At 68.2% G+C, this 53539-nt stretch carries 61 protein-coding genes and 1 pseudogene (1 of these 62 only partly in view); 38 read left to right on the top strand and 24 right to left on the bottom strand.

The features are described 5' to 3' along the window. The 10 genes from KF889_19640 to KF889_19595 form a co-directional block, all read left to right on the top strand. A protein-coding gene (locus tag KF889_19640) for an ABC transporter ATP-binding protein (protein MBX3501660.1) crosses the window boundary here: on the top strand, positions 1–89 show its final stretch. Its footprint begins 625 nt before the window's first position; only the last 89 of its 714 coding nucleotides appear in the window; its start codon lies beyond the left edge, outside the window; the stop codon is at positions 87–89. Further along, on the top strand, positions 89–853 hold the full coding sequence (locus tag KF889_19635; protein MBX3501659.1) for an SDR family oxidoreductase: 765 nt from the start codon (positions 89–91) through the stop codon (positions 851–853). The genes KF889_19640 and KF889_19635 overlap by 1 nt, the downstream gene beginning before the upstream one ends. A 179-nt stretch (positions 854–1032) precedes the next feature. Continuing rightward, positions 1033–1566, top strand: coding sequence for a 2,4'-dihydroxyacetophenone dioxygenase family protein (locus tag KF889_19630; GenBank protein ID MBX3501658.1), 534 nt, complete (start codon positions 1033–1035; stop codon positions 1564–1566). Positions 1567–1611: 45 nt separating this feature from the next. Then, a complete protein-coding gene (locus KF889_19625) occupies positions 1612–2718 on the top strand; it encodes a Ppx/GppA family phosphatase (GenBank protein MBX3501657.1) in 1107 nt (368 codons plus the stop codon). A gap of 2 nt (positions 2719–2720) precedes the next feature. Next, the gene (locus tag KF889_19620) at positions 2721–3434 is read left to right on the top strand and encodes an RlmE family RNA methyltransferase (GenBank protein MBX3501656.1); all 714 of its coding nucleotides are present in this window, start codon (positions 2721–2723) and stop codon (positions 3432–3434) included. 183 nt (positions 3435–3617) lie between these two features. Continuing rightward, a complete protein-coding gene (locus KF889_19615) occupies positions 3618–4127 on the top strand; it encodes a DUF1993 domain-containing protein (protein MBX3501655.1) in 510 nt (169 codons plus the stop codon). Between the two features lie 101 nt (positions 4128–4228). Next, positions 4229–4507: a DUF4242 domain-containing protein gene (locus KF889_19610; protein MBX3501654.1), complete on the top strand. Its 279-nt coding sequence runs from the start codon at positions 4229–4231 to the stop codon at positions 4505–4507. Positions 4508–4748: 241 nt separating this feature from the next. Then, positions 4749–6209 carry an IMP dehydrogenase gene (guaB, locus tag KF889_19605; GenBank protein ID MBX3501653.1) on the top strand — a complete coding sequence of 487 codons (1461 nt, stop codon included), beginning with the start codon at positions 4749–4751 and terminating at the stop codon, positions 6207–6209. Between the two features lie 28 nt (positions 6210–6237). Beyond that, entirely contained in the window at positions 6238–6771 is a 534-nt protein-coding gene (locus KF889_19600) for a hypothetical protein (GenBank protein MBX3501652.1), read from the top strand. A gap of 13 nt (positions 6772–6784) precedes the next feature. Beyond that, on the top strand, positions 6785–7393 hold the full coding sequence (locus KF889_19595) for a hypothetical protein (GenBank protein ID MBX3501651.1): 609 nt from the start codon (positions 6785–6787) through the stop codon (positions 7391–7393). Here the strand turns inward: KF889_19595 and KF889_19590 are convergent. The 4 genes from KF889_19590 to KF889_19575 all read right to left on the bottom strand — a co-directional run bounded on the left by KF889_19590 (position 7383) and on the right by KF889_19575 (position 11100). Further along, positions 7383–8081: a hypothetical protein gene (locus KF889_19590; protein MBX3501650.1), complete on the bottom strand. Its 699-nt coding sequence runs from the start codon at positions 8079–8081 to the stop codon at positions 7383–7385. The genes KF889_19595 and KF889_19590 overlap by 11 nt on opposite strands. 2 nt (positions 8082–8083) lie before the next feature. Continuing rightward, positions 8084–8845 carry a hypothetical protein gene (locus KF889_19585; GenBank protein MBX3501649.1) on the bottom strand — a complete coding sequence of 254 codons (762 nt, stop codon included), beginning with the start codon at positions 8843–8845 and terminating at the stop codon, positions 8084–8086. Between the two features lie 105 nt (positions 8846–8950). Beyond that, positions 8951–10024: a hypothetical protein gene (locus KF889_19580; GenBank protein MBX3501648.1), complete on the bottom strand. Its 1074-nt coding sequence runs from the start codon at positions 10022–10024 to the stop codon at positions 8951–8953. After that, positions 10024–11100: an SGNH/GDSL hydrolase family protein gene (locus KF889_19575; protein MBX3501647.1), complete on the bottom strand. Its 1077-nt coding sequence runs from the start codon at positions 11098–11100 to the stop codon at positions 10024–10026. Before KF889_19575 ends, KF889_19580 begins: the two co-directional genes overlap by 1 nt. 196 nt (positions 11101–11296) lie before the next feature. Here KF889_19575 and KF889_19570 point away from each other — a divergent pair, with 196 nt between their 5' ends. The 10 genes and pseudogenes from KF889_19570 (at position 11297) to KF889_19525 (ending at position 21937) form a co-directional block, all read left to right on the top strand. Continuing rightward, positions 11297–12622: an RsmB/NOP family class I SAM-dependent RNA methyltransferase gene (locus KF889_19570; GenBank protein MBX3501646.1), complete on the top strand. Its 1326-nt coding sequence runs from the start codon at positions 11297–11299 to the stop codon at positions 12620–12622. Beyond that, on the top strand, positions 12619–13179 hold the full coding sequence (locus KF889_19565) for a GNAT family N-acetyltransferase (GenBank protein ID MBX3501645.1): 561 nt from the start codon (positions 12619–12621) through the stop codon (positions 13177–13179). The genes KF889_19570 and KF889_19565 overlap by 4 nt, the downstream gene beginning before the upstream one ends. A 317-nt stretch (positions 13180–13496) precedes the next feature. Further along, positions 13497–15047, top strand: a complete 1551-nt coding sequence (guaA, locus tag KF889_19560; protein MBX3501644.1) for a glutamine-hydrolyzing GMP synthase — start codon at positions 13497–13499, stop codon at positions 15045–15047. 36 nt (positions 15048–15083) lie between these two features. Beyond that, positions 15084–15713 carry a hypothetical protein gene (locus tag KF889_19555; protein ID MBX3501643.1) on the top strand — a complete coding sequence of 210 codons (630 nt, stop codon included), beginning with the start codon at positions 15084–15086 and terminating at the stop codon, positions 15711–15713. Continuing rightward, complete coding sequence (locus KF889_19550) at positions 15713–16579, top strand: hypothetical protein (protein ID MBX3501642.1); 867 nt, start codon at positions 15713–15715, stop codon at positions 16577–16579. The genes KF889_19555 and KF889_19550 overlap by 1 nt, the downstream gene beginning before the upstream one ends. 310 nt (positions 16580–16889) lie before the next feature. Next, positions 16890–18278 carry a toll/interleukin-1 receptor domain-containing protein gene (locus KF889_19545; protein MBX3501641.1) on the top strand — a complete coding sequence of 463 codons (1389 nt, stop codon included), beginning with the start codon at positions 16890–16892 and terminating at the stop codon, positions 18276–18278. Beyond that, the gene (locus KF889_19540) at positions 18278–19828 is read left to right on the top strand and encodes a hypothetical protein (GenBank protein MBX3501640.1); all 1551 of its coding nucleotides are present in this window, start codon (positions 18278–18280) and stop codon (positions 19826–19828) included. Before KF889_19545 ends, KF889_19540 begins: the two co-directional genes overlap by 1 nt. A gap of 444 nt (positions 19829–20272) precedes the next feature. Then, positions 20273–20428 carry a hypothetical protein gene (locus tag KF889_19535; GenBank protein MBX3501639.1) on the top strand — a complete coding sequence of 52 codons (156 nt, stop codon included), beginning with the start codon at positions 20273–20275 and terminating at the stop codon, positions 20426–20428. Next, positions 20388–21134, top strand: a complete 747-nt coding sequence (locus tag KF889_19530) for a hypothetical protein (GenBank protein MBX3501638.1) — start codon at positions 20388–20390, stop codon at positions 21132–21134. Before KF889_19535 ends, KF889_19530 begins: the two co-directional genes overlap by 41 nt. A gap of 188 nt (positions 21135–21322) precedes the next feature. Then, positions 21323–21937: pseudogene (locus KF889_19525) on the top strand (ABC-F family ATP-binding cassette domain-containing protein). Positions 21938–22018: 81 nt separating this feature from the next. Here the strand turns inward: KF889_19525 and KF889_19520 are convergent. Together KF889_19520 and KF889_19515 are read right to left on the bottom strand one after the other, a co-directional pair. Further along, the gene (locus KF889_19520; protein MBX3501637.1) at positions 22019–22444 is read right to left on the bottom strand and encodes a type II toxin-antitoxin system VapC family toxin; all 426 of its coding nucleotides are present in this window, start codon (positions 22442–22444) and stop codon (positions 22019–22021) included. Beyond that, on the bottom strand, positions 22444–22686 hold the full coding sequence (locus KF889_19515; GenBank protein ID MBX3501636.1) for a type II toxin-antitoxin system prevent-host-death family antitoxin: 243 nt from the start codon (positions 22684–22686) through the stop codon (positions 22444–22446). Before KF889_19515 ends, KF889_19520 begins: the two co-directional genes overlap by 1 nt. Before the next feature lie 458 nt (positions 22687–23144). Here KF889_19515 and KF889_19510 point away from each other — a divergent pair, with 458 nt between their 5' ends. The 4 genes from KF889_19510 (at position 23145) to KF889_19495 (ending at position 26043) form a co-directional block, all read left to right on the top strand. Then, positions 23145–23525 carry a hypothetical protein gene (locus KF889_19510; protein MBX3501635.1) on the top strand — a complete coding sequence of 127 codons (381 nt, stop codon included), beginning with the start codon at positions 23145–23147 and terminating at the stop codon, positions 23523–23525. Then, on the top strand, positions 23515–24132 hold the full coding sequence (locus KF889_19505) for a Fic family protein (protein MBX3501634.1): 618 nt from the start codon (positions 23515–23517) through the stop codon (positions 24130–24132). The genes KF889_19510 and KF889_19505 overlap by 11 nt, the downstream gene beginning before the upstream one ends. 190 nt (positions 24133–24322) lie before the next feature. Then, positions 24323–24643 carry a hypothetical protein gene (locus KF889_19500; protein MBX3501633.1) on the top strand — a complete coding sequence of 107 codons (321 nt, stop codon included), beginning with the start codon at positions 24323–24325 and terminating at the stop codon, positions 24641–24643. 224 nt (positions 24644–24867) lie between these two features. Continuing rightward, complete coding sequence (locus tag KF889_19495; protein ID MBX3501632.1) at positions 24868–26043, top strand: Fic family protein; 1176 nt, start codon at positions 24868–24870, stop codon at positions 26041–26043. A gap of 35 nt (positions 26044–26078) precedes the next feature. On the opposite strand, the gene KF889_19490 is transcribed toward KF889_19495, so the two are convergent. After that, on the bottom strand, positions 26079–26756 hold the full coding sequence (locus KF889_19490) for a TrkA family potassium uptake protein (protein ID MBX3501631.1): 678 nt from the start codon (positions 26754–26756) through the stop codon (positions 26079–26081). Continuing rightward, positions 26749–28230 carry a TrkH family potassium uptake protein gene (locus KF889_19485; protein MBX3501630.1) on the bottom strand — a complete coding sequence of 494 codons (1482 nt, stop codon included), beginning with the start codon at positions 28228–28230 and terminating at the stop codon, positions 26749–26751. Before KF889_19485 ends, KF889_19490 begins: the two co-directional genes overlap by 8 nt. On the opposite strand from KF889_19485, the gene KF889_19480 reads away from it, so the two are divergent. Continuing rightward, complete coding sequence (locus KF889_19480; protein MBX3501629.1) at positions 28229–28621, top strand: GFA family protein; 393 nt, start codon at positions 28229–28231, stop codon at positions 28619–28621. The genes KF889_19485 and KF889_19480 overlap by 2 nt on opposite strands. A gap of 109 nt (positions 28622–28730) precedes the next feature. Here the strand turns inward: KF889_19480 and KF889_19475 are convergent, their stop codons facing one another. The 3 genes from KF889_19475 to KF889_19465 all read right to left on the bottom strand — a co-directional run bounded on the left by KF889_19475 (position 28731) and on the right by KF889_19465 (position 30029). Further along, entirely contained in the window at positions 28731–29150 is a 420-nt protein-coding gene (locus tag KF889_19475; GenBank protein MBX3501628.1) for a hypothetical protein, read from the bottom strand. 34 nt (positions 29151–29184) lie between these two features. Beyond that, a complete protein-coding gene (locus KF889_19470) occupies positions 29185–29418 on the bottom strand; it encodes a hypothetical protein (protein ID MBX3501627.1) in 234 nt (77 codons plus the stop codon). 164 nt (positions 29419–29582) lie between these two features. Continuing rightward, complete coding sequence (locus tag KF889_19465) at positions 29583–30029, bottom strand: SRPBCC domain-containing protein (protein ID MBX3501626.1); 447 nt, start codon at positions 30027–30029, stop codon at positions 29583–29585. Between the two features lie 77 nt (positions 30030–30106). Between KF889_19465 and KF889_19460 the strand changes: the two genes are divergently transcribed. The 3 genes from KF889_19460 (at position 30107) to KF889_19450 (ending at position 36429) form a co-directional block, all read left to right on the top strand. Beyond that, entirely contained in the window at positions 30107–31204 is a 1098-nt protein-coding gene (locus KF889_19460) for an adenylate/guanylate cyclase domain-containing protein (protein ID MBX3501625.1), read from the top strand. Positions 31205–31312: 108 nt separating this feature from the next. Further along, complete coding sequence (locus KF889_19455; GenBank protein MBX3501624.1) at positions 31313–33775, top strand: DEAD/DEAH box helicase; 2463 nt, start codon at positions 31313–31315, stop codon at positions 33773–33775. A gap of 539 nt (positions 33776–34314) precedes the next feature. Beyond that, a complete protein-coding gene (locus KF889_19450; GenBank protein ID MBX3501623.1) occupies positions 34315–36429 on the top strand; it encodes a DNA/RNA non-specific endonuclease in 2115 nt (704 codons plus the stop codon). Positions 36430–36431: 2 nt separating this feature from the next. On the opposite strand, the gene KF889_19445 is transcribed toward KF889_19450, so the two are convergent. Then, positions 36432–37649, bottom strand: a complete 1218-nt coding sequence (locus tag KF889_19445) for a cytochrome P450 (GenBank protein ID MBX3501622.1) — start codon at positions 37647–37649, stop codon at positions 36432–36434. A 216-nt stretch (positions 37650–37865) separates the two neighbouring features. Further along, positions 37866–38372: an isoprenylcysteine carboxylmethyltransferase family protein gene (locus KF889_19440; protein MBX3501621.1), complete on the bottom strand. Its 507-nt coding sequence runs from the start codon at positions 38370–38372 to the stop codon at positions 37866–37868. Positions 38373–38452: 80 nt separating this feature from the next. Here KF889_19440 and KF889_19435 point away from each other — a divergent pair, with 80 nt between their 5' ends. Further along, on the top strand, positions 38453–38926 hold the full coding sequence (locus tag KF889_19435; GenBank protein ID MBX3501620.1) for a MarR family transcriptional regulator: 474 nt from the start codon (positions 38453–38455) through the stop codon (positions 38924–38926). Between the two features lie 137 nt (positions 38927–39063). On the opposite strand, the gene KF889_19430 is transcribed toward KF889_19435, so the two are convergent. After that, positions 39064–39450, bottom strand: a complete 387-nt coding sequence (locus KF889_19430) for a type II toxin-antitoxin system VapC family toxin (protein ID MBX3501619.1) — start codon at positions 39448–39450, stop codon at positions 39064–39066. Further along, positions 39447–39662, bottom strand: coding sequence for a type II toxin-antitoxin system Phd/YefM family antitoxin (locus KF889_19425; GenBank protein MBX3501618.1), 216 nt, complete (start codon positions 39660–39662; stop codon positions 39447–39449). The genes KF889_19430 and KF889_19425 overlap by 4 nt, the downstream gene beginning before the upstream one ends. A gap of 387 nt (positions 39663–40049) precedes the next feature. Between KF889_19425 and KF889_19420 the strand changes: the two genes are divergently transcribed. After that, positions 40050–40736 carry a hypothetical protein gene (locus KF889_19420; protein MBX3501617.1) on the top strand — a complete coding sequence of 229 codons (687 nt, stop codon included), beginning with the start codon at positions 40050–40052 and terminating at the stop codon, positions 40734–40736. A 7-nt stretch (positions 40737–40743) separates the two neighbouring features. On the opposite strand, the gene KF889_19415 is transcribed toward KF889_19420, so the two are convergent. Together KF889_19415 and KF889_19410 are read right to left on the bottom strand one after the other, a co-directional pair. Continuing rightward, positions 40744–41223 carry an SRPBCC family protein gene (locus KF889_19415; GenBank protein MBX3501616.1) on the bottom strand — a complete coding sequence of 160 codons (480 nt, stop codon included), beginning with the start codon at positions 41221–41223 and terminating at the stop codon, positions 40744–40746. After that, positions 41223–41561, bottom strand: a complete 339-nt coding sequence (locus KF889_19410; protein ID MBX3501615.1) for a winged helix-turn-helix transcriptional regulator — start codon at positions 41559–41561, stop codon at positions 41223–41225. Before KF889_19410 ends, KF889_19415 begins: the two co-directional genes overlap by 1 nt. Positions 41562–41610: 49 nt before the next feature. Here KF889_19410 and KF889_19405 point away from each other — a divergent pair, with 49 nt between their 5' ends. Continuing rightward, on the top strand, positions 41611–42021 hold the full coding sequence (locus tag KF889_19405) for a VOC family protein (protein MBX3501614.1): 411 nt from the start codon (positions 41611–41613) through the stop codon (positions 42019–42021). An 86-nt stretch (positions 42022–42107) separates the two neighbouring features. On the opposite strand, the gene KF889_19400 is transcribed toward KF889_19405, so the two are convergent. After that, positions 42108–44054, bottom strand: coding sequence for a tetratricopeptide repeat protein (locus tag KF889_19400; protein ID MBX3501613.1), 1947 nt, complete (start codon positions 44052–44054; stop codon positions 42108–42110). A 117-nt stretch (positions 44055–44171) separates the two neighbouring features. Between KF889_19400 and KF889_19395 the strand changes: the two genes are divergently transcribed. From KF889_19395 to KF889_19370, 6 genes are all read left to right on the top strand, one after another. Further along, entirely contained in the window at positions 44172–44741 is a 570-nt protein-coding gene (locus tag KF889_19395; GenBank protein ID MBX3501612.1) for a TetR/AcrR family transcriptional regulator, read from the top strand. Positions 44742–44756: 15 nt separating this feature from the next. Beyond that, the gene (locus tag KF889_19390) at positions 44757–45029 is read left to right on the top strand and encodes a hypothetical protein (protein ID MBX3501611.1); all 273 of its coding nucleotides are present in this window, start codon (positions 44757–44759) and stop codon (positions 45027–45029) included. After that, positions 45026–45619 carry a DNA-3-methyladenine glycosylase I gene (locus KF889_19385; GenBank protein MBX3501610.1) on the top strand — a complete coding sequence of 198 codons (594 nt, stop codon included), beginning with the start codon at positions 45026–45028 and terminating at the stop codon, positions 45617–45619. Before KF889_19390 ends, KF889_19385 begins: the two co-directional genes overlap by 4 nt. Before the next feature lie 307 nt (positions 45620–45926). Further along, positions 45927–46319, top strand: coding sequence for a cupin domain-containing protein (locus KF889_19380; protein ID MBX3501609.1), 393 nt, complete (start codon positions 45927–45929; stop codon positions 46317–46319). After that, on the top strand, positions 46319–46627 hold the full coding sequence (locus KF889_19375; GenBank protein MBX3501608.1) for an antibiotic biosynthesis monooxygenase: 309 nt from the start codon (positions 46319–46321) through the stop codon (positions 46625–46627). The genes KF889_19380 and KF889_19375 overlap by 1 nt, the downstream gene beginning before the upstream one ends. Further along, entirely contained in the window at positions 46624–48081 is a 1458-nt protein-coding gene (locus KF889_19370; protein ID MBX3501607.1) for an NAD(P)/FAD-dependent oxidoreductase, read from the top strand. Before KF889_19375 ends, KF889_19370 begins: the two co-directional genes overlap by 4 nt. 125 nt (positions 48082–48206) lie before the next feature. Here KF889_19370 and KF889_19365 read toward each other — a convergent pair whose 3' ends face one another. The 3 genes from KF889_19365 to KF889_19355 all read right to left on the bottom strand — a co-directional run bounded on the left by KF889_19365 (position 48207) and on the right by KF889_19355 (position 51143). Then, complete coding sequence (locus KF889_19365; protein MBX3501606.1) at positions 48207–49808, bottom strand: beta-lactamase family protein; 1602 nt, start codon at positions 49806–49808, stop codon at positions 48207–48209. Between the two features lie 15 nt (positions 49809–49823). Further along, complete coding sequence (gene plsY, locus KF889_19360) at positions 49824–50465, bottom strand: glycerol-3-phosphate 1-O-acyltransferase PlsY (GenBank protein ID MBX3501605.1); 642 nt, start codon at positions 50463–50465, stop codon at positions 49824–49826. 93 nt (positions 50466–50558) lie between these two features. Continuing rightward, on the bottom strand, positions 50559–51143 hold the full coding sequence (locus tag KF889_19355) for a TetR/AcrR family transcriptional regulator (GenBank protein ID MBX3501604.1): 585 nt from the start codon (positions 51141–51143) through the stop codon (positions 50559–50561). 87 nt (positions 51144–51230) lie between these two features. On the opposite strand from KF889_19355, the gene KF889_19350 reads away from it, so the two are divergent. Next, positions 51231–52253, top strand: coding sequence for a saccharopine dehydrogenase NADP-binding domain-containing protein (locus KF889_19350; GenBank protein ID MBX3501603.1), 1023 nt, complete (start codon positions 51231–51233; stop codon positions 52251–52253). A 22-nt stretch (positions 52254–52275) separates the two neighbouring features. Here the strand turns inward: KF889_19350 and KF889_19345 are convergent, their stop codons facing one another. Genes KF889_19345 through KF889_19335 form a run of 3 tightly spaced genes read right to left on the bottom strand, consistent with a single transcriptional unit; the run spans position 52276 to position 53495 of the window. Then, positions 52276–52767, bottom strand: coding sequence for a DUF1003 domain-containing protein (locus tag KF889_19345; GenBank protein MBX3501602.1), 492 nt, complete (start codon positions 52765–52767; stop codon positions 52276–52278). Between the two features lie 34 nt (positions 52768–52801). After that, on the bottom strand, positions 52802–53308 hold the full coding sequence (gene ruvX / locus KF889_19340; GenBank protein ID MBX3501601.1) for a Holliday junction resolvase RuvX: 507 nt from the start codon (positions 53306–53308) through the stop codon (positions 52802–52804). Between the two features lies 1 nt (position 53309). After that, on the bottom strand, positions 53310–53495 hold the full coding sequence (locus tag KF889_19335) for a hypothetical protein (protein ID MBX3501600.1): 186 nt from the start codon (positions 53493–53495) through the stop codon (positions 53310–53312). Positions 53496–53539 lie beyond the last annotated feature (44 nt).

The following is a 53539-nucleotide window of genomic DNA, read 5'->3' as shown; positions in this document are numbered from 1 at the left end:
ATGGCCGCATCGTCGGATCGGGCAGCGCCGCGGCGTTGAGCACCGACCAGGCGGTGCAGCGCGCCTATCTCGGTGTCGGGAGCTTGTGATGGGTCTGCTGGACAACAAGGTCTGCATCGTCACCGGTGCCGCCGGCAGCCTGGGACTGGCCGGCGCCGAGGCGTTCCTGGCCGAGGGCGCGCGCGTGCTGCTGGTCGATCGCGACGAAGCGGCGCTGAGCGACGCGATGTGCCGGCTCGACGCGCATCGCGGCCGCGTTGCCTCGGCCGTCGCCGACGTTGCGGACTCCGCCGCGACCCGCGGCTACGTCGAGGATGCCGTGTCGCGCTGGGGTGGCATCGATGTGCTGTTCAGCAATGCCGGCATCAGTGGCGTGATCCGGCCGGTGACCGAGTATCCCGAGGACGTCTTCGACACGGTGCTGGCGGTCAACCTGCGCGCCTCGTTCCTCGCCTGCAAATACGCCCTGCCGCGCATGAACGACGGCGGCAGCATCGTCATGACCTCGAGCGTCGTGGGCGTCACCAGCGATCCCGGCATCAGCGCCTATGCCGCGTCCAAGCACGGCCTGATCGGCCTGATGCGCACCGTGGCCAAGGAGACCGCACCGCGCCGCATCCGCGTCAACGTCGTGGCGCCGGGGCCGATCGACAACGAGTTTCAGCGCAATGTCGAGCAGGGGCTGAGCGTGGCGCTGGGCCGGGACGCGACGCAGTTCCTCGATTCCCATATCCCGCTGGGCCGCCACGGCCGGGCCGAGGAGGTCGCGCGCCTGGTGCTGTTCCTCGCCTCCGACCTCGGCAGTTTCTCGACCGGCGGCGTCTTCATGGCCGACGGCGGCATGCACGTTTGATGGCTTCCACCTACCTTCCCCCGCTCTGCGGGGGAAGGTGCCCGAAGGGCGGATGGGGTGCGCGGTATCGCGGTCAGTCACGATGGATGGAGGTGTTGCACCAACCACCCCCATCCGGCGCTTCGCGCCACCTTCCCCCGCCAGCGGGGGAAGGTATGAACTTGGAGGAGGAAACCACCATGCCCGAAGCCGCGACGTCAGAGTTCTGGAAGGACATCAAGCCAATCGCCAGGGTCTTCCAGCCCGACGCGCTCAAGGAGGTCTACCTCCAGGGCGCGCCGACCGACGACGAGCGCTACTACGTGCCGTTCACCGACACAGTCTCGTCGCGGCCGCTGTGGATCTCGCCGTCGCAGAACAAATGGTGCGACATCCTGATGGCCAAGAGCGCCGGGCTGGTGAACCGGCACTACCACCCGCACGAGGTCTTCGCCTACACGATCTCCGGCAAATGGGGCTATCTCGAGCACGACTGGACGGCCACGGCCGGCGACTTCGTCTACGAGACGCCGGGCGAGAGCCACACCCTGGTGGCCTACGACAGCGAGCAGCCGATGAAGGTATTCTTCATCGTCACCGGCCCGCTGATCTGGCTCGACGAGCAGGGCGAGCCGGCCGGCCATTTCGACGTCCACCAGTACATCGCGCTCTGCCGGGCGCACTACGACAAGGTCGGCCTCGGCGCGGCCTGTGTCGACCGCCTGTTCCGTTGACGCAGGGCAGGATTTTCCTCGCCGCCTGAACGCCTTGGCGGTACCATGATCGACTGGCATGGGGCGCCGAGGGACAAGGTGGCGGTGACGGCAGTCGAGCACATAGGCGGGTGGCGGCGGGGCCGCTTCGCCCATACCTATGCGGCCATCGATCTGGGCACGAACAATTGCCGCCTGCTGGTCGCCCGCGCGTCGGCCACCGGTTTCGACGTCATCGACGCCTTTTCGCGCCCGGTGCGGCTGGGCGAAGGCATCGGCGATTGCGAGCGTCTGTGCGAGCAGGCGATCGACCGGACGCTGGATGCCCTGGAGGTCTGCGCCGCGAAAATCCGGCGCGCCGGCGTCACGCGTTCGCGCCACATCGCCACCGAAGCCTGTCGCCGCGCCGCCAATGGCGCGGATTTTCTGTCGGCGGTGCGCCAGCGGGTCGGGCTGGACCTGGAGATCATCAGCCCGGCCGAGGAGGCGCGGCTGGCGCTGGCCAGCTGCCAGTCGTTGATCGATCCGGCCCGCCCCTATGCCCTGCTGGTCGATATCGGCGGCGGTTCCACCGAAGTTGTCTGGGTAATGGTTCGGGCGCGGCCCGACCTGCCCTGCGGCCTGGAGCTCGGCATCGTCGACATGATCTCGATCCCCTGGGGCGTGGTGACACTGACCGAGGGCGTGCTCTGCGGCCAGCCCAGGGAACGGCCGCTGGACAACGGCGTCTATGACGGCATGGTCGAGCTGATCCAGAACGCGCTGAAGCCGTTCTGCGCCGCCAACGGCGTGCACAAGCGCGCGCATTCGGGCGAGGTACAGATGATCGGCGCCTCCGGCACGGTCACCACCATGGCCGCCCACCATCTCGGCCTGCGCCGCTACAGCCGCGCGGCGGTCGACGGCTCCTCGCTGGCGCGCGACACGGTGCTGCGCATCGGCGCGGAGCTGTCGCGCATGTCGGTGCGCGAGCTGACCCAGGTGCCGTGCATCGGCAGCGATCGCGCCGATCTGGCGCTGGCCGGCGGCGCGATCTTCGAGGCGGTGTGCCGGATGTGGCCGGTGAGCAGCATCCGTGTCGCCGATCGCGGCCTGCGCGAGGGCGTGCTGGTCGACCTGATGCGCGAGGCCGACCGCGAATCCGATCCGCTCTGCGCACGCGACGACTGCTGAGCATGGCGAGCAGAAAGCAGGGCGGCAAGGGAGGCACCCGCTTCACCGGCCGCGGCCAGACCGTGCGCGTCAAGACGGCGCGCGGCCGCAAGATCGGCTCGACCCTGTGGCTCGAGCGCCAGCTCAACGATCCCTACGTGCAGGAGGCCAAGCGCCAGGGCTATCGCTCGCGCGCTGCCTTCAAGCTGCGCGAGATCGACGACGAGCTGCGCTTCCTCAAGCCCGGCGCGCGCGTCGTCGATCTCGGCTGCGCGCCCGGCGGCTGGACCCAGGTCGCGGTCGAGCGGGTGAAGCCGGAGAAGGGCGGGCAGGTGGTCGGCATCGACATCACCGCCATCGATCCGATTCCCGGCGCCGAGATCCTGCACCACGACTTCATGGCCGACGACGCGCCTGACCTGTTGCGCGCCAGGCTTGGCGGCCCGGCCGACGCGGTGCTGAGCGACATGGCTGCCGCCGCCACCGGCCATCCGCAGACCGACCACGCACGCATCATGGCGCTGGCCGAGGCGGCGCACGAATTCGCGCGCGAGGTGCTGCGTCCGGGCGGCGTCTATGTCGCCAAGGTGCTGCGCGGCGGCACCGAGCGCGCGCTGCTCGAGCAGCTCAAGCGCGACTTCGAGAAGGTCAAGCACATCAAGCCGCCGGCCAGCCGCGCCGATTCGGCCGAGATGTACGTCGTCGCCACCGGCTTTCGCGGTGGCGGGCAGAGATAGGACTTCCTTCTCCCCGCGGAGGCGGGGAGAAGGTGCCGAGCGCCAGCGAGGTGGATGAGGGGTTTCCTCGCGCGACAACAGCGTCTGTTGTCGTCGAGGTACCGTGAAGCCCCTCATCCGCCCTTCGGGCACCTTCTCCCCGCCTTCGCGGGGAGAAGGAATGAGAGGAGGAGAGAGATCGTCATGACCATCGGCATGTATTCGGCCTCGGTGCCGGTCTTCCAGCGCCAGCTGCGCGCGCTGGGCAATGTGCTCGACAAGGGCACGGCCTTCGCCACCTCGAAGAAGATGAAGGACGATGTCGTGCTGCAGCTCAGGCTCTATCCCGACATGCTGCCCTTCGTGAGCCAGATCCGCATCGCTTCCGATTTCGCCAAGAACACGCCGGCGCTGCTCGCCGGCATCGAGCCGCCCAAGTTCGAGGACAACGAGGCGACCCTGGCGGAGTGCAGGGCGCGCATCGACAGGACGCTGGCCTATCTCGGCGATTTCCGGCGCGAGCAGATCGACGGCAGCGACGGCCGCGACATCACGCGGACCATCGCCGGCAACCCGATGACCTTCAAGGGCGAGGTCTATCTGCTGCACTTCGCCCTGCCGAACTTCTATTTCCACGTCACCACGGCCTACGCGATCCTGCGCGGCATCGGCGTCGAGGTCGGCAAGCGCGACTTCATCGGCGGCCTGCAGTAGCGGCGGCGGAGGCGGGGTTGCTGCTGGCGATGAAAAGGCCCAGGGTTCCGGCGCGGCCACGGCGCCGCACCGGAGCCGTTGCGAGGGAGGCGGACATGTCCTTGCGCAAGTTCATCATCGAGCGGGATATACCCAAGGTCGGTACCTTCGAGCGCGAGCAGCTGCGCGGCGCCGCCGCGAAATCCAACGAGGTCCTGCGCGACCTCGGTCCGGACATCCAGTGGCTCGAGAGCTACGTCGCCAACGACAAGACGTTCTGCGTCTATCTTGCCAAGGACGAGGGCATCATCCGCAAGCACGCCGAGATCAGTGGTTTCCCGGCCAGCAAGATCACCGAGGTGCGCAAGATGATCGATCCGACCACCGAGCGCCCCGACTGACTGTAGCTGCCCGTCGCCGCCCGATCTGACCTGGACGCTGATGGCGGCATCGCCAGCATATATGGTTCATTGCGCCGGAACCTGACCGGACGCAACGAATCGCCGACCCCTTGCAAAACAAGCGGGACACAATATCTGGTGAACTCCTTGGCTTCCGGGCCGCGATGTGTATGATGGCGCGCCATCCCAAGGGATACGCGGGTGGCGAGGGCGCCACCCATTGCTGGACGAGGTGGCGGCCATGGACATTCAGGAAGCATTGACGTTCGACGACGTCCTCCTGAAGCCAGCCGCCTCGGCGGTGCTTCCCAATCAGACGCAGACCAGGACACGGCTCACGCGCACGGTCGAACTCGGCATCCCGCTGATCTCGGCGGCGATGGACACGGTCACCGAGGCCGATATGGCGATCGCCATGGCGCAGGTCGGCGGCCTGGGCGTGGTGCACAAGAACCTCGATATCGAGGCGCAGGCCAACCAGGTGCGCAAGGTCAAGAAGTTCGAAAGCGGCATGGTGGTCAACCCGCTCACCATCGAGCCCGACGCCACCTTGGCCGACGCACTGAAGCTGATGTCCTCGCACAACATCTCCGGCGTGCCGGTGGTCGAGAGGGACGGCAAGCTGGTGGGCATCCTCACCAACCGCGACGTGCGCTTCGCCACCGACGAGAGCGCGCGGGTCAGCACGCTGATGACCAGGGACCGCCTGGTCACGGTGCAGGAGGGCGTCAGCCGCGACGAGGCCAAGCGGCTGTTGCACCAGCGGCGCATCGAGAAGCTGCTGGTGGTCGACGGCGACTACCGCTGCGTTGGCCTGATCACGGTCAAGGACATCGAGAAGGCCAACCGCCATCCCCATGCCTGCAAGGACGAGAAGGGCCGACTGCGCGTCGCCGCCGCCACCGGCGTGGGCGACGACGGCTACCGCCGCGCCGAGGCGCTGCTCGACGCCGATGTCGACATCATCGTCGTCGACACAGCGCACGGCCATTCGAAGGGCGTGCTGGAAGCGGTCACGCGCATCAAGAAGCTCAGCAACTACGCCCAGGTGATCGCCGGCAACGTAGCCACCGCTGAAGGCACGCGCGCGCTGATCGACGCCGGCGCCGACGCGGTGAAGATCGGCATCGGCCCGGGCTCGATCTGCACCACCCGCATCGTCGCCGGCGTCGGCGTGCCGCAGCTCACCGCGATCATTGAATCGGCCGAGGTCTGCCACGCCGCGGGCGTGCCGGCGATCGCCGATGGCGGCATCAAGTATTCAGGCGATCTCGCCAAGGCGATCGCCGCCGGTGCCGACGTCGCCATGATCGGCTCGCTGCTCGCCGGCACCGACGAGAGCCCGGGCGAGGTCTTCCTCTATCAGGGCCGCTCGTACAAATCCTATCGCGGCATGGGCTCGCTCGGCGCCATGGCGCGCGGCTCGGCCGACCGCTACTTCCAGCAGGAGGTCGCCGACACGCTGAAGCTGGTGCCCGAGGGCATCGAGGGCCGCGTCGGCTACAAGGGCCCGGTGGGCAACGTGATCCACCAGTTGGTCGGCGGCCTGAAGGCGGCGATGGGCTACACCGGCAACGCCTCGATCGCCGAGATGCAGAGCAACACCCGGTTCCTCAAGATCACCGGCTCGGGCCTGCGCGAGAGCCACGTGCACGACGTCGACATCATGCGCGAGGCGCCGAACTACCGGCAGAACATGTAGCCGACGCCGTCCCGTCGCCGTGCCGAGGATGTTGGTCTGGTTGGGGATCGGCGCGGCCGCGGCCCTGACGATCGCCGGCCTGTGGTGGCTGCTCGGCGGATCCGACGACGTGATGGCGCGGCGCGATCTGCCGGGCTTCGGTCACGTCGACGTGCCCAAGCGCCTCGAAGCGCGCGCGCCCGAAGCTGCGTCGGGCTTCACCGTCTTCCGCTTCGACCGCATCGCCGGCGGGTTTGCGTTCATGGGCAGCATCACGCCCGTGCGCGAGCGCCTCGTGATCGTGGCCTGGGATCGGCACGTCGGTGAGCGGACGGCAGCGATCGCGGCGGCGCGCCGGCTCGTCGCCGAACGCGTCGAGAAGCTGCGCTGGCGCACCGACGGCGACATCGAGCGCGGCGAAGGAACCTATGTCGTCAACACGCGCGAGCGCGACTCGCGGCTGACGGTGCTGGTCGTCGAGGACCGGGCGATCGTCGTGGCCCACCGGGTATGGGTCGAGGATTCCGGGCCGACCGCTTCGATCGATCTCGTGCGCCGGGTGGTCGCGTCGGTCCACCGATGAACCGCCAATAGCGATGGCCATCCAGGTCGATCATCTCGCCGTCGGTCGGTGGATCCGCCTGCTGCGGCCGGTGTCGGATGCCGAGGGTCTCACCTTCGCGGCGGGCGCTACGTGGCGCATCGACGCCATCGCCGCGGACACATCGACGCTGATCGTCACACTGAGACTATACGCCGTCGGAAGCGACGCGACGATGCGCCTGGACCTGCGCGCGCCCGATGGGCCGCGGCTTGGCCGGATGCGCGAGTGGTTCGAGGTCGTCGACCCGCCGTGCGTCGTCCCGTCCGGACCCGAGCCCTCGCGCGAACCCGAAGGCCTGTCGACTCTGGCGCGGGAGCTGCGCCTGGGCGACATCGGCGCGGCCGATGCCAGGGTGCGGGAGCTCGCGATGCGTCCGCGATACGCGGGAGAGAATCTCCAGGCGCTCGCCGAGCGTCTCGAGGCGGTCGCCCGTGAGCTGTCGGCCGTCGATCTCGATCGCGCAGCATGGATCTACGAGCAGGCCATCGACTGCTGGCATGGCTGGGGGGCGATGGCGACCAGCGGCGGCGATGGTGCCGCGCGCGCACCGCGCATCGAGGCGGCGCAGGCGCGGCAGGCCGCGTTCCTGGCTAGAGCTTGAGGCCCATCTCCCGCTGCAGCGGCTTGACCGAGGGATACTCGGTCAGCGATGTGGCCGGCGGCTTGTACGCTCCCGTGAGCCGTCCCGAGGAATCGAGCGACAGCGAGACATCGAACCTGGCGATGCGATGGGTCGCGTGCGAGCCGAACAGGCGGGAGCCCGGGCCGGAATTGCGCCCGCCGGTGGTGCGGCCGTCGACGAGAATCGCGCTGGTGCGCGAGCGGTAGCAGTAGACGAACACTTCCAGGTTCGGGAAGTTGTCGCCGAACACCTCGCCGCTGATCTCCATGCGCCCCGGGCGGGAGAAGTCTACCTCGACGCTGACGATGGTGTCGATCTCGGGCGCACCCGGCACCAGCGGATTGCCGCCTTCGGTGCCGGCGCTGAACGCGATGGTCCCGGAGGTCTTGGATGCGCCCTTGCGGAAGGTCGTCTTGACGGCCGCCATGCCGTGGATCGGGCCGCCGAGCTTGGGGAACAGGATCGTGCCGCTGCTGCCGCCATAGGCGCGCACGGCCTCGGTCCGGCTGAACAGCACGCAGCCATAGGTGCGCGACGTGTCGCTGATCGAGCCCGAGGCCTGGGTGCGCGTGTCGCCCTCGAACTCGCCGATACCGATGCTGCCGAAGGTGGCGAAGGGCGCGTAGCGCCGGAACCACAGGCCGTAGGGGATCTGGTCGTCGGCCATGGTCAGCTCCCGTGGAACGGCGAGGCCGCGACGTAGCCGTAGAAATTGCTGACGATCTTGCCCGTGTCGAAACCGACCATGTTCTTGGTCTTGCCCCAGGTCCACAGCTTCAGGCCGATCTTGTCGCCCTTGACGCCGTCGCCGCCGGTCAGCACCACCCAGTGATTGGCGGTGGAGAACGTGCCACCGGCCTGGGTCGGGCGGTTGACCATGCCGTCGTTGATGAACATGCAGACCCGGCGCCGCTGCCCGGCCAGTCCCAGCGCCGTCTTCATCGTGTCGGTGCTCTTGGTGAAGAAGACGTTGGTCTCGTTGGCGACCCCCTTGTAGCCGGCCTTCTCGAACCAGCTGGCGAGCGTGCCGGGCATGGTGATGCCGCCGACCGTGTTGGACGAGCTCTGGTAGTCGAAGAACGTGTTCTCCGAGTCGCGCAGGCTGGCGAGCGCCACCCAGTCGACCGGCTTGATGCCGGTCGGCCTGGCGTTGAGGCAGTCGCGCGAGGGCTTGACCTCCAGGCCGTGGATCCGCGCTCTGCCCGTGAGGTACATCTGCGTGACGTAGGTCACCCAGGTCTCCGGGTGATCCTTGATCAGGCAGTAGAGGAAGCTGGCGGGGCCGCACAGGCTCGCGTCGCCCTGATCGATCATGTCGGGGTTGGCGAGCCGGTTGCGGATGCCGAGCAGGACCTGGCCGCGGTTGAGCCAGGGGAATGCGCCGTTGCCGCTGCCGGCGGCGAAGGACGCGAGGGTCGACTCGATGGACATGATCTCCTCCCGTGGGCGCTTGTTCGATGGGTCGGAGGATGCCAGCGCTCGATGCCTTGGGCGTGTCGTGCCGCCCGCTGAATTGTGTCGTGTGTGTCTTCAGGCCTAGGGATGCGCCTTGAGCCAGTCGAGGATCAGGTCGGCGGTGAGGCGGTTGCCGGCGGGGTTCATGTGGATGCCGGTGTAGGAGCCGGCGATGCCGCGCGCGCGCACCGCGGCGGCGACGGCATTGTACGTGTCGATGGTGTCGATGCCGCGGGCGCGGGCGCAGGCGGCGATGGCCTGCACCACTGCGACCTCGTTGCGGCGGAAATGCTCGGCCTCCCAGGCCTGCGGCGAGTACTGCGCGACCAGCGCGACCTTGACCCGGTGCCGATCGCGCAGCGCGGCGAGGCGGTCCATCAGCAGGCAGGCGACCTTGCCGCCGTAGTCGTGCGCCGGCTCGACATGGCTGGGCTGGCCGCGCCGCCAATACGCCACGTGGCCCAGACGGCGCATGGCCACGTCCATCAGGTAGGAATAGCCCAGCACGCGGCGCAGCGGATCGAGGCGGGGATCGAGCACGGGTTCGGCCAGCGGCACGTTGCGCAGCACGAGCCGGCCGTCCTCGATCTCGAAATACGGCTTCTGCAGGCCCCACAGGATGCGCATGCGCGCGCGCTCGACGTCGTCGGCGATCAGGCCGACGAGCAGCACGTCGGGCCGGTACTTGCCGATCAGCGTCTCGGCGCGCAGCACCGCCTGGTCGATGCCGTAGCCCGGCACGCCGCCGGTCAGCACCCGCCGGTCGAGCGCCTCCTCCAGGTAGGCCGCCCAGCTCTCGTCGTCCGCGACCTCCGCGCCCATGGCGTAGGAATCGCCGACGACCAGGATCGGCGGCTGCATCGTCGAGGGCGGCCGGCCCTGGTGGTGCAGGCGCAGGCCGTCGGCGCCGAAGGTCATGTGCACGCTGTAGCCGTGGTCGGTGCCGGCGTAGCCGTCGCGCGGGATGTAGCCGAGCAGCGGATCGGGCCGCATGGTGCGCCAGCGGCCGTACCATTGTTCCTGGTCGGCGACGTAGTTGCGGAACTCCCACAGCCTGTCGCCGCCGCTCAGCAGGCGCACGCCGATCTCGCAGCCGACCAGACCGACGACGATGCTGGCCAGCAGGACGGCGGCGTTGACCAATGCGGCGCGCATCAGCGCACCCTCGCCAGGTGGCGGGCGATCAGCCTCGCCGTCAGCGCGTTGCCGGCATCGTTCATGTGCCAGTTGATGTACCACGGGGCGACGCCGTCCTTCGCCACCGCGCGCTGCACCGCATCGAAGGTGTCCAGCACCTCCAGCTTCGCCGCCTGCGCGCAGGCCGCGACATGGGCCACCAGCCGGCGCTGCTCGCGCCGGTCGGCCTCGTTGCGCCAGGCGCCGGGCGTGTATTGCGCGACCAGGACGGTGCGGGTCGGCAGGACGGCGAGACGCTGCATCAGCAGGCAGGCGACCCGCTCGCCGTCGCGATGGGCGCGGTGCTCCAGGGTGATGCCGGCGTACCAGTAGTCGAGCATGTCCAGGCGCCGCATCAGCAGGTCGACCAGGAAGGAATGGCCCAGCACGCGCCGCGCGAGATCCAGCCGCGCCGGCTCGGGCGGCGGCACCGGCACGTTGCGCAGGGCGAGCGCGCCGTCCTCGACCACGAAGTAGGGCTTGGCGGCGCCCGAGCGCCGCGTCAGCTCGGCGCGGCCGATATCGTCGGCGATGAAGCCGACCAGCAGCACGTCGGGCCTGAGCTTCGCCACCAGGGCCTCGGCGCGCAGCACGATCTGGTCGATGCCGTAGCCTCCCATGCCGCCGTTGATCACGCGGCGGCCGGCGAGGCGTTCCAGGTGCGCCGGCCAGGAGGCGTTGTCCTCGACCTCGCCGCCCTCGGTGTAGGAATCGCCGACCGCGAGGATGGTGCTCCCGGCGGGGGGCCTCGGGCGGTCGTAATTGTGCTGCCGCAGGCTGTCGGCGTCGGCGGTGTACATCACCGCCTCCTGGTGGTCGGTGCCCCTGTAGTTGGCGCGCGGCACCCAGCCCAGCCTGGCGTCGTGCTGGCTCGGCACGCCCGAGCCCAGGGCGGTGCGGTAGGCCGTGATGTAGTTGGGATAGCGCCACAGCGAGGCGCGCTGGGCGGCGATGCGGGCCGCCGCCTCCAGGACCACGAAGCAGACCAGCAGGCTGCCGAAGACCAGCCCGGCGCCGATCAGCGCCTCGCGGCCACGCCCGCCTTTTCGGTGCATCGATTGACTTCCGCCTCAGCGGGTGGAACTAGAGCGGCCAATCTATCATGAGCATGCCGGATCCGCCCCCTGCGACTGCATCGCACCCCGTCGTCCTGAGCGCAGCGAAGGACCCGGCGGTATCGCGGTCGGACGGATGCGCGGCGTCTCGACGCACCACCGCAGGGTCCTTCGCTGCGCTCAGGACGACACCAAGATGACCCCCGGCGCCCGTATCGGCACGGCAATCGAGGCCCTGGCCGAGATCCTCGCGAACCCCCGCAAGCCGGCCGACGCCGTGGTCGGCGAGTTCCTGCGCGGCCGGCGCTATATCGGCGGTGGCGACCGGCGCTCGATCACCGAGCGGATCTACGGCGTGCTGCGCCGCCGCGCCCAGATCGAGTGGTGGCTCGAGCGCGCCAAATCCGAGCTGCCGGTCTCGCCGCGCCTGCGCGTCTTCGTCGACGTGCTGCTGCACGACGGCTGGCGGGTGAACCAGCTCGAGCACGCCATCGACACCGGCCGCTACCGCCCGGCCTCGCTGGCGCCGGCCGAGCGCGACGTGCTGACCCGGCTGGAGGGCCACACCTACGACCACCCGGCCCAGCCGCGCGCCGTGCGCCTGAACATCCCGGGCTGGATCGAGCCCTATTTCGAGGAGGCCTTCGGGCAGCGCTTCGAGCCCGAGGTCGCCGCCCTGGCCGAGTCCGCGCCGGTCGACCTGCGCGTCAACCCGCTGAAGGCCGACCGCGCGCGGGCCAGCAAGGCGCTCAGGGCGGAGGAGGTCGAGACGCTCGACACCACGCTGTCGCCGCTGGGCCTGCGGCTGAAGAGCCGGCAGTCGGTGGTGACGACGCCGGCCTTCCGCGACGGGCTGGTCGAGGTCCAGGACGAGGGCTCGCAGCTCGTGGCCCTGCTGGTCGGCGCCGAGCCCGGCATGCAGGTCGTCGACTACTGCGCCGGCGCCGGCGGCAAGACGCTGGCCATCGCCGCCGGCATGCAGAACAAGGGCCGCATCGTCGCCTGCGACGTATCGGAGGGCCGGCTGGAGCGCTCCGCCACCCGCCTGCGCCGCGCCGGCGTGCACAACGTCGAGCGCCGGCCGATCGACGCCGAGGGCCGCAAATGGCTCAAGCGCAACGCCGGCAAGTTCGACCGCGTGCTGGTCGACGCGCCCTGCACCGGCACCGGCACCTGGCGGCGCAACCCGGACGGCCGCTGGACGCTTCAGCCGGTGGATCTGGCCGAGCTGCCGCCCAAGCAAAGCGAGATCCTCGACGCGGCGGCGAAGCTGGTGCGGCCCGAGGGACGGCTGGTCTACGCCACCTGCTCGCTGCTGGCGCAGGAGAACGAGCGGGTGATCGAGGGTTTCCTGCAGGCACATCCCGAGTTCGAGGCGCTGCCGGTCGAAGAGGTCTGGGCGCACAGCGTCGGCACCCGGTTTCCCGACGACGCGCGCGCCGGATCATCGTTGCGGCTGACGCCGGCGCGGCATGGTACGGATGGCTTCTTCGCCGCCGTGCTGAGGAGGAGGGCCGCATGACCAGCATCAGCGTCCGCCCCGCCAGGCTCGAGGACGCCGCGACCCTGGCACGCATTTATGTCGAGACCTGGCGCGATACCTATGCCGGCGTGCTGCCCGACCAGATGCTGGTCGGCATGTCCGAGATGCGCCACGCCGCGGCCTGGACGCACGAGCTGCGCGCCAGCGACCGCTTCGGCGACACCCTGGCGGCCGAGCTGCCCAATGACGGCATCGTCGGGCTCAGCACCGTCGGCGCCACGCGGCGCGGGCCGGGCGGCTTCGTCGATGGCGGCGAGGTCTATCGCCTCTACGTCTCGCCCGGCTTCCAGAACCGCGGCGTCGGCCGCGCGCTGATGCTGGCCAGCTTCGACTGGATGCTGGCGCGCCGGCTGGACGCGGCGATGGTCTGGGTGGTGGCGCAGAACCCGGCCCGCTTCTTCTACGAGCGCCTGGGCGGCATCAGGCTCGGCGAACGCACCGAGCAGATGGGCGGCACCGCGGTGCACGAGCTGGCCTATGGCTGGAACGACCTGAAGGCGGCGCGCGAACGGCTGAAATCCTCGATGTCGTCCTAGGATTTACCTTCCCCTGGAGGGGGAAGGTGGCGCGAAGCGCCGGATGGGGGATGCCTCAACACATCAGGTGTCCGTCTTCGACATCCCCCATCCGCCCTTCGGGCACCTTCCCCCTCCGGGGGAAGGCAAGACGCTCCCTACCTTCCCCCGGAGGGGGAAGGTGGCGCGCAGCGCCGGATGGGGGATGCCTCAACGCACTCGGTGTTCGGTTTCGACATCCCCCATCCGCCCCTCCAGGGGAAGGCAGGTTGAGGCTTCGCCGAGTCTTTGCTAAACGGCTGCGTCTCTGCCGCCCCTCCCGGAGACCACCCCCCAAAATGACCGATCGCATCCTGATCGTGGATTTCGGCTCCCAGGTCACCCAGTTGATCGCGCGCCGGGTCCGCGAGGCGGGCGTCTATTGCGAGATCCATCCGTTCAACGCGCTCGACGACGCCAAGCTCAGATCCTTCGACCCCAGGGCGATCATCCTCTCCGGCGGCCCCGCCTCGGTGACCGAGACGCACACGCCGCGCGCGCCGCAGGGCGTCTTCACCCAGGGCGTGCCGGTGCTCGGCATCTGCTACGGCGAGCAGGCGATGGCGGCGCAGCTGGGCGGCGCGGTCGAGAGCGGCCATCACCGCGAGTTCGGCCGCGCCACCATCGAGGTCAAGACCGACAGCGCGCTGTTCGACGGCGTCTGGGGCCCGGGCGACCACCGGCCGGTGTGGATGAGCCACGGCGATCGCGTCACCCGCCTGCCGGAGGGCTTCAAGGTGATCGCCACCTCGGAGAACGCGCCCTTCGCCGCCGTCGCCGACGAGCAGCGCAGATTCTACGGCGTGCAGTTCCACCCCGAGGTGATGCACACGCCCGACGGCGCCAAGCTGCTGCGCAACTTCGCGCGCAGGATCGCGGGATGCGCCGGCGACTGGACCATGGGCGCCTTCAAGGCGCGCGCCATCGAGGATATCCGCAAGCAGGTCGGCAAGGGCCGGGTGATCTGCGGCCTGTCGGGCGGCGTCGATTCATCGGTGGTCGCGGTGCTGCTGCACGAGGCGATCGGCGATCAGCTGCAATGCGTCTTCGTCGACCACGGCCTCTTGCGCCTGGGCGAGGCGGAGGAGGTCGTGCGCCTGTTCCGCGATCACTACAACATCCCGCTGGTGCACGCCGACGCCTCGGACCTGTTCCTCGACGCGCTGCACGACATCACCGACCCCGAGGCCAAGCGCAAGATCATCGGCAAGCTGTTCATCGACGTCTTCGAGGCCGAGTCGAAGAAGATCGGCGGTGCGGAGTTCCTCGCCCAGGGCACGCTCTACCCCGACGTGATCGAATCGGTGTCGTTCACCGGCGGGCCCTCTGTGACCATCAAGAGCCACCACAATGTCGGCGGCCTGCCCGACCGCATGAACATGAAGCTCGTGGAACCGCTGCGAGAACTCTTCAAGGACGAGGTGCGCGCGCTGGGCCGCGAGCTCGGCCTGCCCGAGGCGCTGGTCGGCCGCCACCCGTTCCCCGGCCCCGGCCTCGCCATCCGCATCCCCGGCGACATCACGCGCGAGAAGCTCGACCTCTTGCGCAAGGTCGACGCCGTCTATCTCGACGAGATCCGCAAGGCCGGCCTGTACGACGAGATCTGGCAGGCCTTCGCCGTGCTGCTGCCGGTGCGCACCGTGGGCGTGATGGGCGACGGGCGGACCTACGACCAGGCATGCGCGCTGCGCGCGGTGACGTCGACCGACGGCATGACGGCGGACTACTACCCGTTCCCGCACGAGTTCCTGGGCCGCGTGGCGACGCGCATCATCAACGAGGTCAAGGGCGTCAACCGCGTGACGTATGACATCACCAGCAAACCACCCGGCACGATCGAGTGGGAGTGATCTCGATCACGGCATCTGACGAAGGGGCTAACCTCGATGTACATCCAGTGGTTCGTCAAGGGCATCGCTGGACGAGCAGACACGGCGACCAGTACCGAAGGCATTACTCGATCTCAAGCATTCGAAATGATCCTCGATGGACAGGGAATTATCTCGAATTGGTGGCGCAATAAGCCCAAGACCAAGATTTCACCGCCCGAAGTCGAAGCTGTTCTGACGGAGTACAATCTCGATCGGCATATACATGACTACGAAAATTTTGGTCATGAAACGCCGTTCATTTCGCTCGCTTCCGGTTGCGTGGAACGGGATACGGCCCTCGCACGAAACTTTGTTTATTCTGCAGTGGATACTGCGCTCGATTTCGCCACTGACGCGTGGGGTCGTCCCGGGGCATTGTTTTACGGATGGGTGCTTGCAGGGCTGAACCCTGCTGTATCTCTGGGATCTGTGGCTGAAACTGTACGCGATCTGAATGTCTATCATCGCTGGTCACCGTTTCAGCTTGAAGGTGAAATCACTGCCAAAATTCACATCCCCGCCAATCAGATATCGAAGGTGGAGTGGTGGGACGGCGCTGTTGACTCGACTCGCGCAATTGAGACGATTGCAAATCCGGCATTCGTCAACCCTGCTCCGATCGCGAACGTGCGGGAACTGTTCTGATGGCTGGCTATGCCGAAGTGCTTGGACTTGATTCTCAACGGCTCAGGCGTCGGCTTTTGTTCTTGAACGACCGCGCTAAAGCCCATGATGCACTCCAATCCGAACTCCACATCGCATGTGCTGCAACGCTACGACGGGATGCTGGCGCAATTGCGTTACTCCTTGGTCAGACCGAGGAAGCATTGCATCTGCTTTCGGCAGCGGGTCGACAATGGGCTGACCTTGGGGTTTACTCCGGCTACTTTTTGATGAGCCTAGCCCGACGCTCTCGCGGCGCATCATGGTTCGAAAACGATACTGAGTTGGATGATATCGAGCGGTCACTGACCTCAGAGCAGGCCGCCAAGGATTTCTCACGCAAAGCTGGCCAAACTACACTGGGAGCGATGTCAAACAGTTCGCCGCGCCAATTGCTTAGCCTGTTTCAGGCGGCTGGTGGTGGAAGACGACGTTCAGGTCGGGCGTCTCGGCTAGCTTTGCCTGCGGCAAAGCGTCTTGGCCCGAGCAGTGGTACGGAAGTTGGGGTAACCGGAATGCCGCTCGCAGGCTATCTCCGACTCTACGATGCGTTCGGGACGGGTGAGGTGTCCGTTCGGGATCAGGACAGCCTCTTTGCTCTGGCAATGAGGCGCGACGAGCAAATCTCCGTCGCCCGTGCGGATCAATACCATTGGCGCTTGCTCTCTAAGCCTGCTGAAATAATCGACTTTGATCTCATCGCGCTGGGAATGACCGCGGTTGAGGCGGGGGCCAACTCAATGAACCGAATGTTCGCTTCGATCGAGAAGCTTGGAACAGAGGCTCGGCTTCCATTTGAACTTGCTGTTGACCTTGAAACGCGTCGCAACCCACGATCAAAGGGCTAGATCGCACTCGCTCGATTAAAGCTTGCGACATCACCCGCTAGCCGCCCGGACGATTGAGTGGGAGTGATGGGAGGAAGCTACAGGGGCCGTATGATGCCTTTCGGGGGTAAGAAGGCTATTCAGGTCTCGCCATTGCCACATCGTGGCCTGAACTCCGATCTACCTTCCGACCTATCGACTTCTACCAACTTGATTGCCTCAGACCGACCTTGGATCGCGCCTCACCACCGCAGCGCGACTTTTCACGAAGGTTGTGCTACTCTTCTGCTTCCCCTCGTACACAAGTCGAAGCAACAAATTCCAACAATGCATGACCGTTTCCGCCAACCCACCCCCTGAACGACGTGTCGTTTTTATTAGTAAGGGCACGCCGAACGACGACCAGTTCGTCCTGTGGCTTGCGCCACGTCTCGAAGCCCACGGCTATGAGGTCTTCGCCGATGTTCTCACGCTGAAGGCAGGCGACCGCTGGCGCAAGGAAATCACGGACACCTTGCAGGACAAGGCCGTGAAGATGCTGCTCTGCTGTTCCGAAGTGACACTCGCGAAGGCGGGAGTGATGGAGGAGATCGGCATTGCCGAGGAGGTCGGCAAGCTGCTGAAGGACACGAACTTCACCATCCCGCTCCGTCTCAGCAAGCACAGGAAGCTATTCGGCGTGGGCGAACTCCAGCGCGTCGATTTCGAGAAGAGCTGGTCGAAAGGCCTCGCCGATCTGCTCGACCAGCTCGCGAAACTCGGCGTGCCGCGCGACGGCACGGCCACCATCAACCCGGCGTGGGACGCACACCGCCGCCGGCATGCTATCCAGCTTGAAAAAATACCCGAACGACTGACATCGAACTGGCTGCGTATCGTTGAAGTACCGGACACCGTCCTGTATTTCCAGCCGACCGGAGCTGCCAATCTCGGCGCGCTTCAGAAGGCCTGCGGCTCGTTCCAATTCCCTGCCGAACCGTTTCTGCGCGGCTTCTTTTCGTTCGCCAACTTTGACGACGTGGCCGTGGGCTTCGAAACCGTTGGCAAGTTTGAAGTCGGGCGCGAAGTGCCGTTCCAGCAGTTCCTTCAGCATGGGATTCCCGATTTCATCGAGCCGCAGGAAGCGTCCAATCTGATTGTCTCGATGCTGCGTCGGGCATGGGAGAACTATTGCCGGGCGAAGGGCCTCGCTCCCTACCAATACTCGGCGGCTACCGGCTTTCACGCCGCCGAAGGTCTCATCTCAACGGGCAAGAAAATACCGTGGGGTCGGCAGGGTGAGCGGCGATCCGCCATGCTGCGCAACAAGGCCCAAGGCAAGATCTGGAATTTCGGCGTCAGCGGCAACCCGGTCATCTATCCCTTCCCGCATTTCCGGCTGAAGGCCCGCGTCCTCTTCGCGGCTGGTAATGGCGATAGCGAAGGCGAGGTCATTGACGACAAGAAGCTCCAGCACCGGCTCCGCCGTAGCATCTGTAAGGGATGGCGCAACAAGCAATGGGTTGGCCGCTTGCTAGCGTTTCTGGAATTGATGTCGGGAGAGGAAGCCGCGATCAAGCTGCCGGTCGGTGGCGACCGGCATGTCAAGCTCGACGCGACCCCCATCCTCTTCACGTCGCCTGTTTCGACAGCCTTGCCAGATATCCTCCAGGACGAGGACGAAGAGCGCGACGCCGACACGCTGGGCGCGACCACACCTGACGATGAGGATGACGCATAATGGAGTTGCCGGAGAAATCTCTGGAGATCCAGCACATCCCCGAACCCTACCTCGAGTTCGGTCATGGGCAGGTGTGCGATCATCCCAAAGACGGCCTCTTTCTTTACGGGCCGCATGAAGGGCAGCCGAAGAGCCAGACAATCTCCGTCGGTGTGATTGGCACTATCGACGGAATTGCGCACTTCAAGACATGGGCCGCCAAAGCGACCGCACTTGTTCCTATTCCGCCGCGCGGCGAGCGTGACAAGGAAAATCGGCTACATCTCTCCGACTTTCCGGGCCTCGAAGAAGCCTTCGGTCTCGTGATCGATCCTCGCGTCGTCGCGCGCGCGATCGACGGCAAGGAACTGGATGAACGCACTCGCACGCTCAATCACCATGAGGCCGTCAGGGCTGCCGTCGATCTCTTCCTCGCCGAAATCGACGCGCATGGCAGAAACGAAGAGCAAAAAATCGACGTTTGGGTGTTGGCCCTGCCGGAAATCGTGTTTGAGCGGTGCAAGCCACAATCGAAGCGCACCGGGCTTGGCCTGACAAAGGGAAGCTTTGGCAAGCAACAGAAAGCGCGCACCGAGCTGCCGCTTCTCGCCGGCGTGCTCGACCAGTCCGAGGAAGGCATCTTCGATGACGTTCCGGATTTCCACCGGCAGGTGAAAGCCAAGCTGCTGAAGGTTGGTATTCCGTCCCAACTCGTCCGCGAGACGACGCTCTCGCCGGATAGCTTTAAGAACAGTGCCGGTTACAACACCCGCCGCCTTCAGGATGCCGCCTCGGTCGCATGGAATCTCGCGACGGGCCTCTATTACAAGACACAGCCGAAGCCGCCGTGGAAGCTCGCGCATGTACGTCCCGGCGTCTGCTACATTGGCTTAGTCTTCAAGCTCATTCCTAATCACCCGCAGCAGCACGCGTGCTGTGCGGCGCAAATGTTTCTCAGCGAGGGTGATGGCGTCGTTTTCCGCGGGGCCAATGGCCCCTACAAAACTTCCGAACACGAATTCCATTTGAAGGGTCCGGAAGCAAAGAATCTCGTCGCCATGGTCCTGAGGACATACATGGAAAAGCACGGTGTGCCGCCCACAGAGCTCTTTATCCATGGGCGAGCTCGGTTCAATGACGAGGAGTGGGATGCCTTCAAGGACGCGGCTCCGGAGGGCACAACTATTGTCGGCGTCCGGATCAGGACCACCGGCGGCGAGGTCAAGCTATTCCGCGACGGCGATTATCCGGTTCTACGCGGCACGGCGATGATTCTGGGCAAGGCAAGCGCATATCTATGGACGAGTGGGTTCTTGCCCCGTCTCGATACCTATATCGGGCCCGAGACGCCCAACCCTCTGCATATCAACATTCAACGAAGCACCGGCGCCATGCCCGAGATCAAAACGGTGCTCTCCGACATCATGGGCCTGACGAAGATTAACTATAACGCCTGCAACTACAGCGACGGATTGCCGGTTACGATCAGGTTTGCCGACAAAGTCGGTGACATTCTCGTCATGGGCTCAGCAAAGGACGCTGACAGGCAGCCGTTCAAATTCTACATCTGAACGAGTGCAGATTCACGCTTTGATCGCGCGACCTCACTCAATTTCGTGCAATCCGCTATCGCGCTGAGTGGCGGGCCGGCGATGAAACCGCCCGTCGCGATGTGCACTGGCTCAAGCAGGGGAACCATCAGCCGCGCGATCAGCGGGAGGACTCTGGGGTGAGGTGGCGGAGAGGGCGTGCTTTTTGTTCAATGATTCCAGGTGTTTGTGGAGCGGCCGGGTTGCGCGCCGCTTTGGAATTTGCATGGCCCTTGATTGATCACGGTTTTGTCCCAAGTAAGGGCAGTCCACTGGCGATGACCTGGCGACCCCGGCGCGACGCTTCGGCGGAGCGACGGTTCGACATAGCCTGCTGCGTAGCACCACGTAGCAAGTTACCTGTCTCGGTTGACGGCTCCATATTAATGGGTCGCTGGTAGCCGGTGGAGAACAGTGGAGGCGCCTATGAGCAAGAAGATTGCCCGTACGGCGCGCCTTGTTCGCGATGTAGCGCTGGTGCTGCTGCCCGTTTTGCGGGTGGTTGACCTGGTGATTAGCATCGTGAACAAGGCCGCCAACTATGATCGAGAATTACACTCACAAGTACATTTCGCGCGGTAAGTGGGTCTTCGTTCCAAACGAGCGCTGCAAGCGCAAGGCGCACCGCATCCTCGAACACCTTAAGAGCGTCGAACTTCCACCCTACTTCTTTCACTACGCGCCGGGCGGCCATGTGGCGGCGCTGCACCAGCACATCGAGAACCGCTACTTCTTCAAGATCGATATCAAGAGCTTCTACTATTCGATCGCTCGTGAGCGAGTGCATCGTGCGTTGCGGCGATGGCGCATGCAGGGCGCTCAGACGCACGCGAAGTGGTCTTGCGTCCGCAATCCCATCATCGGCGCAAAGCCGCAGTTCGTGCTCCCGATCGGATTCGTGCAGTCGCCGCTTCTCGCGAGCCTGGTGCTGATGCAATCGCCTGTGACGCCTACTATCGATCGCGTCATGGAACGCGGTGTTACCATGTCGGTGTACCTCGACGATATCGTCGGATCCCACAACGAAAAGTCGCTGCTCACGGAAGCGTTTGATGAGATCCGTGATGCCTGTATCCGGAGCGAGTTTACGCCGAATGCTGCAAAGCTCACACCGCCGAGCGAAGCGATCGTGGCGTTCAACTGCGATCTGACGCAGGGCAAAGCGTTCGTGACAGAAGCGCGCATCAAACAGTTTTACGAGGAGGACCCTGACCGCTCCTCGCTGTCGATACAGTCGTTCCGTGGGTACTGTAGTCGCGTTGCGGAGGCGAACGTCGCGGCCGAATAAAGAACTCCCGCGAACCGGGGCTTTACGCCGTTCTCCTTCATGCGATCGCCGAAACACTGCGGTAGGCGGCGTCACTGACGAGCGCGCCCGAGCGGGCACGATCGAATGGGCGTGAGGGAAATGGTAGTTGCAACATCTTGAGTTACGTGTGACTTGCGCGGCCGCGTCTTCCAGTCAGCACGGACCTCATGATTCGCCTCGACAACATCAGCAAGCAGAACGGCTATCAGATCCTGATCATCGACGCCTCGATGGGCATCCAGAAGGGGGAGAAGGCGGGGCTTGTCGGGCCCAATGGCGCCGGCAAGACGACGCTGTTCCGCATCATCGCCGGCGAGGAGGAGTCCGACGACGGCCAGGTGACGATCGATCCCGGCATGACCATCGGCTACTTCAGCCAGGACGTCGGCGAGATGTCGGGCAAGAGCGCGGTGGCGGCGGTGATGGACGGCGTCGGGCCGGTGAGCGCGCTGGCGATCGAGATGGCCCGGCTCGAGGTCGCGATGGTCGATCCGGCCCAAGCCCCCGACATGGCCGGCGACATGGACGCCCTCGTCGAGCGCTATGGCGAGGTGCAGGCGCGTTTCGAGGAGCTCGATGGCTACGCGCTGGAGGCCCGGGCGCGCGAGGTGCTGGCGGGCCTGAGCTTCAGCCAGGAGCGCATGGACGGCGACGTCGGCCTGCTGTCCGGCGGCTGGAAGATGCGCGTGGCGCTCGCGCGCATCCTGCTGATGCGCCCCGACGGCATGCTGCTCGACGAGCCGAGCAACCATCTCGACCTCGAAAGCCTGATCTGGCTGGAGGACTCGCTCACGACCCACGACATCGCCAGCAAGCCGCCAGGGGCGATCGAGTGGGAGCAGGCGGGCCGCGGCGCGCCTGGTTTACGCCAGCAACTGCGTCGGTACACCCAGTACCGGACCGGCCTCGGCAAGCTTCTGGTCGAGCGTATAAACCGTCGCGCCGTGCTCGGCGGCGATGGCGAGGTGCAGAGCGTCCCCGGCGCGCAGTCCAAGCGCATGCTGGTCGGCGAACTTCGCCGCCACCCGGAACTGCGCGCCTGTCACGGCGAGCACGGTGAAACTCTCGACGACCAGCTTGTTGAACATGGCGAGCGCGGCTGCGCGCTGCTCGACGCCGATCTGTCCGGTCCGCAATTTGATCGCCAAAGCCGAGGACATCTCGGTGACGGTCCAGTCGCTGATCACAAGGCGCGTCGGCTCCTGCTTCCCCAGCCAGGCCTGAACGAGCGGCGTGGCCGCTTCGTTCGAGAGCGCCGCGACGATCAGCGACGTGTCGAGATAGAACATCAGTAGCGATCGTCGTCCCGCATCGATCGGACGAGTTCCGCGGCGCTCTGGCGTTGCCGCGGCATGGTCGCCGTCAGGGCCTGGAGCAGGGTGGCGTCGATCGGCTGACGCGGCCTGGCGACTGATGTGAGCCGCGCGACCGGCTTGCCGCGCCGGGTTATGTCGATCGAGTCCCCGGCTTCGACCCGGGCCACCAACTCGCTCAGATGCGCCTTGGCATCCGCCAGCGTGATCGCGCTCATGTTTCGCCCCTGACCATCTAGATGGTCATGTAGTGCATCCGGCCCGTGAATTCCAGTGCCAAGCGCTTCCGTGGCACGCGTGGCGTAGGACGTGCGCCGCCGCGCTTTCAAGTCGGTCCCGACCTCATGCTTCGTCTCGACAGCATCGGCGAGAGCCTGCGCGTTCCGATTGCCTCGTCCGATTTGCCACGGAACGCGCAGGCGCAAATGCGATCATAGCTGCATCGGAGCCCTCTATACGACGCCGCTAGCGGCGGAAATCGCATCCGCCGGGGCTGCATCCGGGCCACCAGGGCGGATTTCGCGCCGTGTGATGTGAGGCCTGAGCGGCGGCCTCGATTCGTCAGTGGGAGCAGGGGCAATGTGGGAGGACAATGACGTCATTTTAGAATTATGATGGCATATATGACGTCATTATTCGATATTGACATCAGGCATCGGATACCTACATTGCGATCATGGCGAGGAAGGCTTCCACATTCCGGATCGATCCGCCCCTCCAAGCGGCGCTGGAGAACCTCAGCCGCGTGTTGCGGCGTCCCATGAACCAGCTCGTCAACGAGGCCCTGCAAGACTACCTCGATCGGCGCAGCAGCGCCGCGGAGCGCGACCTTGAACGCACCCTGGCGAGCCTTCGCGCCTATCGCAGGCGCGATCCGCATTTCAAGGATGCCATCGCTGCCGCCGTGGACGCGGAAGCCACCCTGGGCAGGGACGATCCGGCCGAAGGCAAGGTCGTCATGGGCAAGCTGGTCGGTGGGAAGCTGATCGAGGCGCCGGTGGCCGAAGGCGTCAATCCGCTGCGAGCGGAACTGCGCCGCCTGTTGAATGCCTCCTGACTGGGACGACGACAGTCCCGAGCTGCGCGCGACTCTCACGAGGCTCCTGGAGTCGGTCGAAGAAGATGCGCGACGACGGGTAAAGCCCACCGTCGAGGCGGCGCGACGCTGGCAGTCCGACATGATGCGCGGCCTCGCGGTCGAGCCCAAGTATGTTGGCGCATTCCGCGGGGAACCCGGCCTCGAATGGGTACAGGTCCGCGTCGGAGACATCTACGGTGTGGCCTCGGACGACGTCTCGAGTGCGCTCCACGACTTTGAACGGCGCCTGCAGTCGGCCGTGGCGCTTTTCGACGATGTGATTGCGCCGGGCGCCGAGCCCAACGATGATCAGGTCGGCGCGATCATCGAGCTGTGCGCATGGGCGCACGCCGAGTGGGTGCGCATCCATCCCTTTGCCAACGGCAACGGCCGCACCGCCCGGCTCTGGGCCAACAGCCTGGCGATGCGCTATGGCTTGCCGCCTTTCGTGCGTCTGCGGCCCAGGCCCGATGGCAGCTACGGTATTGTCAGCCGAAAGGCCATGCTGGGGGATTGGCAGCCCACGGTGGCGCTGTTTGGCGAGTTGCTCGCCGACGTCCTCGAAGAGTCCGATCCCGACGTCTAGGGCACGTTCCGATCGTATCGAGTCCGACCTGGCATCCCCAGCGCAGCGAGGGATGACAGACGGTTCTGGTTGAAGCGCAAGATCATCGGCACCCGGCCGGCGGCTTTCGCCGTCGTGCCGTCGCCATTGCCTGCTACTCTTCCATCGAGCCGGTGCTCTCCCGGCCGGGTGCAAGCGAGAGGGTAGTCCCATGCGCGATCTGGCGTGGTCTGCTGCGGAGAAGAAGGTCGCACGCCGCGCCTATGACCATGCCCTGGAGTCGGCCCTCGCGGCGCTCCTGGCGGAGTTCAAGGCGAAGGCCGCCGCGGTCGCGGCACCACAGGACATGTGGGCCCTCGAAGGCTACCTGCGCGAACGGCGCCAGCACATCGACGACCTCTTCGACTATCGCTACTCGCAGCTCATCCTTGTCTTCGCCCGTCTCATCCGTGAAGGCCATCTCGACGAGGCGCGGCTCAACGGCCTGTCCGAGGAGAAGCGTGAAATGATCCGCCGTATTCTGGCGCTATGAGGCGGCCTCGCCCTTGGGCGAGACCCCCGCCAGCGCATCGCCGAGGGAGCGTGTCACGCGCAGCCTGAGCGGCTCCGCCGCACCTTTCCCATCGGTGAAGATCTCGCGGCCTGCATCCGCCGTCAGGAACGATTCCTTGACTAAGGATCGACCTTAGTAAAGACTTCGTTCCCAGCGTCGGCTGCAGGGAACACGCTCGTGCCTTATCCCGGCCGCGCGGACCGATGACGAAGCGAATCACCGGACGATACGAAAGCGTGACCGTCGCCGGCGAGAAGGTCGCGGCTTTCGTTCCCTTCGATCTGCCGCCCGCGCGCCCGGCGCTTGCCGTCGCGGGAAACCTCGAGCATCGCCTGCGCGAAGCCGGGCAGGCGCTCGTCCGCCTCGACCTGGCGGGCGAGATGGTGCCGTCGCTCGACTGGTTCATCTACGCCTTCGTGCGCAAGGAGGCGGTGATCTCCTCGCAGATCGAGGGCACGCAGGCGTCGCTCGTCGATCTTCTTGCCTTCGAGGCCGGGGAGCGGCCCGCGCCCGACGCCGACATCGAGGAGGTCACCAACTACCTCGACGCGCTCGCCTATGCGCGCCGTCAGCTGGCGGCGGAGCGCGGCCTGCCGCTGTCGATGCGGCTGCTCAACGAGGCGCACCGCCGGCTGATGCGCGGCGTGCGCGGCTCCGGCAAGCGGCCCGGCGAGGTGCGCCGCAGCCAGAACTGGATCGGCGGCAGCCGGCCGGGCAACGCCGCCTTCGTTCCCGCGCCGCCCGACAGGCTGCCGCGGCTGCTCGGCGAATTCGAGCGATACATCCACGCCGACGACAAGCTGCCGAAGCTCGTGCGGACGGGTCTGCTGCACGCGCAGTTCGAGACCGTCCATCCCTACCTCGACGGCAACGGCCGGATCGGGCGGTTGCTGATCGCCCTGCTGCTGGAGCACTGGGGGCTGCTGAAGGCCCCGCTCCTCTATCTCAGCCTTTTCTTCAAGCGCCACCGCCAGGAATACTACCGCCGCCTCGACCTCGTGCGGCTGGAAGGCGACTGGGAGGGCTGGACCGACTTCTTCCTCGACGGGGTCGCCACGATCGCCGACGAGGCCGTCGCATCGGCGCGCGAGCTGTTCACGCTCGTCGGCGCGGACCGGACGCGGCTGCTGGCGGCGCAGTCCGCCTCCGTCTCGGCGCTGCGACTGCTCGAGCGGCTGCCGCGCCATCCGATCGTGACAGTCGGCTCGGCGATGAAGCTGATCGACGCGAGCAAGCCGACGGCGATCCGGGCGATCGCCGCGCTGAGCGAATCCGGCATCCTCGTCGAAACCACGGGGCGCAAACGCGACCGCAGCTTCGCCTATCGCGCCTACATGGACCGTCTGCGGGCCGGGACGGAGCTGGCAGGTCGTGGCTGAGCGCGGCGATGGGGGCGGAAAGCCCTGCGCCGCGACTACTCGATCCCGGCGGCGAAGCGCTCGACCAGGTTGACCTCGCCCAGCACGATCAGCAGGTCGTCGTGCTGCACGACGGTGTCGGCCTGCGCGTAGGTGAAGACTTCGCCCAGGCGCTTGATGCCGACGATCGTCACGCCGTCGCGCTGGCGCACCTGGGCCTGCTCGAGCGTCTGGCCGACCAGCCGCGCGGGCGCGCGCGTCTTGACCATGGCGAAGTCGTTGTCGAGCTCGACGTAGTCCATCATCTTGCCGGTGAGGATATGGGCGACCATCTGGCCCATCCGCGCCTCGGGGTAGACGACGTTCTGCACCCCGATGCTCTTGAGGATCTTGCCGTGCCGCTCGTTGGTCGCCTTGGCCCAGATCGAGGGGATGCCGGCCTCGATCAGGGCGAGCGCCGTGAGGATGCTGGCCTCCATGTCGCTGCCGATGGCGATGACCGCGGTCTTGAAGTCGCTGATGCCGAGCTGGCGCAGCGCCTCCGGGCTGGTGGTGTCGGCCTGCAGCACGTGGGTCAGCCGATCGGCTGTCTCCTGCACGCGCTGCAGGTTCTCGTCGACGCCGAGCACCTCGTGGCCCATGCGGATGAGCGAGGACGCGACGGATGTGCCGAAGCGACCCAGGCCGATGACGAGGATGGTTTCGGCGCGCTTCTTGGCGGAACGCTTAGCCAACAATGGGCCGCTCCTCGGGATAGCGGATGGCGGTCGGGCCGCTGCCCATGGCCAGCGCCGTTGCGATCGTGATGGTGCCGACGCGTCCGACGAACATCAGGACAATCAAGACCAGTTCGCCCGCCGGGGGAAGCTGATTCGTGATGCCCGTGGAAAGCCCGACGGTGGCGAAGGCCGAGATGGTCTCGAACAGCACCACCGTCAGCTTGTGCTCGGTGACCGACAGCAGGACCATGGTGCCGATGCCGACCAGGGCGATGGAGATCAGCGCGATGGTCAGCGCCTGCCTTTCGATCGAGGTGCCGATGCGGCGGCCGAACAGATGGGCATCGCGCTGCCCGCGCACCTCGGACCAGACGACGATGCCGAGCAGGAAGAAGGTCGTGACCTTGATGCCGCCGGCGGTGCCGGCGCTGCCGCCGCCGACGAACATCAGCACATAGGTGAAGGCCAGCGTCTCCTCGCGAAAGGCGCCGATGTCCAGGGTGTTGAAGCCCGTGGTGCGGGTGGTGACCGACTGGAAGGCGCTGTTGAGCAGCTTGTCGCCCAGCGCCATGGCGCCCAGCGTCTTGGGATTGGCCCATTCCGCCGCCAGCACGGCAAGGATGCCGGCGACGAGGAGAATGCCGGTGCCGCCCACGGTGATCTTGGTGTGCAGGCTCCACGGGCCGGTCCGCCTGGACCGGTTGAGCGTCTCGTGGATGACGGGAAAGCCGAGCGAGCTGACCACGATCGCCAGCATGATCGGCACCAGGAACAGCCAGTCCTTCTGGAAGCCCATGAGGCTGTCGGAGAAGGTCGAGAAGCCGGCGTTGTTGAACGCCGATACGGCCTGAAAAATCCCGTGCCAGATGGCCGCCGGCCAATCCAGCCCATGAAAGAAATGCAGCCGCAAGGTCAGCACCGACGCGAGGAGGCCTTCGACCACGACCGTCACCAGCAGGATCAGCCGCAGGACGCTGCGCGAACTGGCGGCATCGAAATGGCTGCGCTCGACCTGGGTGCGCAGCTTGTCGCTCAGCCGGAAACCGCGCCCGACGAGCAATCCCAGCAACGTCGCGGTCGCCATGATGCCGAAGCCGCCGATCTGGAACAGGACCAGGATCACGGCCTGACCGAAGGTGGACCAGTAGACCGGCGTATCCTCGACGATCAGCCCGGTGACGCACACGGCCGACGTCGACGTGAACAGCGCCGTCAGGAACGGCGCATGACCCGGACCCTCGCGCGCGATCGGCAGCATCAGCAGCAACGTTCCCGCGGCGATTGCCAGGAGAAAGACGGCGGGCACCAGCCTTACCGGATGAGTAAGCTTGCGAAGCAACGCTATCCCGTTCCCGCTCAGCCACGAGCCATTGGAGAGTCGCGCGCGAATGCGTCGGCGAATTGGTGCGCACTCTATAGCCGACGCGGCAATCGGCGACCATAGACTTTGGCCATGGATGGCCGCTTGAATTTCGAGGAGACGCAGCATGGATCGATTCACCGGCGGTTGCCTGTGCGGCAAGGTCCGCTTCGTGGCGTCGGGTCGTCCCTACCGGGTCGGCCTTTGTCACTGCCTCGACTGCCGCAAGCATCACGGCGCGCTGTTCCACGGCTCCGCCGTGTTCGCGCAGGACGCCGTGACCATCGAGGGCGAGACGCGCGACTACGCCGGGCGGTTCTTCTGTCCCCGCTGCGGCTCGCCGGTCTTCGGACGCTGGGCGGACGAGATCGGCGTGAACCTGGGCGCGCTGGACGCGCCCGACCAGCTGACGCCGACCTACGAGCTGTGGACCATCCGTCGCGAGTCCTGGCTGCCGCCGTTTCCGCTGGCGCGACGCTACGAGCGCGATCGCGACGCCTCGGGTCGCTTCGAGCAGTAGGTCGTCTTTTGGTTTGGTGGTTGCCTTCGGGCCGCGCCGCTCCAGCGGCGCTCATGATGCGTCGCTGGAGCGACGCGGCCCGAACGCCTTGAAGCAGGACGCCGGCGCCTCACTCGTTGGCCGACTTCAGCGCCTCGCGCACCTTGCGCAGTGCGTGGTCGAAGGCCTGGCGCGAGTGCGCCAGCGCCTCGCCCAGCGCCGCCGATGACCGGCGGCCGGCCTCGCGCAGTTTGTCCATCTGCGCGTCGGCCGCTTCGGCGACCTCCTTGACCTCGTGCAGCGCCTCCTCGAGCTGGGCGCGGCGGATGGCGATGGCGTCGGCGGCCTCGCTCTTCAGCTCGTCGCGCAACGCACGCAGATCGTCGCGCCGTCGCTTCAGGCCGGCGATGGCGTGATCGGCCTCGGCCTTGAGCCCGGCCTCGAGCTGGCCGGCCTCGGTCTCCAGCGATGCCAGCGCCGCCTCGATCTCCGCCAGCCGGCGCTCGGCCCATTGCCTGAAGGAATGCGTGGGGTTGTCCTGTCCGCTCATCCTGCGCTCCCTCGCGTCGCCCGCGCGGCGTCGTTCAGTGCGGCCTGCCCAGGGCGGCGGCGAAGGGCAGGCTGAAGACCGGCTCATCATCCTCGTCGAGCACATGCATCGTCCAGTCGCGCCAATCCTCCAGGGTCGGCTCGGCGATCAGCACGCGCACCAGGCGCCTGGCGTGGAGATCGGCCTCGGCGAGATTGCGCAGCTCGGCGCCCGTGGGATCGACCCAGGTGTCCTGGGCGTTGCTGCAGTGGAAGTAGAGGCGGGTCATGGCGGCGTCTCCGTGCAGGCATCGATGCCGCATGGTCCGCCGCGCGTCGACGGCGCGCCATTCCGGTGTGCCCCTAAGGGGAATCCCGGAGGCGATGGGTGCCTGGACCTTTCCAACGGGCGACGTGAACGCGCGTTGCCGCGCCGCGACCGGGTCACGCAGCATCAGGGCTCGGGCCGACGATCGACTCCGGGATCCAGGCCCGCCGCCGCCAGGGTCAGCCGCGCCAGGTAGTGTGCCCAGCCTGCATTGTGCCCGTCGCATTGCGCCTGGCTGGGCAGGCCGGTGTGGGTCATGCGCAGCAGCGTGCCGCCGTCGCGGTCGATCAGGTCGATCTCGACCAGGCTCGAGCCCGGCGGCACCTGCTCGCTGCCCTCCCAGCCGAAGCTGTAGGCCAGGCGGTGCACCGGCACGACCTCGCGAAAGGCGCCGCGCGCGGCGCGCCCGGCGATGCCCTTGAGCAGATAAAGACCGCCCTGATGCGGCTCCATCTCGGCCTCGCTGCCCATCCAGCGGATGATCTTGTCCGGGTCGGTCAGGAAGGCGAAGACGCTGGCGGGCGGGGCGGCGATCTGCGTCTCGCGGCGGACGACCAGGGGTTCGGCTGTCATCGGTGCCTCCTCATCGGCGCACCATAACGCCGCTTGCCACCTGCGCCGCGAGTAACATCGGTGGCATGATTGCCGGCATGCAGCTTTCCGCGACGCTCGCCTGGCTCGTCGACTCAGCAAGCGATGTGCCGGGCGCCGACCATCTGCTCGCCGGGCTCGGCGCGCGTCTGCGGGCCGATGGCCTGCCGCTCGCCGGCGGCGCGCTGACGCTGGCCGTGCCGCATCCGTTGATCGCGCGGCGCACCTGGTTGTGGCGTGCCGACGGCGACGCGGTGATCGAGGCCCTGGGCTTCGCCGGCCTCGGCCTGACCCAGCCGACACCGGCGGGCGATGCCGGCCGGGGCTGGCTCGCCTCGCTGGCCTCGGGCCCGGTGCATCTGGACAGTATCGGCATGCGGCCGGACGCTCCGTCGCTCGCCTGGATCGGCCCGCGCGCCTTCACCACGCGGGAGGCCGAGGTGCTGGGCCAGGCGGCGCGCTTTGCCGCCGCGCCGCTTTCCACGCTCGCGGCGCGCGCCACCCTGGCGGCGGCGCTCGAGGCCTATCTCGGCCGGCGCAGCGCGGCGCGCGTGCTGGCCTCGCCGCTCAGCCGTGCGGTGGGCGAGACCATCCAGGCCGCGTTGCTCTATGCCGATCTGCGTGGCTTCACCGAGCTGTCGCAGAACCATCCGCCCGACGCGGTGATCGCCGCGCTCGACGCCTGGTTCGACCGCATCGCCGGTCCCGTGCACGCCTTCGGCGGCGAGGTGCTGAAGTTCATCGGCGATGGCGTGCTGGCGATCTTCCCGGTTGCCGGCGCGCTCTCGCGCGCCGCCGCCTGCGACGCCGCGTTGCGCGCGGTGGCTGCCTCGAGCCTCGGCATGGCCCATCTCGACAAGGCGCGCGCGGAGCAGGGGCTGCCGCCGCTGCCGTTCGGTGCGGCGCTGCATGTCGGCGAGATCTACTGGGGCAATATCGGCGCCGCCGACCGGCTGGACTTCACCGCCATCGGCCCGGCGGTGAATCTCGTCAGCCGGCTCGAGGGCCTGTGCCGGCCGCTCGGCCGCAGCATCCTGGTCTCGGGCGCGCTCGCCGCCGAGAGCGGTGCTGCGCTGCTGCCGCTGGGCACCCACGTCCTGCGCGGCATCGCCGAGCCCTGCGCGGTGTTCACGGTTGCGCAGGAGGTGGCGGGCTGATCCACATCGCCGGCTGTGGATGAACGATCGGTCCGCTACAAAGAGGGGCGCTGCGCCGATACGATGCGCGGCCAACGAGAACACCCCCTCCGAATGGAACACGCGTCGATGACATCCCCCCGCCGTGCCCCGCGCAGCCCGTCCCGCAAGCCCAAGGAAGCCAGGCTGTCGCGCACCCGCGCGCCGGAAGGGCTGTCGGCGCTGGAGTGGCAGCGCGGCCTGCGCCGCCAGTTCGGCCGCGAGCAGGCCTTCGGCCTGGAGAACATCGGCGCCGAGCCGTTCTTCTCGGAGTTCCGCGTCACCAACCCGGCCTCGAAGTCGAGCTACCGCGTGGCGATCCGCGGGCCCGGACCGGGCGGCAATTTCTGCTCCTGCCCGGACTACGCCACCGGCGAGCTCGGCACCTGCAAGCACATCGAGTTCACGCTGGCCAAGCTGGAGCGCAAGCGCGGCGCCAAGGCGGCCTTCGCGCGCGGCTACCGTCCGGCCTTCTCTGAGATCTACCTGCGCAACGAGGGCCAGCGCCGCGTCCATTTCCGTGCCGGCACCGACTGTCCGGCGCCGCTGCGCGAAGCCGCCGCCCGCCTGTTCGACGCGTCGCGCGACTTCATGCTGCCGGAGGATCGCTTCGCGGGGCTGGAGCGCTTCCGCGCGCTGGCGTCGGATTGCGGCCACGAGCTGCGCGTCTACGACGATGCGCTCGATTTCATCGCCGGCCGGCGCGACGCGGTGCGGCGCGCGGCGGCGCTCGAGCGGTTGTTCCCGAAAGGCGCCGCCGATCCCAAGCTGCGCGCGTTCCTGAAGGCGCCGCTGCATGCCTACCAGGCCGAGGGGGCGCTGTTCGCGGTGCGCGCCGGCCGGGCGCTGATCGGCGACGACATGGGCCTGGGCAAGACGATCCAGGCGATCGCCGCCATGGAGATCCTGGCGCGCCATTTCGGCGTCGCCCGCGTGCTGGTGATCTGCCCGACCTCGCTGAAGTATCAGTGGCAGAGCGAGATCGCGCGCTTCACCGGACGCGACGGCAAGCGCGCGGCGCGCGTCGTCGGCGGCGGCCGGGCGCAGCGGCAGAAGGACTACGCGGCCGAGGATTTCTGCAAGATCGCCAATTACGAGACCTTGCAGGCCGACCTCGAGCTGATCGCCGCCTGGGCGCCCGAGCTGGTGATCGTCGACGAGGCGCAGCGCGTCAAGAACTGGAACACCATCGCCGCGCGCGCGCTCAAGCGCATCGACAGCGCCTACGCCATCGTGCTCACCGGCACGCCGCTGGAGAACCGGATCGAGGAGCTGATCTCCATCGTGCAGTTCGTCGACCAGCATCGGCTGGGGCCGACCTGGAAGCTGCTGCACGAGCACCAGGTCAAGGACGAGGCCGGACGGGTCACCGGCTATACCGGGCTGGAGAAGATCGGCCGCACGCTCGAGCCGGTGATGATCCGCCGGCGCAAGTCCGAGGTGCTGCGCCAGCTGCCCGGCCGCAGCGACCAGACGCTGCTGGTGCCGATGACCGAGATGCAGATGGCGCACCATCGCGAGAACGCCGACGTCGTGGCGCGCATCGTGCAGCGCTGGCGGCGCACCGGCTTCCTCTCCGACCAGGACCAGCGGCGCATGACCTGCGCCCTGCAGAACATGCGCATGTCCTGCGTCAGCACCTACCTGCTCGACCAGGAGAGCGACCATGGCGTGAAGGCCGACGAGCTGGCGGCGCTGCTCGACGAGCTGCTGGCCGAGCCCGACTCCAGGGCTGTGGTGTTCTCGCAATGGACGCGCACGCAGGACATCGTCGTCCGCCGCCTCGAAGCGCGCGGGCTGGGCCATGTCGCCTTCCACGGCGGCGTGCCGTCGGACAAGCGGCCGGCGCTGGTCCAGCGTTTCCGCGAGGATCCCGCGTGCCGCGTCTTCCTGTCGACCGACGCCGGCAGCACCGGGCTGAACCTGCAGCACGCCTCGACCCTCGTGAACATGGACCTGCCGTGGAACCCCGCGGTGCTCGAGCAGCGCATCGCGCGCATCCATCGCATGGGCCAGGCGAAGCCGGTGCGGATCGTCAACTTCGTCGCCAAGGGCACGATCGAGGAGGGCATGCTGTCGGTGCTGGCCTTCAAGCGCTCGCTGTCGGCCGGCATCCTCGACGGCGCCGGCGGCGAGATCTCGCTCGGCGGCTCGCGGCTGAACCGCTTCATGAAGGAAGTGGAGAGCGTCACCGGCGGCATCGGCGAGGCCCAGCCCATGACGCCGGCCGAGGAGGCGGGGGTTGCCGCCGCCACCGCGGCCAACGACGATGTGGCGCCGGCACCGCAGCAGGTCGTGAGTCCGCCGGTCGAGCCCGAGTCGCGCGCCGCCGTCACCGATCCGTGGCAGGCGCTGGCGCAGATCGGCGGGCAATTCGTCGCCGCCCTGGCCGCCGCCGGCGACGGCGGGGTCGCGGCGCATCCCTGGATCGAGCGCGATCCGTCGAGCGGCGCGCGCAACCTCAGGATCCCGCTGCCGCCCCCGGAAACCGCGCGGCAGATCGCCAGCGCGCTCTCGGCGCTCGCCGACAGCCTGCGCGGCGGCCGCACCTGACGCGCGGCGCGTTGCCTCGTCCGGTGCCGCGAACCAGCCGGCAGCGGGCCATCGCATATGGCCGGTTTGACTTGGTCTTACCTTCCCCCGGAGGGGGAAGGTGCCCGAAGGGCGGAAGGGGGATGTCGAAGGCGGACATCGATTTCGTTGAGGCATCCCCCTTCCGTCGCGCTGCGCGCGCCACCTTCCCCCTCCGGGGGAAGGTAGCTCCGAGACCATATGCGATGGCCTTGGTTCGGCAGCGGGGCCTGTGGTCCATCGGGCGGCCTGATTCGCAGGGCATTGCGCGAGTGGCTCGACAGGAAGGCACTCGGCGATCCCGGCTGGCCTTTGCTGATCCTCGAGTGGCAGGGAGCCGCCGACACGCCTCGCTTCGAGTCCTACCGCGACGAACTGTTGCCGCCGCATGAGGACGCGCTGGCGTAAAGCACCCATCCGACACGATATGATCGCTCGCGGGTAGGATCGCCATCTGGCATTCGTCATGGTTGTGACGCATGCTGCGGGTACCGTTCGAGCGGCTCAAGGGGGAGACGTCGATGAAGGCCCGGGATCTCAAGACGATCGTCGATCGCACGACCCGCGACATCGCCGCGCGGCTGGCGGACATGCGCAGGGCGGTCGACGACAAGAAGCCGACCCAGATCAACGACCCCGAGCGCATGATGCTGCGCACGGTCAAGCTCGCGGAGTCGGTGCTGCGGCCCTCGAAGTCGGAGCAGGAACGCATCATCGGCACCAACGATCTCGTCGACATGAACTACTTCGAGCGCGGTCTGCTGGCGGCGCGATCGGTCTGCCGCGTGATCCTGCGCAACGAGGCCGGCCGGCAGATCGGCGTCGCCAGCGGCTTCATGGTCTCGCCGCGTCTCATGCTGACCAACCACCACGTCTTCCCGACCGACGGCGACGCGCGGCTGGCGCTGGCGCAGTTCGACTACGTGCTGGACATCAACGGCATCGAGCGGCGCGGCCCGTCCTTCCGCGTGCGGCCCGACCTCTACTATTACGCCGAGCAGGCGCTCGACTTCGCCTTGGTCGCGGTCGACAGCCAGGCCGAAGGCGGCAGCGATGGCGCCACGCTGGAGAGCTTCCGCTACCTGCGGCTCGACCCCGGCCTGGGCAAGATCAACCAGGGCGAGTTCATCTCGATCGTCCAGCATCCCTCGGGGCTGCCCAAGCAGGTCGCCATGCGCGAGAACCAGCTGCTGCGCATCGAGACGGACTTCCTGGTCTATCGCTCGGACACCGCGCAGGGCTCCTCCGGCTCGCCGCTGTTCAACGACACCTGGCAGGTGGTCGGCCTGCACAGCGCCGGGGTGCCCAACAAGAACAGCAAGGGCCAGTGGCTCACCCGCACCGGCGCCGTCGCCGACGACGACACGGAGGACGGCGACATCGACTGGGTCGGCAACCGCGGCGCGCGCGCCAGCCGCATCGTCGCCGCCTGGCATCGCGCGCCCGCCGGGCCGCTGCGCGACGAGCTGCTGGCGATCACCGCGGGCGAGAACAAGCCCGAACCGGGTCCCGACCCGCTGCCCGAGATCTTCGATCAGCGCGCGCCGTCGCGCATCTCGGCGCTGCGCGTCTACGCCGTCGCCGGTGGCGCGCGCATCGACCTGCCGCTGGGCTTCAGCGCGGATGTCGAGCCCGCCGGCGGCCGCACGTCGGCAGCGAAGACGGCGGCGGCGCCGGCTCCGCTGCCCGCCGCCGGTGCCGTCGCCGTCGAGGCCTACAAGGCGCCGGTGGTCGACACCAAGTACGCCAACCGCAAGGGCTACGAGACGAAGTTTCTCAGCAAGGCCATCGCGCTGCCGGGCGTGACCAAAAAGTCGCTGGCGGCGCCGATGGACAACGGCGAGATCGCCATTCCCTACGAGCACTTCTCCATCGTGATGCACAAGCAGCGGCGGCTGGCGCTGTTCACGGCCTGCAACGTCGATGCCCGCGAGACGGCGCGCCGGCCCGATCCGACCAAGGCCTATACGCGCGCGGCGCTCGGCGGGCTGTCGAAGAACGACGTCGAGATGTGGGTGCACGAGCCGCGCATCGCCGACGAGCATCAGCTTCCCGACGCCTTCTTCAAGAACGACCGCAAGTCCTTCGACAAGGGCCACGTCGTGCGCCGCGACGACGTGGTATGGGGCAAGAGCTACGCCCAGGTCCGCCGCGCCAACGGCGACAGCTTCCACGTGACCAATTGCTCGCCGCAGGTCGCCGCGTTCAACCAGTCCTCGAAGGGCGGCGACTGGGGCCTGCTCGAGAACATGATCCTGCGCCAGGCCAAGGGCGAGAAGGTGGTGATCTTCGCCGGGCCGGTGCTCGACGACGCCAAGGACAAGCCGTTCAAGGGCGAGGACGAGAACGGCGGCGAGCTCATCGTGCAGATCCCGTCGCGCTACTGGAAGATCGTCGTCGCCGACGGCGAGGACGGGCTGGAAGCCTATGGCTTCGTGCTCAAGCAGGACCTCAAATCCGTTGTCTGGGAGTTCGACGTCGAGGCCGACTGGGTCGAGGAGCTGAAGCCGCTGGCCGACATCCAGAAGGCCGCCGGCCTGGTGAAGTTTCCCAAGGTCGTGATGGACGCCGACATGTTCGGCCGCATCGAGGTCGCGGAGTCGCTGAGGAGCCAGGAGATCCAGCGCCGGCGCTGAGCTCAGGCGGCGAGCCGCACCGGCAATCGCGCCAGCGCGCGGATGCCGACGCGGCGGTGCCAGACGATCTCGGCCCGCTCGTCGAGCCTGATGTCGGGAAAGCGCGCGAGGATGCGCTCGAAGGCGATCGCCGCCTCGGCGCGGGCGAGCTGCAGGCCGAGGCAGAAATGCACCCCGGTGCCGAAGGCGAGGTGCGGATTGGGCTGGCGCGCGATGTCGAAGCGCCGCGGCTCGGCGAAGCGCGCGGGATCGCCATTGGCCGCGGCCAGGAAGGCCGTGAACATCTCGCCGCGGCGGAACGGCAGGCCCTGCCAGTCCATGTCGCGCACGGCGAAGCGCGGCTTGGTCATCTGCACCGGCGAGACGAAGCGCAGGCATTCCTCGACGCAGCCTGCCATCAGGCCCGGCTCGTCGCGCAGCCTTCGGCGCTGCTCGTCGTGCGTCAGCAGCGCGTGCAGTCCGCCGGCGATCAGGTGCGTCGTGGTCTCCTGCCCGGCGCCGAACAGCAGGAAGATCATCGACACCAGCTCGTCCTCGCTCAGCCGCTGGCCGTCGGCCTCGGCGTCGCGCAGGGCGGCGATCAGGCCGTCGGGCAGCGCGCCGCCGCCCGGCCGCGCGATGCGGCGCAGATCGCGCACGACGCGCAGCACGCCGGGGATGGCGCGGATCACCGCCCAGATGTCGGCGGTGTCCTTCAGCCCGCCCAGCCAGTTGCGGAAGCGCGCCTGGTCGCGCTCGGGCAGGCCGAGCATGGCGCAGATCACCGACAGCGGCAGGTCGCGGCAGAACTCGGCCATCAGGTCGGCCTCGGCCCGACCCTCGAGCCGGTCGAGCAGGCCATCGGCGATGCGCGCGATCATCGGCCTCATGGCCTCGATGCTGTGGCGCTGGAATGCGGTGTCGACCAGGCTGCGCAGGCGGCGGTGCTCGGGATCGTCGTGGCCCAGCATGTTCATCGCCAGCAGGCCGATGGTGCGCGGCAGCACGGCGAGGATGCGCGCCTGCGTGCGGCTGCCGGCATTGGCCGGATCGCGCGCGAAGGCGGCGTGGTCCTTCAGCAGCGCGGTGCAGGCCTCGTGCGTGGTGGCGAGCCAGGCATTGCCGATGATCGGCACCTTCAGGCGCACGACGGCGCCCGCGGCGCGCATGCGCTCGGTGGTCGGGAAGGGATCGGCGTGGAAGGCCGGCGACAGGATGTCGAACGCGCGCGCCTGCGCCATGGCTTGCTCCTGCTCCCGGCCCGACCGGGACGGCGCCCCTGCACGTGGCGTCGAAGCGCCGGTTGTCAAGCTCTCACTCCCTCTCCCCGCGAGCGGGGAGAGGGTCGGGGTGAGGGGCTCATTCAAGTTGCGCACGGACAGCGGTGCGTCACCTGCTTCAACCCCTCACCCCAACCCTCTCCCCGCAAGCGGGGAGAGGGGGCGGAAGTCCGCGCGCTACAGCCAGCGGCCGACGCGCGCGCGATAGTCGCGCCAGGCCTGGCCGAAGCGGCGCTCGAGATAGGCCTCCTCGCGGGCGATGACGCCCAGCTGCATGGTGATCGCCAGCGGCACGGTCAGCATCACGATCCACGGGCTGCGAACCATCAGCCCGATGCCGACATAGACCAGGAACATGCCGAGATAGATCGGGTTGCGGCTGAAGCCGTGGATGCCCGACGTCACCAGCACCCGCGTTGGCCGCGTGCCCTGCACCGGCGTCGCGGCGCGCGCGAAGTTGCGGATGCCGGCGGCGAAGATCGCGACGCCGGCCGCGATCAGGCACAAGGCGTTGGCGGCGCTCGCCCAGTGCAGCCAGCCGTCGCGCCCGATCGGGAAGGGCAGGCGCAGCAGGTGATCCAGCCCGAAACCCAGCAGCAGCGCGGCGAGAAACAGCAGCGGCGGCCGCACGATGGCGCCGGCGGTCTGATCGTCGCCGGGGTTCGCAACGGTGATGGCGTTCATGCGTGTCCTCCCGATGACTGGCAACCATGATGTCGAACGTGGAAGTTGACAACCAGGGTGTCAATGGCAAAGAGGTGGGCATGGCAACCACACGGGACAAGGCCCGCAAGGGCGGCGGCAAGGCCGAGGCGGTCACCGAGCTGATGCTCGAGGTGGCGCAGTGCTTCTTCAAGATCCGGGCGCTGGGCCAGAAGACCGGGCTGATCACCAGCTGGGGCGGCGGCGCCTTCGGCTTCATGCGCAGCCTGGCGCTGCTCGGCCCGCTGACCGTGCCGCAGATCGCCGAGATGCGGCCCACCAGCCGACAGCGCATGCAGCGCCTGGCCGACGAGCTGGCCGCCCAGGGCCTGGTGCGCTTCGTCGACAATCCGAAGCACCGCCGCTCGAAGCTGGTGCGGCTCACCGCCAGGGGAGAGGCGCAGTACCGCGCGCAGAGCGCCCGGCTGCTGGCGATCGCCTCGAGCCTGGGCGCGGCGCTCGGCGAGTCGGACATCCACAAGGCGACCGCCATCGTGCGGCGCCTGAGCGAGGAGGTGAAGGCGCGCTTCGCCTGAGCGGCAAATTGACTCTGTCATCCCGAGCGCGGCGAGGGATCCAGGCAGCCCCTGGAAACGACAATGCGGAATCACGCGTCTTTGGGGACGCCGGCGCTCCCAGGAAGACGGCTGAGTTCGTTTTGACGCTTGATGCTCTACACCTGTCGCACCCGGCCCGATTGCCGGGCCACCGCCGGGTCCATGGTCACCAGCATCAGGCCCTCGGCGGCGGCCTGGGCCAGCAGCATGCGGTCGAAGGGGTCCTTCAGGGTCGGCGGCAGGTCGCCGGCCGCCGCGGCGTGCTCGCTGGTGATCGCCAGCTCCTGCCAGCCATGGGCGATCAGCTCGCGCCGCAGGCGGCGCGGCTCGACCCGCAGGTCGGCGCGGCCCGCCGCCTGCCGGACCGCCACCTCCCACAGGCTGGCGGCGCTGAACCACAGCTCGTTGGCGGTGTCGTCGAGCAGGCGGCGGGCGGCGGGGGAGAGCTTCTGCGGCTCGCCCGCCGCGCGCAGCAGGAGGTGGGTGTCGACCAGCAGCTTCATGCCCCACCCATGCGGTCGAAATCGTCGGGCACGGCGATCTCGCCGGCGAGGAAGCCCAGCCGGCGCCGGCCGCCGGTGTCGTCGGCGCTCAGCGGCACGACCTTGACCAGCGGCTTGCCGGCCCGCGCGATGATGAAGGGGGCGCCGTTGGCGGCCTGCTCGACCAGCCGCGAGAGCTGCGACTTGGCGTCGTGCATGTTGACGATACGCATGGTGAACGTCTCGGGCTTAGTCCAGTCAGCTTAGTCCATAGTAACATCAATATTTTCAATGGCAATGCGACTTTTCCCTGAGGGTCACCGAATCGCGCCGATTCGGCCCCTCGGAGCGCCGTTGAGATCCCTTTCCCCGGAGGGGGAAGGTGGCGCGCAGCGCCGGAAGGGGAATGTCGAAGACGGACACCGGATTCGTTGAGGCATCCCCCTTCCGCCCTTCGGGCACCTTCCCCCTCCGCGGGAAGGGAAATTCGACAGCGTAAGCGGGCGGGAAGATCCTTGTCCGTCAGCGCTCTACGGCGAATCTCGACACGCGTAGGGGTGGAAATAGGAGTCCGTGGCTTCCGGGGTTACACCGGCTGCAGTCACCACTGGAGTCCGCCTATGGCCCGCGACCGTGTTCTTTGCTCCGATTTCTGGACCCGCGAGGACGTCATCAAGTGTTCGCCGATGGCCCGCCTGCTGCTGCTGGGTCTGGGCAATTTCGCCGACGATCACGGCGTGCAGCCGCTGCGCCCGTGCAGCATCCGCCTGCGGGTGTTTCCCGGCGATTCGATCGACGATGCCGCCCTGCGCGCGCTGATCGAGGAGCTGCTGGCGAAAGGGCTGCTGCGGCGCTACGAGGCCGAGGGCTGCGAGTACATCGCCATCGTCGACTGGCACCGGCATCACCGCGTCGGCAAGCGCGCGCGGCGGCGCTATCCGCGCGATCCGTCTTTGCCGCCCGAGCCGGTGGCCGAGGTGGCGCCCGCACCGACGCCGCCGCCGGCCCCGCCGCCCGTCGAGCAGCCCTCGGTGCCGCCCGAGCTGTCGCGCTGGCGCAAATCGGTCGGCCGCGCGCTGCGCCACTTCCTGCCCCATGGCGGCCCACCGGCCGACACCGAGGTGTGGATCGAGCGCTGGATCGCCGATGGCTGCGATCTGCGCTGCGATGTGCTGCCGGCGATCAGCGTCGCCTGCCGGCCCTCGCCCGATCACGAAGGCCCGCCCGGCCTGGCCGCCGTCGGCGCCTATGCCGAGGCCAATCGCGTGCGGCGCCTGGCGGTCGCCCATGCCAGCCTGGTGGCGTAGCGCCGCCTCAATGCGACAGCGTCTTGGCCAGCGCCACGAGCTGATCGAGCGCCGCGCTCCAGCCGCTGTGGAAGCCCATCTCCTCGTGCTGCTTGCGCGTCTCGTCGTTGCCGTGGATCGCGGTGGCGATGTAGCGGGTGCCGGCGCCATCGGGCGCGATTTCGACGACGGCACTGAAGAACGGCTTGCCGGAAGGGCGGAAGCCTTCGAGCAGCGTGTCGGTGAAGACCAGGCGGCTGATCGGCACAACCTCCAGCACGCAGCCGAAATTCGGGAACTCCTCTCCCTCGGGCGAGAGCATCACGCTGTTGAAGCGGCCGCCGGGGTGCAGCTCGATGTCGACCGACTTGGTGCGCCACGGCGCCGGCGTGAACCACTTCACGATGTGCTCGGGCATCGTCCAGCAGGCCCACACCAGCTCGGGCTTGACGTCGATCACGCGCTCGAGGCGCAGGTCGAGCTTCGGGTCGATCTTGAACACGCTCATCACTCGCTCTCCTGTTGCGATGCCTTCAGCTTCATCAGATACGCGTCGAGCTGGTCGAGCCGCTGCTCCCAGACGCGGCGCTGCGTCGCGAGCCAGTCCTCGGCCTGGCGCAGCCGGCCGGGTGCCAATCGGTACGTGCGCACGCGACCGGTCTTGGTCGATGACACCAGGCCGCAGCCCTCCAGCACCTTGAGGTGCTCGAGGAAGGAGGGCAGGGCCATCCGGAAGGGCCGCGCCAGCTCGCTGACCGAGGCCGGGCGCTGGCAGAGCGCCTCGACCACGCGGCGGCGGGTGGGATCGGCCAGGGCACGAAAGACGTCGTCCATGAGCCTTGACATAGGCCCGCACAATACTTAGGTCAATACCTAACTGTTAGAGGAGCACAGCATGGCGCGCATGATCTTCGTCAACCTGCCGGTGAAGGACCTTCCGAAGTCGATGGCCTTCTACAAGGCGCTGGGCTTCGTCAACAACCCGCACTTCACCGACGAGACGGCGGCCTGCATGGTGATCGAGGAGGGCAGCATCCACGTCATGCTGCTCACGCACGCCAAGTGGGCCACCTTCACCCAGCGGCCGATCCCGACGGCAGGCTCGAGCGAGGTGATGATCGCGCTGTCGTGCGACAGCCGCGCCGCCGTCGACGCGATGAACGATGCGGCCACGGCGCATGGCGGCACCGCCGACATCAACCCGAAGCAGGATCTCGGCTTCATGTACAACCGCAGCTTCGCCGATCCCGACGGCCATGTCTGGGAACCGATGTGGATGGACCCGGCGGCGATCCCCAAGGGCTAGATCGAGCCACGCTGTCATCCCGAGCACCGCGCGGGATCCATGCGGCCATCCTGGATCCCTCGCGGAGCTCGGGATGACAGCGCGAATCAGCTGGCCAGCGCCGCGCCGAGCCGGCGCACGACATCGGCCCAGTCACCCGGCGTGGTCTGCCGGAACAGCCGCGCGCTGGGATACCACGGCGAGTCCTCGCGCCCGGTGAGCCAGCGCCAGTCGGGGCTGAAGGGCAGCAGGATCCATACCGGCTTGCCGAGCGCCCCGGCGAGATGCGCCACGCTGGTGTCGACCGAGATCACGAGGTCGAGCGCCTCGATCAGGCCGGCGGTGTCGGCGAAGTCGCGCAGCTCGTCGTCGACGCGCATCAGGTTCAGCCGCGCCAGCGTCGCGGCGTCGCGCTCGGGCACGTCCTTCTGCAGCGAGACGAAGTGGGCATCGAGGTCGAGCAGCGGCGCGAGCGCGGCAAGCGGCAGCGAGCGGTTGCGGTCGTTGCGATGAGAGGGGTTGCCGCTCCACGCCAGCCCGACGCGCCGCCTGGCGTCCGACGGCAGGCGCGCCCGCCACGCCGCGACCAGGTCGGGCTCGGCAGCGAGATAGCGCGGTGGGGCAGGGATGGTGTCGAGCGTCGTGCCCAGGGCCAGCGGCAGGCTCATCAGCGGGCAGTCGAGATCGGCCGCCGTGCCCGACGTGGCGACCACCTCGATCTCGGGATCGAAGCTCGCCATCAGCCGGCGCAGCGGCGCCTGCACCGAGAGGATCACGCGGGCGCCCAGCGCCATCACGTCGGGCGCGAAGCGCGCAAACTGGATGGTGTCGCCCAGGCCCTGCTCGCTGCGCAGCAGGATGCTGCGGCCGGCAAGCGAGCTCTCGCCGAGCCACGAGCCCGGCCGGCCGGTGGTCTGCGTGCGCCAGCGCCACTCGAACTCGCGCCAGCCGCGCGCGAAGTCGCCGGCCAGCAGCAGCGCGGTGGCGCGGTTCCAGTGGGCATCGACATGCCCGGGGCGGAGCGCGATGGCGCGCTCGTAGCTCGCGAGCGACTCCTCGAGGCGCAGCAGGCCCTGCAGCGCCGTGCCGCGATCGCTCCAGGTGTCGGCGTGATCCGGCAGCAGCGCCAGCGCGCGCTCGTAGCTCGCCAGCGCCTCGTCGAGCCGCCCGAGATCACGCAGCGCGTTGCCGCGGCTGGCGTGGGCGCGCGCATGGCCGGGCCGCAGCGCCAGCGCCCGGTCGTGGCTTCGCAGCGCCGCTTCGGGCCGGCCGAGGGCGCGCAGCACGGCGCCGCGGTTGTACTGGGCGTCGGCGTTGTCCGGCTTCAGCGCGATCGAGCGCTCGTGACTGGCCAGCGCTTCTTCCAGTCGCCCGAGCCCGCGCAGGGCGTTGCCGCGGCTGCTCAGCGCCTCGGCGTGGTCGTCTTTCAGCGCCAGCACCGAATCGTAGCGCGCCAGCGCCTCGGCGAAGTGGCCCAGCGCCTGCAGCGCGTTGCCCTGGCCGTAGATCGCATCGACGTCGCCCGGGCGCAGCGCCACCGCCCGGTCGTGGCTGGCGAGTGCCTCCTTCGCCCGGCCCAGCGCCTGCAGTGCGTTGCCCCTGTTGTACCAGGCCGTGGCGTCGCCGGAATCGAGCGCCAGCACGCGATCCCAGGCTGCCACCGCCTGGTCGAGCCGGCCCAGCATGTGCAGCGCGGCGGCGCGCGCGCCCTGCGCGCCGGCGTGGTCGGGCTGCAGCGAGATCAGCGCGTCGAAGCAGGCGAGCGCCTCCTCGGCCCGGCCCAGCCGCAGCAGCAGGCCGCCGAGATTGCCGTGCGCGCCGGCATGATCGGGTTTGACGCCAAGCGCCCGGCGCATCAGCGCCACCGCCTCGTCGTGGCGGCCCTGCTGGGCGGCGATCACGCCCTTCAGATGCAGCGCGTCGAAGAAGCCGGGGTCGATGGCGAGGATCGCGTCGTAGCCGGCGAGCGCCTCGGCGAGGCCGCCCTGGCGATGATGCGCCACGGCCTCGCGCAGCAGCGAGGCCAGCGATTCCGGTACGGCGGACTCCGTCATGTCGGGTGCTGTCCCATATCGACCGCCGGCCAACAAGCGGGAATTCCGCCGATTGACCCGTCTAGGACGATTGTCCTAGGATGGCTCCGTCAGGCGCATGAGCCGAAGGAGAGTCCCCTGGCCGAAGCCGCGACACGCGAAAGGATCGTCGAGACGGCCGACGGGCTGTTCTACCGCCGCGGCTTCGACCACACCTCGTTCGCCGACATCGCCGCCGCGGTGCGGATCTCGCGCGGCAATTTCTACTATCACTTCAGGACCAAGGACGAGATCCTCGACGCGGTGATCGCGCGGCGCATCGCCGGTACCCGGGCGATGCTGCGGCAATGGGAGATCGCCGACGAGCGTCCGGCCGATCGCGTCGCCAGCTTCATCCGTATCCTCCTCGCCAACCGCGCCGACATCAAACGCTACGGCTGTCCGGTGGGCACGCTGTGCGGCGAGCTGGCCAAGCTCGGCCATGCCGCCGAGGGCGAGGCGAAGGCGCTGTTCACGCTGTTCCGCACCTGGCTGCGCCGGCAGTTCACGCTGATGGGCCGCGCCGCCGACGCCGACCGGCTGGCGATGCATGTGCTGGCCCGCAGCCAGGGCGTGGCGTCGCTGGCCAACGCCTTGCGCGACGACAAATTCATCCACCGCGAGGTCGAGCAGATGCTGGCCTGGCTCAAATCGATCGAAGAGGGCTGAATGTTTCTCGTCCTGCTGAAATTCTCCGCCAATCGCGAGCAGGCCGGCCGGCACATGGACGGCCATCGCGCCTGGATCCAACGCGGCTTCGACGACGGCGTCTTCCTGGTGGCCGGCAGCCTGCGGCCCGAGCAGGGCGGCGCGATCGTCGCGCACAACACCTCGCTGCCCGATCTGCAGGGCCGCGTCGATCAGGATCCGTTCGTCGCCGAGCGCGTGGTCAGCGCCGAGATCCTCGAGGTCGCGCCGTCACGCTGCGATGCGCGGCTGGCATTCCTGCAGCCATGAGCGCCACCATCGAGGGTCCCGACGGCCAGCCGCGCTGCCGCTGGTGCGCCGCCGCGCCGGAGTTCCTCGCCTACCACGACAGCGAGTGGGGCTTTCCCGTCGGCGAGGATCGCCGGCTGTTCGAGAAGCTCTGCCTCGAGGGCTTCCAGTCGGGCCTGAGCTGGCGCACCATCCTCGCCAAGCGCGAGAATTTCCGCGCCGCCTTCCACGACTTCGACGTCGAGCGCATCGCCCGCTTCGGCGCGCGCGACGTCGAGCGCCTGCTGCAGGACGCCGGCATCGTGCGCCATCGCGGCAAGATCGAATCGGTGATCAACAACGCGCGCCGCGCCCGGGCGATGGACGGCTCGCTGGCCGCCTTCGTCTGGCGCTTCGAGGCCGACCGGAAGGCGGGGCCGCAGACCGTCTCGACCTCGCCCGAGTCGGTGGCGCTGTCGAAGGCGCTGAAGAAGCAGGGCTGGAGCTTCGTCGGCCCGACCACGGTCTACGCCTTCATGCAGGCGATGGGCCTGGTCAACGACCACGCCGAGGGCTGCGTGGTGCGCGACAAGGCCGAGCGCGCGCGCCGGGCTTTCAAGCGGCCGGCGTGACGATCGCATGCGGCCCGCCATGCTCGACGCGCCAAGCCTCACACCTTCCCCGGTTTTCCCTTCTCCCCACGCAGGCGGGGGAGAAGGTGCCCGAAGGGCGGATGAGGGGCTTCACGATACTGCGGTCAAACGCGGTGCCTGTTGCGACGCTGCGAAGCCCCTCATCCGCCTCGCTGACGCTCGGCACCTTCTCCCCGCCTTCGCGGGGAGAAGGAGAACGCCATATGCGATTGGCCTGCCTGCTGCCCTTCGGTTCTGGTCGCATCGGCCGGCGTGCTACGCTTTCGCGCGAACCCCAGAGGCAGACATGACCGCGCACGACATCAACGCCAGCCTCGCCGGCCTGGCCGAGCTCAAGGTGAACGCCGCGACGACCGGCGAGGACGCCATGGCGGCGATCCGCCAGCTCGCGAATTTCAACCAGTGCATGATGGGCGTGGTGCGCTTCAGCGGGCTGACGCCGTGGGAGCGCCATCCCGACGACGAGTTGCTCTACGTCGTCGAGGGCGCGGTCGAGGTCACCATCCTCGACGGCAAGGGCGCGGCGAACGTCAGCACGATGCAAGCCGGTTCGATCTGCATCGTGCCCGCCGGCTGCTGGCATCGCCAGAACCCCAAGCCGTCGGTGGCGCTGCTGTTCCTGACCTCGCGCGAGGGCAACGAGGCCACGTGGGACGAAACGCCGGGGATCGCCGCCTGATGATCCTGATCACCGGCAGCATCGCCGCCTCGGCCGCGACCCTCGACGAGATCCGCGCGCAGAGCGTGGCCCATAGCCGGCGCTCGCGCAGCGAGGACGGCTGCCTGCACCACGCCGTGCATGTCGATGCCGAGGACCCGCTGCGCCTGGTCTTCGTCGAGCACTGGCGCGACAGGGCGGCCGTGCTCAAGCACTTCGCCGATCCCGGGGCGCGCGGCTTCGTCGCCGCCATGCGCAAGCTCGGCGCGACGACGACGATCGAGATCTTCGAGGCCAGCGAGATCGGCGTGAAAGGACTTTCGGCATGACCGAGCATGTCGACGTCCTGATCATCGGTGCCGGGCTGTCGGGCATCGGCGCGGCGGTGCATCTGCAGCGCGAGAGCCCGGGGCGCTCCTACGCCATCCTCGAGGGGCGCGCGAGCAGCGGCGGGACCTGGGACCTGTTCCGCTATCCCGGCATCCGCTCGGACTCCGACATGTACACGCTGGGCTACGCCTTCAAGCCGTGGCGCGAGGCCAAGGCGATCGCCGACGGCCCCTCGATCCTGAAGTACATCCGCGAGACCGCGAGCGAGCACGGCGTCGAGCGGCACATCCGCTATCACCACCGCGTGCTGGACGCGTCGTGGTCGAGCGAGGCGGCGCGCTGGACGGTGCGGGCCGAGCGCGGCGAGGCGCGCGAGCCGGTGACCATCACCTGCGGCTTCCTGCTCGCCTGCACCGGCTACTACAACTATGCGCGCGGCTACGTGCCCGACTTCGAGGGCGTCGGCGACTACCGCGGCCGCATCGTCCATCCGCAGTTCTGGCCGCAGGATCTCGACTACGCCGGCAGGCGCGTGGTGGTGATCGGCAGCGGCGCCACCGCCGTGACCATCGTCCCTGAAGTGGCGCGCACGGCGGCGCATGTCACCATGCTGCAGCGCTCGCCGACCTACGTCGTGGCGCGCCCCTCGCGCGACGCCATCGCAGACTGGCTGCGCAGGCGGCTGCCGGCGACGCTGGCCTACGGCCTGACGCGGTGGAAGAACGTGCTGCTGGGCATGTATTTCTACCGCCTGTGCAAGCGCCGGCCGGAGCGCGTGAAGAAGCTGATCGCCGACGGCGTGCGGCAGATGATGGGCAAGGACTACGACGCCGCCACCGAAGCGAACTTCACGCCGCGCTACAATCCGTGGGACCAGCGGCTCTGCCTGGTGCCCGACGCCGACCTGTTCCGCGCCCTGCGCCGCAGGCAGGCCTCGATCGTGACCGACACGATCGAGCGCTTCACGCCCGACGGGCTGAAGCTGCGCTCGGGCACGGCGCTCGACGCCGACATCGTCGTCATGGCGACCGGCCTCGACCTGCTGCCGCTGGGCGGCATGTCGGTCATGGTCGACGGCCGCGCGGTGAAGTTCGGCGACACGCTGAGCTACAAGGGCATGATGTTCAGCGACGTGCCCAACTTCGCCGCGGTGTCGGGCTACACCAACGCCTCGTGGACGCTCAAGGCCGACCTGATCGCCGCCTATGTCTGCCGCCTGCTCAACCACATGCAGCGCCACGGCCTGCGCCAGTGCACCCCGCGAAACGGCGATCCGACCATGGCGACCGAGCCGTGGATCGACTTCTCCTCCGGCTACATCCAGCGCGCGCTGCACCTGTTTCCCAGGCAGGGCTCGCGCAAGCCGTGGAAGCTCCACCAGAACTACGCGCGCGATCTCTTGAGCCTGAAGTTCGGCTCGGTGCGTGACGATGCGATGGTCTTCTCGAAGTGACTCCCTCTCCCCGCAAGCGGGGAGAGGGTCGGGGTGAGGGGTCGATTCAGGTTGCGTAGAGCGGTCATGCGTCACTCCCGGCAGCCCTCACCCTAACCCTCTCCCCGCGAGCGGGGAGAGGGAACTCATGCCGTCCTCTGGAACTTGATGTTCTTGATGCGGGCGGTCGAGACGGTGAGACCGCTCGGCTTGCCCTGGGCATCGCGGTCGAGGCGCGCGAGCTGGGTGATGGTGACCCAGCCATAGGACATCTCGATCTCGACCACGTCGCCGGCAACGCCCTTCAGCGGCCACGGCGCGGTGCTGGCGACGTAGGGGCCGCTGACCAGGATCTGCCTGCCGTCGATGCGCCAGGTCGCGTCGGTGTCGGCGCAGTGATAGGTGCCGGCGATGTCGCCAGGCACGTCGCTGCGCGGGTCGAGCCTGCGGAAGGGCAAGACCCGGCCGGCGCCGAGATCGACCTCGATCGGCTCGCCCGGCGTCGGGGGCAGGCGCAGCGCGAACTCGAAGGCGCCGCGGTCGGCCTCGAGCCAGCCGTCGCCGCGCGCGATCATCTCCATCGGCACGCCGCCCTGGTTGAGGACGACCTCGCCGTTCTTGGTCTCGAGACCGAACAGTGTCAGCTCGGCCTCGTTGACGTAGGTGCCGGCGTGGCTCGCCACGGCGGCGAGATCGATCGAAGGGGCGGGCTGCACGCGCCGATCGCCGCTCAGCGCCGCCAGCGCCGCGGCGCGGCCCAGGCGATGCGGGTCGAGCGAGGCGAGGTTGGCGATCACCACCACGTCGAGATCGGCGTCGGGCAGGCGCAGGAACTCGGTGCGGTAGCCCGGCCACAGCCCGCCATGGCTGATCGTCGCCAGGCCGCGCAACGTGCCGCGCGCCAGGCCGCGGCAATAGGGGTTGAGCGCGCCACCGGAGAGCGGCTGCTGGTCGGCGAGCTCGGCCCACAGATCGGTCGGCGGCAGCACCGGATGACGATAGTGGTTGGCCCAGATCAGCAGGTCCTCGACGGTCGAGGTCATGCCGCCCTCGCCGGCGACCGGATAGCCCTGGCGCGCGCGGCGGAAGCTGCCGTCGTTGTTGTCGAGATAGGCGGTGGCGAGGCCGGGCACGACGGTGTCGGGCTCGATGGTCAGCGCCGTGCTGGTCATGCCCAGCGGCGCGAAGATGCGCTCCTTCAGGAGGTCGGGCAGGGCCTTGCCGGCGACGCGTTCGGCGATGAGCCCGAGCAGCAGGAAGTTGGTGTTGCTGTAGAGGAAGCGGCTGCCGGGCTCGAAGTTGAGATGCTTGTTCCTGTTGATCGCGCCGAGCAGCTCGTCCATGCGGCCGGGCCGGTCGAGGTTGGAGCCGCCAAGCCGCAAGAGCTCGAGGAAGTCCGGCCAGCCGCTGTTGTTGCGCATCATCTGGTCGATGGTGACCGGCTTCGGCAGCGTCGGCAGGTCGGGCAGGTATTTCTGCGGCGGCTCGTCGAGCCTCAGTTTGCCCTCGCGCGCCAGCATCAGCACGCAGGCGACGGTGAACTGCTTGGTGACCGAGGCGATGCGGAAGACGGTACCGGGCGTGATCGGCACGCGATGCTCGACGCTGGCCTCGCCATAGCCCTTGGCGAGCACGACTTCGCCGCCGCGCATGATGCCCACCGCGGCGCCGGGCGAGCCGGGACGGGCGTATTTCGCGAACAGGGCATCGACGCGCTTCTCCAGCGCCATCGTGTCGATCGGGGACATGGGAACTCCGTGGGACTATTTCTTCGCGCCGATCCGGGGCTCGGTGCCGGCCAGCAGGCGGCCGATGTTCTCGTGATGCATGGCGACCACAAGGGCGACGATCAGCGTGACGGCGATGGCGAAGGGCGTGGAGGAGAGGAAGCGGCCGAACAGGCTGAAGCTGGTGGCCGCCGCGAGCCAGGCCAGGAGCGTCGTCGTCGCCAGCCCGAGCAGGGCCGAGAGCGAGGAGATGCGGAACAGCACGGCGTAGAGCAGCCACAGCAGGCAGGCGGCGATGCCGAAGGGCCACGACAGGGCGAGCAGGCTGCCCAGGGTCGTGGCGACGCCCTTGCCGCCCTTGAAGTTCAGCCATGCCGGGAAGCAATGGCCCAGCACCGCGCCCAGCCCGGCGGTGAGGGCGGCGATCGGCCCCAGGACCAGACCGGCGACGATCACCGCCACGGCGCCCTTGAGCGCGTCGAGCAGCAATGTGGCGGCGGCGACGGCCTTGTTGCCGGTGCGCAGCACGTTGGTGGCGCCGATATTGCCCGAGCCGATCGAGCGGATGTCGCCCAGCCCGGCGGCGCGGGTCAGCAGCAGGCCGAAGGGGATCGAGCCCAGAAGATAGCCCAGCGCGAGGCCGATCAGGGTGTCGATGGTGAGGAAGGACGCGATCATGCCCGGGAGTCCTATCGCACCGGCCGCTGCCTTGTCACGGCGCGTCGGCGAGTGACGATCATCGCCCCGGGGAATGGCGCGGCCGCCGCACCGTCACTTTCGGGCGGCGGCGACGAGGGCGCGCGCCGCCGCCTGCAGCAACGGCGTCGCCTCCTGGGCCGAGAGCATCTGCGCGCTCACGAACGCGCCGTTGACCAGCAGCGCCAGCTGGGCGGCCAGCTCGTCGGGGCGTCTGACGCGCAGTCGCTCGGCGATGCCCTTGAGCCGCCGGCGAAGCTCGCGCTTGTGCGCCGCGGCGACGGCGCGCGCCGGATGATCGGGCTCGGGAAACTCGGCGACCGCGTTCAGCTGCGGGCAGCCGCGATAGTTCGGCCGCCCCAGGCGCTCGCCGATCCAGGCGAAGTGGGCGTCGAGCTCGCCCGCCGCGTCGGCCTCGTGGCCGCGCGCGGCGCGGTCCCAGCAACGCCAGAAATCGGCGTCCTCGCGCTCGAGAAACGCGGCGATCAGGTCGTCCTTGGTCTTGAAGTATCGGTAGAGGCTGGTCTTGGCGACGCCCGCCTTCTCGACCACGAGGTCGACGCCCACGGCGCGCACGCCCTGGCGGTAGAACAGGGCCGACGCGGTTTCCAGGACGCGCTCGCGCACATCGGGCGCGGTGCTCTCCACACGAGGTGCCATGCCCCCATTCTAGCAAGAACGGGATTGACGCGCTACAGACCTGTTCGTATCTTAGAAACAGACAGGTCTGTATCTATGGAGATGATCATGGCGGAGCGGCAGGTCGCGGTCGTGGGTGCGGCGGGGCATACGGGACGCTTCGTGGTGGCGGAACTGGCGCGCCGCGGGCTGACGCCGATCGCCGTCGGCCGCGACGCCGCGCGGCTGGCCGCGGCGGGCTTCGCCGCACGGGCCGTCGCCATCAGGACGGCGGCGGTCGACGATCCGGCGTCGATCGACCGGGCGCTCGGCGGAGTGGCCGCCGTCATCAACTGCGCCGGCCCGTTCCTCGACACCGCGACGCCGCTGATCGAGGCGGCGTTGCGCGCACGCCTCCACTATCTCGACGTGACGGCCGAGCAGCCCAGCGCCCGGGCGAGCTTCGAGCGCTTCGCCGCGCCGGCTGAGGCGGCGGGCGTCGTCGTGCTGCCGGCGATGGGATTCTACGGCGGCCTCGCCGATCTCCTCGCGACGGCGGCGGTGGCGGAATGGGGCGGCGCCGACGAGATTTCCGTGCGCATCGCGCTCGACAGCTGGCGGCCGACGGCGGGCACGCGGCTCACCGGCAAGCGCAACACGGCGCGGCGGCTCGTCGTCGCCGACGGCAGGCTCGAGCCGCTGGCCGAAGCGCCGCCCGCCGCGCGGTGGTCCTTCCCCGAGCCGTTCGGCGAGCAGGAGCTCGTCGAGCTGCCGTTCAGCGAGACCATCGTCATCGCCCGGCACCTGGCGGTGGGCAGCCTGCGCACGTTCCTCAATCTCGCGCCGCTGCGCGATCTGCGCGACCCCGACACGTCGGGGCCGGTGCCGGCCGACGACAGCGGCCGCTCGGCACAGACCTTCCTGGTCGACGTGCTCGCGCGCCGCGCGGCGAAGACGCGCCGCGCCATCGCGCGCGGCCGCGACATCTACGCCGTCACGGCGCCGCTCATCGTCGAGGCCACGCGTCGCATTCTCGACGGCGAGATCGCCTGCCGTGGTGCGCGGGCGCCCGGCGAGATCTTCGACGCGGCGGACTTTCTGCGCGCGCTGGCGCCTGGCCACCTGACGCTCGAGCGCGACGCCGCCACGTAGCGCGCGGGCCGCGCGCCCGGGCTCAGCGCTTCGCCAGCATTTCCCGCAGCTCGTCGAGCTTGTCGTGCAGCGCCATGATGTCGAGCTCGGCCTTGAGGTTCACCTCGTAGTCGTGGCGCGCGGTGGCGCGGTCCTTCTGCGCCTGGCGGTTCTGCGACATCATGATGATCGGCGCCTGCAGCGCCGCCAGCATCGACAGCACGAGATTGAGCAGGATGAAGGGGTAGGGGTCGAAGGCCGTGGCCTTCGACAGGGCGAAGGCGTTGAGCGCGCACCAGGCCAGCAGCACGGCCATGAACAGGCCGATGAAGGTCCACGAGCCGCCGAACGAGGCGACGCGATCGGCGATGCGTTCGCCCGTCGTCGGGCCGCCATCGCCGTCGTCGAAGGCGTAGCGGCTGATATGGGCGTCGCGCGCGATGTGGCTCAGCACGCGCTTCTCCAGCTCGTCGAGCTCCTCGACCCGCTTGCGCATCAGCTGCTGCGCGATGGCGCGCAGCGGTTCTTCGTTCATGGCGTCCTCCGGGGCGACGGCCCCGCAGGCTACACTACGCCGGATGGCCGCGGGCGTTGCGCATGCGATCGAGCGCGGTCTGCAGGATCCAGGCGGCGGCGGCGGCGTCGATGCGCTCGGCGCGGCGCGCGCGGCTCATGTCGTATTCGTCGACCATGGTGCGCTCGACGGCGGCGCTCGACAGCCGCTCGTCCTGCAGCAGCACCGGCAGCTCGGCGAAGCGCACCCCCGCTTGCGGTGCGAGCGCAGCGAGATTGGCGACGAACTGGCGCGTCGACTGGCAGCGCGGCCCCTCGCTGCCGTCCATGTTGAGCGGCAGGCCGATCACCAGCCCGGCGATCCTCTCCCGGGCGATGATCTCGGCCAGCTTGACCGCGTCCCGGGTGAACTTGGTGCGCGCGATGGTCGACAGCGGCGTGGCCATGCCGCGCAGCGCGTCGGAGGTGGCCAGCCCGATGGTCTTGCTGCCGACATCGAGGCCGAGCAGCCGGCCTTCGCGCGGCAGGGCGGCGATGAAGGTGGCGAGGGGGTCGGTGGTCATGTCAGCCTTCGCCGTCGTCCTGAGCGCAGCGAAGGACCTCGCGGTGGTGCGAGCGGACACACTGCCGGCGAATGCCCGCGATACCGCAGGGTCCTTCGCTGCGCTCAGGACGACGGCGGGTGTTCAAGGCCTGGGCATCGAGATGTGGCAGCGCGGCGATGAAGGTGGCGAGGGGGTCGGTGGTCATGTCAGCCCTCGCCGTCGTCCTGAGCGCAGCGAAGGACCTCGCGG

The organism is Alphaproteobacteria bacterium, from assembly GCA_019635875.1.
In the GTDB taxonomy this organism is placed as follows: domain Bacteria; phylum Pseudomonadota; class Alphaproteobacteria; order Reyranellales; family Reyranellaceae; genus JAFAZJ01.
This window is presented reverse-complemented; position numbering and strand designations above follow the sequence as displayed.

Bases quoted from the DNA above. Each gene is read 5' to 3' on its own strand.
- KF889_19635 (MBX3501659.1), top strand. From the start codon at position 89: ATGGGTCTGCTGGACAACAAGGTCTGCATCGTCACCGGTGCCGCCGGC.
- KF889_19630 (MBX3501658.1), top strand. From the start codon at position 1,033: ATGCCCGAAGCCGCGACGTCAGAGTTCTGGAAGGACATCAAGCCAATC.
- KF889_19625 (MBX3501657.1), top strand. From the start codon at position 1,612: ATGATCGACTGGCATGGGGCGCCGAGGGACAAGGTGGCGGTGACGGCA.
- KF889_19620 (MBX3501656.1), top strand. From the start codon at position 2,721: ATGGCGAGCAGAAAGCAGGGCGGCAAGGGAGGCACCCGCTTCACCGGC.
- KF889_19615 (MBX3501655.1), top strand. From the start codon at position 3,618: ATGACCATCGGCATGTATTCGGCCTCGGTGCCGGTCTTCCAGCGCCAG.
- guaB (MBX3501653.1), top strand. From the start codon at position 4,749: ATGGACATTCAGGAAGCATTGACGTTCGACGACGTCCTCCTGAAGCCA.
- KF889_19600 (MBX3501652.1), top strand. From the start codon at position 6,238: ATGTTGGTCTGGTTGGGGATCGGCGCGGCCGCGGCCCTGACGATCGCC.
- KF889_19595 (MBX3501651.1), top strand. From the start codon at position 6,785: ATGGCCATCCAGGTCGATCATCTCGCCGTCGGTCGGTGGATCCGCCTG.
- KF889_19590 (MBX3501650.1), bottom strand. From the start codon at position 8,081: ATGGCCGACGACCAGATCCCCTACGGCCTGTGGTTCCGGCGCTACGCG.
- KF889_19585 (MBX3501649.1), bottom strand. From the start codon at position 8,845: ATGTCCATCGAGTCGACCCTCGCGTCCTTCGCCGCCGGCAGCGGCAAC.
- KF889_19580 (MBX3501648.1), bottom strand. From the start codon at position 10,024: ATGCGCGCCGCATTGGTCAACGCCGCCGTCCTGCTGGCCAGCATCGTC.
- KF889_19575 (MBX3501647.1), bottom strand. From the start codon at position 11,100: ATGCACCGAAAAGGCGGGCGTGGCCGCGAGGCGCTGATCGGCGCCGGG.
- KF889_19570 (MBX3501646.1), top strand. From the start codon at position 11,297: ATGACCCCCGGCGCCCGTATCGGCACGGCAATCGAGGCCCTGGCCGAG.
- KF889_19565 (MBX3501645.1), top strand. From the start codon at position 12,619: ATGACCAGCATCAGCGTCCGCCCCGCCAGGCTCGAGGACGCCGCGACC.
- guaA (MBX3501644.1), top strand. From the start codon at position 13,497: ATGACCGATCGCATCCTGATCGTGGATTTCGGCTCCCAGGTCACCCAG.
- KF889_19555 (MBX3501643.1), top strand. From the start codon at position 15,084: ATGTACATCCAGTGGTTCGTCAAGGGCATCGCTGGACGAGCAGACACG.
- KF889_19550 (MBX3501642.1), top strand. From the start codon at position 15,713: ATGGCTGGCTATGCCGAAGTGCTTGGACTTGATTCTCAACGGCTCAGG.
- KF889_19545 (MBX3501641.1), top strand. From the start codon at position 16,890: ATGACCGTTTCCGCCAACCCACCCCCTGAACGACGTGTCGTTTTTATT.
- KF889_19540 (MBX3501640.1), top strand. From the start codon at position 18,278: ATGGAGTTGCCGGAGAAATCTCTGGAGATCCAGCACATCCCCGAACCC.
- KF889_19535 (MBX3501639.1), top strand. From the start codon at position 20,273: ATGAGCAAGAAGATTGCCCGTACGGCGCGCCTTGTTCGCGATGTAGCG.
- KF889_19530 (MBX3501638.1), top strand. From the start codon at position 20,388: ATGATCGAGAATTACACTCACAAGTACATTTCGCGCGGTAAGTGGGTC.
- KF889_19520 (MBX3501637.1), bottom strand. From the start codon at position 22,444: ATGTTCTATCTCGACACGTCGCTGATCGTCGCGGCGCTCTCGAACGAA.
- KF889_19515 (MBX3501636.1), bottom strand. From the start codon at position 22,686: ATGAGCGCGATCACGCTGGCGGATGCCAAGGCGCATCTGAGCGAGTTG.
- KF889_19510 (MBX3501635.1), top strand. From the start codon at position 23,145: ATGGCGAGGAAGGCTTCCACATTCCGGATCGATCCGCCCCTCCAAGCG.
- KF889_19505 (MBX3501634.1), top strand. From the start codon at position 23,515: ATGCCTCCTGACTGGGACGACGACAGTCCCGAGCTGCGCGCGACTCTC.
- KF889_19500 (MBX3501633.1), top strand. From the start codon at position 24,323: ATGCGCGATCTGGCGTGGTCTGCTGCGGAGAAGAAGGTCGCACGCCGC.
- KF889_19495 (MBX3501632.1), top strand. From the start codon at position 24,868: ATGACGAAGCGAATCACCGGACGATACGAAAGCGTGACCGTCGCCGGC.
- KF889_19480 (MBX3501629.1), top strand. From the start codon at position 28,229: ATGGATCGATTCACCGGCGGTTGCCTGTGCGGCAAGGTCCGCTTCGTG.
- KF889_19485 (MBX3501630.1), bottom strand. From the start codon at position 28,230: ATGCTGCGTCTCCTCGAAATTCAAGCGGCCATCCATGGCCAAAGTCTA.
- KF889_19475 (MBX3501628.1), bottom strand. From the start codon at position 29,150: ATGAGCGGACAGGACAACCCCACGCATTCCTTCAGGCAATGGGCCGAG.
- KF889_19470 (MBX3501627.1), bottom strand. From the start codon at position 29,418: ATGACCCGCCTCTACTTCCACTGCAGCAACGCCCAGGACACCTGGGTC.
- KF889_19465 (MBX3501626.1), bottom strand. From the start codon at position 30,029: ATGACAGCCGAACCCCTGGTCGTCCGCCGCGAGACGCAGATCGCCGCC.
- KF889_19460 (MBX3501625.1), top strand. From the start codon at position 30,107: ATGCAGCTTTCCGCGACGCTCGCCTGGCTCGTCGACTCAGCAAGCGAT.
- KF889_19455 (MBX3501624.1), top strand. From the start codon at position 31,313: ATGACATCCCCCCGCCGTGCCCCGCGCAGCCCGTCCCGCAAGCCCAAG.
- KF889_19450 (MBX3501623.1), top strand. From the start codon at position 34,315: ATGAAGGCCCGGGATCTCAAGACGATCGTCGATCGCACGACCCGCGAC.
- KF889_19445 (MBX3501622.1), bottom strand. From the start codon at position 37,649: ATGGCGCAGGCGCGCGCGTTCGACATCCTGTCGCCGGCCTTCCACGCC.
- KF889_19440 (MBX3501621.1), bottom strand. From the start codon at position 38,372: ATGAACGCCATCACCGTTGCGAACCCCGGCGACGATCAGACCGCCGGC.
- KF889_19435 (MBX3501620.1), top strand. From the start codon at position 38,453: ATGGCAACCACACGGGACAAGGCCCGCAAGGGCGGCGGCAAGGCCGAG.
- KF889_19430 (MBX3501619.1), bottom strand. From the start codon at position 39,450: ATGAAGCTGCTGGTCGACACCCACCTCCTGCTGCGCGCGGCGGGCGAG.
- KF889_19425 (MBX3501618.1), bottom strand. From the start codon at position 39,662: ATGCGTATCGTCAACATGCACGACGCCAAGTCGCAGCTCTCGCGGCTG.
- KF889_19420 (MBX3501617.1), top strand. From the start codon at position 40,050: ATGGCCCGCGACCGTGTTCTTTGCTCCGATTTCTGGACCCGCGAGGAC.
- KF889_19415 (MBX3501616.1), bottom strand. From the start codon at position 41,223: ATGAGCGTGTTCAAGATCGACCCGAAGCTCGACCTGCGCCTCGAGCGC.
- KF889_19410 (MBX3501615.1), bottom strand. From the start codon at position 41,561: ATGTCAAGGCTCATGGACGACGTCTTTCGTGCCCTGGCCGATCCCACC.
- KF889_19405 (MBX3501614.1), top strand. From the start codon at position 41,611: ATGGCGCGCATGATCTTCGTCAACCTGCCGGTGAAGGACCTTCCGAAG.
- KF889_19400 (MBX3501613.1), bottom strand. From the start codon at position 44,054: ATGACGGAGTCCGCCGTACCGGAATCGCTGGCCTCGCTGCTGCGCGAG.
- KF889_19385 (MBX3501610.1), top strand. From the start codon at position 45,026: ATGAGCGCCACCATCGAGGGTCCCGACGGCCAGCCGCGCTGCCGCTGG.
- KF889_19380 (MBX3501609.1), top strand. From the start codon at position 45,927: ATGACCGCGCACGACATCAACGCCAGCCTCGCCGGCCTGGCCGAGCTC.
- KF889_19375 (MBX3501608.1), top strand. From the start codon at position 46,319: ATGATCCTGATCACCGGCAGCATCGCCGCCTCGGCCGCGACCCTCGAC.
- KF889_19370 (MBX3501607.1), top strand. From the start codon at position 46,624: ATGACCGAGCATGTCGACGTCCTGATCATCGGTGCCGGGCTGTCGGGC.
- KF889_19365 (MBX3501606.1), bottom strand. From the start codon at position 49,808: ATGTCCCCGATCGACACGATGGCGCTGGAGAAGCGCGTCGATGCCCTG.
- plsY (MBX3501605.1), bottom strand. From the start codon at position 50,465: ATGATCGCGTCCTTCCTCACCATCGACACCCTGATCGGCCTCGCGCTG.
- KF889_19355 (MBX3501604.1), bottom strand. From the start codon at position 51,143: ATGGCACCTCGTGTGGAGAGCACCGCGCCCGATGTGCGCGAGCGCGTC.
- KF889_19350 (MBX3501603.1), top strand. From the start codon at position 51,231: ATGGCGGAGCGGCAGGTCGCGGTCGTGGGTGCGGCGGGGCATACGGGA.
- KF889_19345 (MBX3501602.1), bottom strand. From the start codon at position 52,767: ATGAACGAAGAACCGCTGCGCGCCATCGCGCAGCAGCTGATGCGCAAG.
- ruvX (MBX3501601.1), bottom strand. From the start codon at position 53,308: ATGACCACCGACCCCCTCGCCACCTTCATCGCCGCCCTGCCGCGCGAA.
- KF889_19335 (MBX3501600.1), bottom strand. From the start codon at position 53,495: ATGACCACCGACCCCCTCGCCACCTTCATCGCCGCGCTGCCACATCTC.